This is a genomic window from Aquabacterium fontiphilum (assembly GCF_009909205.1).
Classification (GTDB): Bacteria; Pseudomonadota; Gammaproteobacteria; order Burkholderiales; family Burkholderiaceae_C; genus Aquabacterium; species Aquabacterium fontiphilum.
In genome coordinates, this window is the sequence record NZ_JAAAPN010000005.1 from 115,041 (window position 1) to 172,711 (window position 57,671).

Here is a 57,671-nt window from a genome sequence, read left to right on the forward strand (position 1 = left end):
AGTTGACAGGGATGATATAGATATCGAAACGAGTTCGCAAGACTGGGCCCACGACTGAGTGGAGCGTTCGCATCTCTACTTTCATTCCATCCGCATGGCTTCCCATGGCTGGCCGTCTAGAAGCTGAAGGTCCATCAACATGCTTTGCAGCAAGGCATCTCTTTGGCTTTCGGCCAGATCGCCCTTGATGAGGATCGTGATGCCGAAGCCGTCGTGCTCGTCAAGGCGCACTTCAATGCCGTCCACTTTGATCCTGTGGATCCCGTAGCTGTCTTCCTCTTCGGGCAACAGCTCTATGCCAGACCATGGCTGATAGAGCTTGTCCAGCAGCAATAAATCCGGCAGGAAGCCGATACGTTCGATGAGTCTGGTGCGCTGCTCATCGCGTTCCTTCTCCCAGCCGACCGACTCGTACCAAGCCAACTGACGCAGATCCCATAGGTTGTTGCGCAGCCTGTCCTCGCGAATCAGCCACCATTGGGTCCATTCAAGCTGAGTGCGACGAGACCATGTCCACGTGTTGACATCCAGAATCCACTCGTCTACGTTCAGGCGCATCGGCTTGTCATCATCTCGGCAGAACTCGCCACCCCGAACAACAATGTGCCCGGCCTCGGGGATGTACTCCGCCGTGTGCCTTGAAATCCAGCCGGGCGACTCGCCATGTGTCGGCATTGACTGCATCTCAAAGGTTGCAAGATCCAGCACCAGCACGGGCGTCACATTGGGCTGACGTGATTCCGGGTAGCTCAGATTGCCGATCAGAACGATGCGCTGATCGATCAATGTGGCCGTGTGAAAGTCCGTGGGAGGAAAAACCTCCTTTGGGTAGCCATAGATCTGGACATCACCGCTTGAATGAGTGACAACCACATCGTTGTAGATATGGAAGTCGGGATCGTAGAAGTCCTCGTGCTCCCCTGCGATGTGCACAACGCGCCCGTCCGGCAGTGCCGTATGACTGATTCCAAATCGGTTGAAGCACCACATGGCACCAGCCTCGCTTGAGGCTGGGCCATTGAGCCGCTCGTTGGCGTTGTAGGCGTCCAGCTTGGAGCGCACCAACCATTCCCACAAAGGGTTGCTCAGGTCGGTGGGGTTGCTCGTGCCCAAGCGCGGCGATCGCCATGCCAGGAAGCCGTCCTTTGACATGTCAGGTGGCGGGAGCGTGAAGTCACGCTCGTCCTTTTCTTCTTCGTCTTCCAATACGTCCATGACGTCTTCCTTCCATGATGTCTATTTCAACTTGATCATGCCGTTGAGCACCTGATCCAGTCCACCAAATACCGAGATCTTGTCGATGCGCTCGGCCACACGCTCCAGCGTTTCCAGCTCCTTCATGCGCAAGGCGACAGGGTTGCCCTCCATCACCTTGGCCGTGTTGAGCAAGGATCGCGTGGCAGCGGTTTCCTCACGACGACGGATCACGTTGGCCTGGGCCGCCTTTTCGGCTTCAACCACCTGGGCCAGGATGGTCTTCATCTCCCCGGGCAGCACGATGTCTTTCACACCGGCGGTTTCCAGCTCAATACCGTAGGCCACCAGACGCGACTTGACGTGGGCCATCACGACCTCGTCGATCACGGTCTTGTTTTCCAGCAACTCATCGAGCGTGCGCGTACCCACGGCCGAGCGCAAGCCGAACTGCAGCTCGCGGTACAGGTGTTCCGCGGGCTTTTGCAGCTGTGTGTAGGCCTTGAGCACATCCGTGAAGCGCCACGACGCCGACAGGTTCAAACGCAGACCGACCTTGTCCTTGCTGAGGATGTCCTGGCCGGACGCTTCCACCACCTGCAGACGCAAGTCCACCAGCTCGACCGAGACGTTGCGGTTGTACTTCCAGAAGCCGTAGGAACCTGGCTTCAGGAGCGAGTCCACCTTGCCGTCGACATGCAGCACGCCCACGCCGTACTCAGGCACTTGCACGGTGAGCACGCCGATCAACCCGGCCACCTGACGTTGACGCATCTGCGTCTGCGTCAAGCGCGCCACCAGTTCGGCAGGCACCTCGGCCTGACGGCTGATGTCCAGCACATCGATCTTCACCTCGTGCAAGCCCTTCCAGTACAGGCGGCGCGTGGTGGGAGCCAGCAACTCGACCAGCACGCCGTTCTCGTAGCGCAGACCTACCTCCGTTTCCTTGAGGTCGACGCGCACGAACTCGGCGTCCACCACCTCGGGCTCCTTGGCCATCAGGTAGTCGGCCAGGCCGTGCACAAAGGCGGGCTGTTCCAGCGAGAAGGTCTCGACACGCACATCGCTCAACGCCGTGGCCAACCAGTGACGGCCTGGCTGCAGCACCCGCTCGAAGTCGCCATTGCGCAGCAGCAGGCCACGCTCGTTCTTTTTGACAGTGAAACGTTTGAATCCCAACATGGGTTTCTCCTTTGTTTGTATGAGGGTGCCGTTTCAGCACCGGCTGCGGGCAGGGAAGGCCTTGGCTAAGGCATGGTGGATTTGCGACGTGCCGTCCTCCCTGATCGACATGTCGCTTGGCCACCTGCGCGAGCCACGCGTTTTCCTTGCACAAGCCGCCAGCGCTGACAGATGGCAAGCCATCTGCGTTCGGCGGTGGTCTTTCGACCGTAGAGTTGCAACCTTGGTAAGGTTGTTGGTACGGGAGTCGAACCCGTGACAGACGCATGACAAGTGCGTTGCTCTACCCGACTGAGCTAACCAATGGGTGGCTGCTTGGGAATCGAACCCATCACCGTTGCCGGTGCTGACCACAGACAGCCCAATCAACCGTTTCCAACAGACGCGGCATGCACCATGACAACAGGCTTTAACCTGGCCACAGCGCACCGGCGGGGCGGGCCTTCACCCGAACCCCTGACCTGTGAGCGCCTGCCTTTCACGGCAGACTCGTTGGCGCTTGAACCATTCAGTTCAGGCGCGATCCTTTAGGCAGGCGAGAAGCCAGCCATTCGTGTACATCGGCCCGGATGTGCCTGCCTTGCAGCAGGAAGTCTTCGAATCGACTGGGCACATAGGGCAGATACAGCAAGGGCATGCGGGCTTCCTCGGGCGTTCGGTTGGCCTTGGCAGCATTGCAGCCAGGGCAAGCCGTCACCAGATTCATCCACGACATGGCACCGCCGCGTGAAGCCGGCACGATGTGTTCACACTGCAGCACACTCTCAGAGAAGCGTTCACCACAGTAGGCACAGATGCACCGGTCACGCCGAAAGAGCTTGTGCCTGCTCAGCGATGGCGCCACATCAAACAGGTTGATGCGCGAAGCGCCGTTGAGCGCCATGATGGGGAAGATCTCTATCACGGACTGGCGACCCGTTCGGGCGTTGACGCCGCCGCGCAGACGACGCAGCGGTCCAGCACCATCGACCCATGCCACCGAGTCACTGGCCAAATGGATGGCGGCCTGTTCGACCGTGATCCAGACTTGAGGCGTGCCTTGAATGTCCAGTTGCAGGACATGCGTTGAGGTACTCGGTGACATGGGAAGCCCTCCTTTCATGGGCCCTTGCGGATGATTGGCGTCTCGTACGGGGTTCGAACCTGTGTTCCGACATTGAAAGCGTCGTGCCCTAGGCCAGCTAGACGAACGAGACAGCGTGATGACAGCGATATGTGTTCGCCAATGCGCTTGGGGGTGACCGGCGGGAGTCGAACTGGCACCATCGGAATCACAAACCAAGGCTCTGCCATTGAGCTACGGCCACACCCAAGCGCACTGGATGTTGTTATGGTCTCGGTGGACGGGATCGAACCGCCGACCTGATGCTCCCAAAGCACCCGCGCTACCAGCTGCGCTACACCGAGTTCTGGTTAACTGGCACCTCCTGCACGACTTGAACGTGCGACCTCTGGCTTCGTAGGCCAGCGCTCTGATCCACTGAGCTAAGGAGGTCTACTTCCTTGGCGCCTCGTGCGGGGATCGGTCTACCGGCTTTGCCGGTAGGACGCTGCCCGGCAGCGGGCCGTAGGCCGAAAGCGCAAGCCCGAGCAAGCCGCGGCTTCCGACTGGACAGGCCGGCACTCTGACCGCTGAGTTAACGAGGCTGAACTTCCACTTCGGCTGTGCCCTTGCGCGAGGCCGTTTGTCACATGACCACGGCTGGCGGCTCGCTGCACAAGATCCGCGTCCGGATCCTGCACATCCCTTGCCGGCGTCACCTGCGCCATGCATAGGCTCGGAGTGCGAGGGCACACCCGAAGTGGTGGTTAAGAAAAACAAAGAGGCCCGGTTCGCTTGGAAACCGGGCCTCTGTATCAGAGTGGGGAGTGTCGAGACGCATCAACGCGTATCTACAACTCCTTTACCCGGTTTGCTTCGATCCTCATGCAGGACGGCTTGTGTCTGTTCAACAGTGGTATCGATGATGGTGGCGAACAGTCGATTCGAATCACATGCACCCAATCCAGGATGCGAACCCATTTGCCCAGCCGCACGAAAGCGGCCCATACTGGGGCGGCTGTTGCGGACGATGAGAATGGTTTGCACGATGGTTCCTTGTGAGTCGAATCAGAGCGAGAGTTGATGAATGGCCAAGCAGGTCATGCCATTGCATGCTCGACAACATCAAAATCGTAAAGACTCTTTACCTTTCTGTCAACACTGTTGACGCTGATCTGAGAAAATTCCACTCAAACATGTAGTCACTCGTTCACGATCTTGAGCAACATCACCATCAACCGACGACGCAATGCGCTCACGCTGTTTCAGCTCTTTGCTGAAGAGGCGTTAGCCAAGGGCGTTCCGCCCAAAGGCCTGGAGCAGTCCTTCGCACGCCACGTCGAGATCTCACCCAGCATGTGGAGCCAGATCAAGTCATCTCGCCCTATTGGCGACAAGATGGCCAGGCAGATCGAGCAGCACTGTGGCAAGCCATCGGGATGGCTTGATGAAGAGCGAGAGGCGGCAAGCATGACGCCAGCCGAGCAGCATTTCCTGTCTCTGGCCCTTCAGGCCTGGCGCTCAACCAATACGGCGGGGCGCAAGGCGCTCAGAGAGCATCTCAAGAAGCTGCTTACTCAAAGCTGACCAACCATCCTGCTTGCCTGTCTGCCTGCTCACTTACAGTGATCTTGACTGGCAAGAAGCGACGGATCACATCCAGATTGCTCCAAGCATGCTCCGTCATCTCGCTGGCCACGTAGGCGCCCGGCTTTCCGCTGGCTTGTACGGCCAATGCCATGGGCAGCGCCAGTTGATCAGCCAGGTGAGGCCCCACCGGGGCTTTGCTCTCCATATAGGCGGACACCTCCTTGGCCAGAAGCCTGGCCACCTTTTCAGAGGTAACCTCCTTCTCGCCAAAGCTGGTGAACACCTCGGTCACGTGCTCATGCACCAGTGTGGCCATGAGCGCATTGCCGGGGCCTTCATTCTGGCGCGATGGCATGACACTCAACTGCTCCGCCGCCCAGCCCAATGTGCGGCCCAAAGCCTCCAGTTCGCGGTCCGCAATGCGACGAGACAAGCCGGGCACGAGGCATTCGCCAAAAGCCGCTTTGTGTGCGCCACGATCTAGCAGATCGAAGGGTGACAGGCCTTCGGATGTAGGCTTGATGCAAAGCTCGACCTCGCCTCCGCCTGCTGGATAGAAGCCGTGGCGCAAGAGTTTGCCCTCCAGCGTCACGCCCATGCGTGCAAGCAAAGGAGCAAAGGTACGCTCGATGAAGTGCCAGGTCGGCGCCATCGGGTTATGCGTACCGCCAGACAGTTTCAGCGTACTGGGTGCCTTGGTCTGCATCAAAGCCGGCAACACCGTTTGCACAACCAGCATGCAGCTGCCCGCCGTACCGATGGCAAAGCTGTAGTCACCCGCCTGCGTGGTGCCTGGCACAAAACGCAAGGCGGTCGAGCCCAGTTCGGCGCCGTCCACCGTGGCCCCAGAAACAGCTTGGGCAGCATGCACGCAGACGAGGTGCTGGCGCATCAAGCCAGGCTTGGGACGCTTGGCGCGAATCTGGCTGATCTGTACCGGCTTGCCCGTACACATGGACAAGGACAAGGCGGAGCGCAGGATCTGGCCGCCGCCTTCGCCTTGAGAGCCATCAATATCAATCACGTTCATTCTTCTTTTCCTCCACATGGGTCACCACGTCAAACAGAAAGACATCCAGGCCTGAGGTGTCTGGTCGTGGATCGTGTTCTACCTTGTGCGCCTGCGCCATTTGCAACTCACTTTCGATGAATGCGTGTATGGCTGGCCACCTGGTGCTCGTCGCAGCCTCTCCAGCGCGCATCTTCACTTCAAGCAAGCGATTGAGTTCGTCGAGAAGGGCATCGTCCCGCACCGTCGCCTGTGCCAGCTCTGCAAAGCGCATGGGCGGTACACCCCCGCCTTCTCGGATCCAACGTGCAGCCAACAGCGGACGCAGCACATACAGATACTTCTTGTAGCGCACAACCTCTCCCTTGAGGTGCTCCCGAAAGTTCTTCTTGGCCATCGACACGTAGTGGTGATAGCCGCGAAGCGACGAGAAGCCTGTTTCAGCCAGGCCCCGAAAACGGGTCATGACATCCACGTCCTCCATGTACACGATGGGCGAACGCAGCCATTCCAGCAAGGTTGGGTTCGATCGTTTGAGCAATTGCAGGGCTTTGCGCAGATCCCAGCCGTTGATGTCCAGGTCGCCGCTGATGGGCAACTCGATCACATCACGGTGTGGATCAACCGAGAGATACCAGGCGGGTCGGTTCACGTAGATGAAACGCACGTCGTAGTCGCTGTCTGGCGAAGCGAATCCCCAGCCTCGGCTGCCCGATTCGCAAGCGAAGAGCACCTTCACGTCGTGCTGGTGCTCCAAAGCTCGCAGGCTATCCATGATCTGTGCCCGGACGGCATCGTCCACAGGATGGGCGCTCAGCAGTTTTTCATGTTGTGTGTGGTTCATGGTTCCTCCCTGAGCAGCCCTGTTGTCAGAGCCTGTTGCAGAGAATGTCTATCCTTTGACGCACAGCACCTGCTTGAGTGTGTAAACCACCTCCACCAGGTCCTTTTGCGCTTCCATCACGGCGTCGATGTCCTTGTAGGCCATCGGAATCTCGTCGATCACGTTCTCGTCCTTGCGGCATTCCACGCCTTCGGTCGCCTTGATCTGATCGGCCACCGTGAACAGTTTCTTGGCCTTGGTGCGGCTCATCACGCGACCAGCGCCATGGCTGCAGCTCTCGAAACTCTCCGGGTTACCCAGGCCGCGCACGATGTAGCTGCGCGCGCCCATGCTTCCCGGAATGATCCCCAGCTCACCCTTCTTGGCGCTCACCGCACCCTTGCGGGTCACGAAGACGTCTTCACCGAAGTGCGTTTCCTTCTGCACGTAGTTGTGGTGACAGTTCACCGCTTCCACGTGGGCCTCAAAAGGCTTGGTGATGACCTTGCGCACGGTGGCGACCAGGTTCCTCATCATCACCTCGCGGTTGAGCCTGGCGAACTTCTGTGCCCAGCTCACGCCACGCACATAGTCACCGAAGTACTGCGCACCTTCTTCGAAGTACGCCAGATCCTTGTCCGGAAGATTCCGCTGATGTTGCTCGGCGTCCTTCTTGGCCAGTTCGATGAAGGTCGTGCCGATGGCATTACCCACACCGCGGGATCCTGAGTGCAGCATGAACCACACGGCTCCAGCTTCGTCCAGGCAGACCTCGATGAAGTGGTTACCCGTGCCGAGCGTTCCCAGGTGTTTGCGGTTGTTGGTGTTGCGCAGGCGAGGGTACTTCTCGCAGATGGCTTCGAACTCATCCACCAGCGTGGCCCAGGCCTGGTCCACCAGTTCAGGCGGGTTTTCCCAGCTCCCTTGGTCGCGTCCGCGCTGCCTGATGGGCGTCATGCCGTGGGGCACCGCTTTCTCAATGGCCGAGCGCAGAGGGCCCAGATTGTCAGGGAGGTCCTCAGCACGCAGTGAGGTCTTGCACGCCATCATCCCGCAGCCGATGTCCACCCCCACTGCGGCGGGAATGATGGCCTTGATGGTCGGGATCACCGAGCCCACCGTCGCGCCGATGCCAAGGTGCACGTCGGGCATGGCAGCGATGTGCTTGAACACGATGGGCAGACGCGCGGCATTGGCCAGTTGTTGGCGTGCGTCGTCTTCCACGGGGACGCCTTTGGTCCACATCTTGATGGGCAGCGCGCCTTCTTGCTGTTCGACGTTGTAGTTCATGGTGCTCTCACCTTCTGATCAATGTTCTTTCCTTGTGTGCCTTCTCTATCGCAATGGGTGTGCCAACTTGCTTTGGTCGGATGGGTGGCCTGTCTATCTCTTTGATTTGAAATGGATTTCTGCTATTTTGGCCTGTACATCAAAAAGCTATCGTTGGTAGATGCGCCTTGCGAATTAGAATAAAAGATAAATAAATAGCCAAAAAGATATGGCCAAGAAAACAGTCGTCATTGGGTTTCTGGGGTCGCAGCTGGATGCGGGGCAAGGTGCAGGGCGCTGGGAGAAGTGGCGGCCGACGGTCTCATTGGCACAGCATGAAGACACCTTGATCCATCGCGTGGAGTTGCTTCACTCGCCACAGCACATCCGCCTGGCTGAGCGTGTGAAGGAGGACATCACTTCGGTGTCGCCGGATACCGAGGTTCGGCTGATCGAGATGGCGCTTGCCGACCCATGGGACTTTGGTGAGGTGTACGCCGCCTTATATGACTGGGTGAAGGCTTATCCCTTCAAACCCGAGCGGGAGCAGTATTGGGCGCACATCACAACCGGCACGCACGTGGCACAGATCTGCATGTTCTTGTTGGTGGAGGCCGGGTTCATTCCTGGCGTGCTGTTGCAGACATCCCCGCCTCGAAAGCAAACCCATGGGAACCCGGGCACCTATACGCTGATCGACCTGGATCTCTCACGCTATGACATCCTGGCCCAGCGTTTCGAGCAAGAGCACCGCGATGCGCAGGCCTTTCTCAAAAGCGGCATCCCAACCCGCAACAAGCACTTCAACGCATTGATTGACGAGATCGAGCGCGTGGCCGTTCGATCCACTGCGCCCATCTTGTTCACTGGCCCGACAGGTGCCGGCAAGTCGCATTTGGCCCGGCGCATGTTCGAATTGAAGAAAGCGCGGCACCAGGTCAAGGGCCTCTTCGTGGAGGTGAACTGCGCAACCTTGCAAGGTGATGGCGCTGCCTCGACCCTTTTCGGACACAAGAAGGGCGCGTTCACCGGCGCGGTGGTCGATCGCCCGGGGTTACTGTGTACCGCCCATGAAGGCGTGCTGTTTCTGGATGAGATCGGTGAGCTGGGGCTCGATGAGCAGGCCATGCTGCTCAAAGCCGTCGAGGAAAAGCGTTTCTATCCAGTGGGCAGTGACAAGGAGGTTGCCAGCGACTTCCAATTGATCGCTGGCACCAACCGCGATCTGCGCCTGGACGTGGCGGCAGGTCGCTTTCGTGAAGACCTATATGCCCGTGTGAACATCTGGTCGTACGAGCTGCCCGGCTTGTCTCAGCGCACCGAGGACATCGAGCCCAATGTAGACCACCTGCTGGCCAGGAGCGGAGTAGAGATGGGGCGTGCCGTTCGCTTCAATGCCGAAGCGAAGTCCATGTACATGCGCTTTGCGCAATCTTCAGAGGCTGCTTGGCTGGGTAACTTCCGTGACCTGACGGCCAGCGTGACGCGCATGGCCACCTTGGCTGAGGGCGGTCGTATCACCACCGATCTGGTTGAGGCTGAACTGCAGAGGCTGCGATGGATGTGGCAGCGGGCCGATCATGACAATGATGCTGCCAGCGAGGCCGTGGATCTCAGTCAATGGATTGAGCCCAAGACGCTTGCTGACATGGACCTGTTTGATCGCTTGCAACTGCAGGCGGTGATCGGCGTGTGCTTGACGGCCAAAAGCCTGTCTGATGCTGGTCGGCGCTTGTTTGACCGATCCCGCGAGCAGCGTTCTGCTGTGAATGATGCCGACAGGTTGCGCAAGTACCTGGCGAAGTTTGGCTTGAGTTGGCAACTCTTGACGAAGAGATAGATTCGGTTCGCTGTCCGAATCGTGTCACGGACTTCCCTTAGACTGCTGAAAAAAATGAGGAGGAGCGTGCTGTCATGGCGCTGACGATGGAGGGTGTGATCGCGCTGGCGCCAGACGATGCGTCAGCCAAGGCTGCGCGTGGCTTGACGGCGCCGTCCAAATGGCCTTTGCTCGGTGCCAATGACCTGGCGGTTTGGGGGGAATGCCAAGGCAGTGGCTCTAAACCGTATCAGACACAGGTGGACTTGAGCGGCCCAGCCTTTCGGTGCAGTTGCCCGAGTCGCAAGTTTCCTTGCAAGCATGGTCTGGCGCTGCTGTTGATTCAAGTGCAAAGTCCGCAGTTGTTTCAGGGTAAGGATGTGCCGGCGTGGGTGGACGAGTGGCTGTCATCCCGCGTAGAGAAAGCGCAGAAGAAGGAAGAGCGGCAGACCCAGAAAGCTGCGGTGCCAGTCGACCCACAGGCCGCAGCCAAGCGTGAGGCGCAGCGTTGGCAGCGCATGGAAGTGGCCGCCCAGGAGTTGCAGCGCTGGTTGACTGATCAGTTGACCAGTGGACTGGGGGCGCTCGACGTTGAATCACTCAAAACCTGGCAGACCATGGCTGCGCGCATGGTCGACGCGCAGGCGCCTGGTTTGGGTATGCGTCTTCGTGATGCGGCCGCTGGGGTGAAGCAGGGAGAAGACTGGCCCGAGCAGACCCTGGCTCGCCTGGGCATGCTGCAATTGATCTGTGATGCCATGGCACGCCGAAGCAGTTTGAGCGCGCCCTTGCAGGCTGAACTGCGAACCGTTCTGGGTTGGCCCCATGACAAGGCCGACGTACTGGCTGAAGGTGAACGTGTTCATGATCGCTGGACGGTATTGGGCGTGGCGACCGATGAGCGTGACGACAAGTTGACAGAGCGCCGCGTGTGGTTGCACGGTGAGCAAACTGGCCGTCGGGCCTGGGTGCTGGATCATGCGTTTGGCGGTCGGGGGTTTGAACAAGCCTGGCTGACCGGCACCAGCGTCGAATGCACGCTGGCGTTCTTCCCCGGGGCGAGCGCCCTGCGTGCGCTGGCCGCGGAGGTGCACGGGCCCCCTCAGTGCGCTGTTTGGCCCAGCACCACATTGAACGAGGAGTGGCAGCGCGTGGCAAAACGCATGGCGGCCAGCCCCTGGGTGAACTTGCACCCGGTGGTCATCCCGGATGCTGTGCCTTGCCAGTCAGGTGAGCGCCTTGCCTTGGTTGCGGACGGGCGCTCATGGCCGTTGATCGTGAGGGACACGGACACCTGGACATTCCTGGCGTACAGCGGCGGGCACCCGGTGCAAGTCATGGGAGAGTGGAATGGTCGTGCGTTAAGGCCGCTGACAGCTTGGCATGCCACTGACGCGTCGGCCGTCTGGCAAGAGGGGGTGGCATGAGCAATGTGTGGACGCCACTGTTGCCCGTGGCCATGGTGGGCACAGCGCGCCAATCGGTGTCGGCGAGCTGGTCAGGCCAGGTCGGCGAGATGATCTCACAGACGCTCGATCGGGCCAGTGATGCGCCCACGGGTGTGTTGCGGGTGGCCGGGATCCTGTGCATCTGTGGCCTGGCGGGGGCGCAAGGATTGGTCGAGACGGCTCCCTTGCCAAAGGCGGCGCCGGATGATGTGCTGCCTGCTGTTCAGGACGGCACGCTGCTTGCGCTGATCGACTGGGCCTTTCGTGACGGGCCTGCGCGGCTGCACCACGAGGTGTGTGTGGCACTGTCTGTCGCGGGGTATCGGTTGCCCGTTCGTTTGCTGCCCTTGTCGCTCGATCTGGGGCGTCGGTCTGTGGCCTTGCGTTCGGCGTTGCTGCCGATTTTGGGCAACAGAGGTCTGTGGCTGGCGGCTCAGCGAGATGATTGGCGCTATGCCACTGGCGTGAGCACTGAAGGCACTGGCGAGGCCATCTGGACCGATGGCAACATCGAGCAGCGCAGGGCTTTTCTGGCCAGTGAGCGGGCAGAGCATCCTCAGGCTGCGCGAGAGCGCCTGATGCAGGCGCTGGCAGAGCTCTCGGCCAACGAGCGGGCGGACCTCGTCACGGTGCTGGCCCATGAGCTGACGCTGGATGATGAGCCCTTGCTTGATGCTTTGCGAGCCGATCGCAGCAAGGAGGTGAGGGTTGAGGCGCTGAACTTGCTTCTTCGTTTGCCAGGGGCGGCGCATCCGCAACGTGCCATGGCGCGCATGGCCATGCAGGTCATAAAAGAGCGTGTGCTGCTGCATCAACGCTGGGTGGTAGAGGCGCCCACGGCCATGGGGGATGACTGGAAGGTCGACAACCTCGACGCACCTCGGCCCCCACATGAGTCCCTGGGCGATCGCGCGTGGTGGTTGTATCAAATGGCCAGGCAAGTGCCGTTGCCTTGGTGGACCGAGCATACGGGCATGGAGGCCAACGAGCTGCTCAAATGGGCTCAAGGCACCGACTGGCACGAGGCTTTGGTGCGCGCCTGGCGCGATGTCTTGATGGCGACTGCCGATCCAGCCTGGTGCGAAGCTTTTTTGAGCCAATGGCCTCAGACCAAACTGCGTGATGATCCGGCCTCCGTGCTCGCGCTGTTGCCGCGCGAACGACGAGAGCAGCATTGGATGCGCCATCTTCGCGACGCATCAGAGGCCCCCTTGCAGGTGCTTGTGCCGCAAATGCTCGGTGCGTGCGCTGCTGGCGATACCCTGTCCGCCCCGTTGTCGAAAGCGCTGGCGCATGTGCTGCAGCAGCGCGCGGCAAGCCAGACGCTGAGCAATGATCAGCATCTGCGGTGGTACTTGCCAGACCTGGTTTGCGTCCTGGACCACAGCGTGCTGAGGCAGATCGATCAATGGCCTCGTCATGTCGACGAGGCTGCTTCATTCTCCACAACGATGCATGCGGTGACGCAAATCGTGGCTACTCGCCTCGCTCTTCAACAACTCACAACCTCGATGACACCATGAATGCGCCAACCCAACATGTGATGCGCCAGCATGCCGAGCAGCAGTTCGCACAAGAGCTGGATGAATTGCGCAAACAGGACCAGCGACCCAAACCAGAGAACTGGATGCTGTCACCCTGGGCCGTGGTGCAGTACCTGATGGGCGCCAAGCTAGACAACGGCTTCGAGGTCAGCGCCAAGTACATCGGCTCTGCCCGCTTGATGGAAATCGCGGTGGCCACTTTGGCCACTGATCGTGGATTGTTGTTGTACGGCGTTCCAGGCACGGCGAAATCGTGGGTCTCCGAGCATCTGGCCGCGGCCATCAGTGGTGACTCCACCTTGCTGATCCAAGGCACGGCAGGCACCAGCGAAGAGCAACTGCGCTATGGGTGGAACTATGCCCAGTTGCTGGCCAACGGTCCATCTGACAAGGCGCTGGTTCCCAGCCCGCTCATGCAGGCCATGCGCAGCGGCAAGATCGCCCGGGTGGAAGAGCTCACGCGCATCCCCGCCGATGTGCAGGACAGCCTGATCACGGTCTTGTCTGAGAAGACATTGCCTATTCCCGAGTTGGGCAGCGAAGTGCAGGCGGTGCGCGGCTTCAGCGTCATTGCCACAGCCAACAACCGCGACAAGGGTGTCAACGAACTGTCGGCCGCGTTGAAGCGCCGGTTCAACACAGTCGTTTTGCCTGTGCCTGGCAATGAAGATGATGAAGTGGCCATTGTTGTCAAGCGCGTGGCCGAGATGGGGCGGGCATTGCAGCTGCCTGCCGAGCCACCTGCACTGAAGGAAGTGCGACGCATCGTGCAGATTTTTCGCGAATTGCGCAATGGCAGAACAGAAGATGGCAAAACGCAGATCAAGTCGCCCAGTGCGACCTTGTCAACGGCCGAAGCGATCTCTGTCATTAACAGCGGTATGGCATTGGCTGGTCATTTCGGTGACGGCGTGTTGCGACCCGTGGACATGGCGTCTGGTCTGATAGGCGCGGTCGTGAAAGACCCGGTGCAAGACCAAGTGGTGTGGAACGAGTACCTCGAAACGGTGGTGAAAGAGCGCAGCGACTGGAAGGACCTCTACCGCGCCTGCCGCGATCAGAGCTGAGGTTGCGGCCGAATGAGCGAGCCTCATTTTTTTGGCATCAGGCACCATGGACCAGGCTGCGCGCGCAGCTTGGTTCGCGCGTTTGCCGTCCTCAAGCCAGACTGCGTCTTGATAGAAGGGCCGCCTGAGGGCGACGCCTTGCTGCCCTTGATCGCCAGCGAGGGCATGCGGCCCCCGGTGGCCTTGCTCACCTATTGTCCGGACGAGCCCCGGTTGGCCGTGTACCACCCCTTTGCCGTGTTTTCGCCTGAATGGCAGGCTGCGCACTGGGCTGTTGTCGCAGGTGTCCCGGTCCGATTCATTGACTTGCCGATCACGCATGGGCTGGCGCTGGACAAAGTGCAGCGTGACCTTGAGCGGGTTGCCGATCAGACGGCCGAGCCAGACGCCACCGGCCTTGATGCACATGGGGCTTCTCCAGCGTCTGTCCTGCCCGAGCCCGTGGAACGCCGCGATCCATTGAACTGGCTCGCGCATGCTGCCGGTTATGCAGACGGCGAATCCTGGTGGAATCACATGGTCGAGGAGCGAGGAGACGGCGAGCAACTCTTTGCCGCCATCTCCGAAGCCATGCTTGCGCTGCGGGCCGACTGGAAAGACAGCCCTTGTGATGAGCATGAGGCCCACCGGGAGGACTTGAGAGAGGCTCATATGCGGCAGTGCATCCGTGCTGCCCAGAAGGAAGGCTTCGAGCGTATCGCGGTCGTCTGTGGTGCCTGGCATCTGGGGGGGCTGCAAGCGAGCACCACGGCGAAGGCCGATCAGACCTTGCTCAAAGGCTTGCCCAAGGTCAAGGTGCAAACGACGTGGGTGCCGTGGACCTACCGTCATTTGACGCGTGCCAGTGGTTATGGTGCGGGCATCGCCTCGCCAGGGTGGTACGAGCACCTCTGGGCCAGCCATGACAACGCGCAGCCTCGGACCGTGACCTGGCTGGCGCGCGTGGCTCGGCTGATGCGAGAGCGGGATCTCGATTGTTCATCGGCGCACTTGATCGAGGCGGCCCGATTGGCCGATGCTCTGGCGGCCCTGCGAGATCGTCCTGCCCCCGGCCTGGAAGAGCTGCATGAGGCGAGTCGTACCGTCCTGACCATGGGCGACGAATCGGTGCTGCATTTCATTCGGGATGCCTTGGTGGTCGGCGATCGGCTGGGCCAAGTCCCGTCCGATGTGCCCACAGTGCCCTTGCAGAGGGATGTCGAGCAGGCACAGAGATCCTTGCGGCTCAAACCCGAAGCCACACAGAAGACGCTGGACCTTGATCTGCGCCATGCCAATGACCTGGCGCGCAGCCATCTGCTGCACCGCCTGCACCTGCTGGACATCCCTTGGGGCACGATGACCAAGGTGGGCCGGTCGTCCAAGGGTACCTTTCACGAGGTCTGGTCTCTCCAATGGCAGCCTGAGTTCGTGCTGCGTCTGATCGAAGCCAGCCAGTGGGGGCAAACCGTGCAGGACGCCGCCGTGGCCAAGGTGGTCGATCAGTGCTCGCGTATTGGCACCTTGTCTGAGTTGTCGGCTTTGGTCGACCGGGTCTTGCTGGCGGATCTGCACACGGCCGTGGCGGTGGCCACACGCGCACTCGAAGATCGGGCTGCGCTGACTGGTGATGCCCTGCAACTTCTGGCCGCCTTGCCCTCATTGAGCAATGTGTTTCGCTATGGCAACGTGCGACAGACCGATGCGGCTATGGTCGGGCATGTGCTGGATGGCCTCATTGTTCGGGCCGCCATCAGCCTGCCGCTGGCTTGCGCTGCATTGGACGACGCCGCTGCTGATGCGTTGCGGGACAAGCTGCTCGGCGCCCATGCGGCGGTCAAGCTGCGAGACGGTGATGAGCAGGCCGAACTCTGGCAGCAATCCTTGAACCAGATCGCCCTTCACTCTGGCGCACACGAGTTGCTGCAAGGCGTGGCGGTGCGCTTGCTGCTGGATGATGGCACCTGGACCGTGGACCGAGTCGCCAGCGCCTTGTCATTGCACCTGTCATCTGGCGCCGAGCCTGCCAAAGCGGCCGCTTGGCTGGACGGCTTCCTGAACCGCAATGCGGTGGTACTGCTGCACGACGCCCGCGTCTGGCAACTCGTCAACGATTGGCTGGTGGGTTTGAACGAAGAGCACTTCGTGCGTGTGCTGCCATTGGTGCGACGCACCTTCTCGGTTTTTGGTCCCAGCGAGCGTCGGGATCTGGGGCAGCGGGCCAGTCGCGGCGCACAGGTGCCTGCTGTGAAGATGGCACAGCCTCTCTGGGATGAAGACCGTGCCGTTCTGGCCTTGCCCGTCTTGCGGCAGATTCTGGGTGTGAACACATGAGCGCATCATCGAATGACGACGACCGCCTGCGTCGCTGGCGAATGGTGCTGGGCGGCGAAGCTGAGCAGAGCTGCGGATCATTGACCGGTGCTATGGCCGAAATGGACCAGGGCTTGGCTGCGCTTTATGAAGCGCAAGGGCCAGGTGGCTTGCAGTCCAGGGACAGGCGTGGCGGTCGGGGCGGTTCAGCCCCCAGTGTTGCGCGCTGGCTGGGTGACATCCGCAAGTACTTTCCCAGTTCTGTCGTACAGGTCATGCAGCGCGACGCATTGGAGCGGTTGAACATGCGCGACATGCTGCTGCAGCCCGAAATGCTCGAACGCGTGCAGCCTGATGTGCACCTGGTCGCCAACCTGATGGCCTTGTCCCGCGTGATCCCCGAGGGCACGAAAGAAACCGCCCGCATGGTGGTGCGTCGGGTGGTGGATGACCTGATGAAACGGCTGGAAGACCCCATGCGATCGGCTGTCAGTGGCGCATTGGACCGCAGCCAGCGCAACCGCCGGCCACGTCATGCCGAGATCGATTGGCAACGCACCATACGGGCCAATTTGAAGCACTGGCAGCCCGACTACCAAACCGTCGTGCCAGAGACCTTGATCGGCTATGGCCGCAAAGCCCGCAAGCCGCAACGCGAGGTCGTTTTGTGCATCGACCAAAGCGGCTCCATGGCCAATTCGGTGGTGTATGCCAGTATCTTCGGTGCCGTCCTGGCCTCCTTGCCTGCGGTAGCCACCAAGCTGGTCGTGTTCGATACGGCGGTGGTTGATCTCACCGAGCAGCTTCATGATCCGGTCGATGTCTTGTTTGGTGTTCAGCTGGGTGGCGGCACGGACATCAATGGTGCGGTGGGCTACTGTCAATCGCTGATACGGGAACCACGCAACACGATCTTCGTGCTGATATCGGACCTGTACGAAGGCGGCGTCGAAGCCAACCTCTTGCGTCGTGCCATCGAACTGGTCGACAGCGGCGTGCAGTTCATCACCCTGTTGGCCTTGAGCGATGAAGGCGCACCTGCCTACGACCATGCCTTGGCAGCCAAGTTGGCGGCATTGGGCGTGCCTTCATTTGCTTGCACGCCCGATGCCTTTCCGGGCTTGATGGCTGCGGCCATTCGGCGCGATGACATATCGGCGTGGGTGGCCGCTCAGGGGCTTGTGACCCGTGCAAAGGTTCGATGAGCGCGAAGTTGTTTAGGACTTTGGCGTTTAGGTAGGACCGCCTGAAGCTTCGCAAGTGCTTGGTGCACAACGCGCATCGTTCACGACTTTGTTCGGTGACAACAGAGCGGGACATGGCGCCGAGGTTTGGGATTCAAGAGCCACGGATTGCCTCAGGGAGCACGCTTTCGAGCGACTCTTGGGCGGCGCGCCGTCGTTGCTTTCGGCATGAGTCAAGCGACTGCTGTGCTGCGTGAGGGGTATGGTCGTCCAGGATCTTGAATGGATCCGGGATGGTATCTTCAAACGGGCGAGAGAATCGTTAACTCAAACGTTCGGTAAATGGAATCAGAGGCGCCGGTCATGACGCCCCCCAGCCGCCAGCGCCAGCACCTCTGCCAAGTGCATCGGCAGGCCCAGCCCGGCCTGGCTGATCTGCTCGCGGCAGCTGAAACCGTTGGCGATCACGAGGGTGTCAGCCGGCGCCGAGCGGATCGCTGGCAGCAGCACGCGCTCGGCGCAGCGCTGCGAGACCTCGTACTTGTCGCGCTCGAAGCCGAACGAGCCGGCCATGCCGCAGCAGCCGGCATCCAGCAGGTTGACGTCGAGCCCCAGGCGCTGGAGCAGCGCCTGCTCGGCATCCAGGCCCAGCACGGCACGGTGATGGCAGTGCGCATGCACCAGCGCCTGTCTGTGCAGGGGAGTCCAGCCCGTGTCGACACCGGAGTCGAGGCGCGCCGCCACGAAGTCGCCCAGCATCTGCGCCTGCTGGCGCAGCCGGCGTGCTTGCTGGTTGAAGGGCATGAGCGCGTGCAGTTCGTCCTTGAACACAGACATGCAGGCGGGCTCCAGCCCGATGACGGGCGTGCCGGCGCGGATGTCGGCGTCCAGCGCCTGAAGCACATGCTTGAGCTTGGCGCGGGCCTCGTCCAACAGGCCGAACTCGTACAGCGGCCGCCCGCAGCACAGGGGCTGCGGCGGCACGACCACGTCGCAGCCCAGTTGCGTCAACACGCGCCAGGCGGAGGTGAGCGTATCGGGGTGGAAGTGGTTGTTGAAGGTGTCCGCCCACAGGATGACCCGCTGGCCTTGACGGTGCCCGGGCAGGCGATGCGCCCGATGAGCCGTGGTGAAGGGCAGGGGGGCGAAGGTTGGCAGGCGGCGTTGCGGCGCGATGCCGACGAGCCGCTTGAGCCAGGAGGCCGTGGGTTCGTGCTGGCTGAGGTAGTTGGCCAGCCGAGGGGCGTGAGCCGCCCACCGTGACCAGCGGTCGATGTGGCCGAACGCGTGGGCTGTCAGGGGCCGCAGCCGCCCGGCATAGTGGTGCGCCATGAACTCGGCCTTGTAGGTGGCCATGTCGACGCTGACGGGGCATTCGCGCTTGCAGCCCTTGCACGACAGGCAGAGGTCGAGTGCCTGTTTGACCGATTCGTTGCGCCAACCGTCTTTCAGCACGTCGCCTTCGGCCATCTCGAACAGCAGGCGAGCGCGTCCGCGCGTGCTGTGCATCTCGTCGCCCGTGGCCATGTAGCTGGGGCACATCAGGCCTTCTTGCTTGCGGCATTCGCCCACGCCCACGCAGCGCAGCAGCGCATGTGTGAAGCTGCCCGCGTCGTCAGGGTAGCGGAAGTGGGTGTCCAGGTCGGGGGTGTCGTAACGGGTGCCCAGCCGCAGGTTCTCGTCGGGCGCATAGGCGTCCACCACCTTGCCGGGATTCATGCGGTTGTGCGGGTCCCAGATGTGCTTGAAGGCCCGGAACGCTGTCATCAGGCGGGGGCCGTACATCAGGGGCAGCAGCGCCGCCTTGGATTGGCCGTCGCCGTGTTCGCCAGAGATGGCGCCACCCATGCTGACAGCCAGCTGCGCGGCATCGTCAATGAAGCGACGAAAGCGCGCGATGCCCTGCGCGGTGACCAGATCGAAGTTGATGCGTGTGTGCACGCATCCCTGCCCGAAGTGGCCGTATAGATCGGCTTCGTAGCCGTGCTGGTCCAGCAGCGCACGAAAGCGTCGCAGGTACTCGCCGAGCCGCTCGGGCGGCACGGCGGCGTCCTCCCATCCCTCCCAGGTCAGGTGCTTGTCGGGCACGTGGGCTGTGGCGCCCAGCCCAGCCTCGCGAATGCGCCAGACCTGGTGTTGCTCGTCCGGGTCGGTGTAGAGCGCCATCGTGGGCGCGTCGGGGCTGGCTGACAGGGCCTGCATGGCAGCTTGCGCGTGCTGTGCCGCTTGTGCGGGGGTGTCGCCCCCGAACTCCACGAGCAGCCAACCTGCCCCGGAGGGCAGCAGCGCAAGCTCGTCCACCCGCAACCCGGATGCGCGCATGTCGTGGACGAGGTCGTCGTCCATGCCCTCCAGTGCGATGGGCCCGTGTTGCATCACCGTGCAGACATGGTCGCCCGCATCGTAGACGCTGGGGTAGCCCAGCACCAGCAACGCACGGTGGGCCGGGTTGTCCACCAGCCGCACGGTGGCTTCCAGCACGACGACGCAGGTGCCTTCGCTGCCCACCAGCGCCTGCGCGACGTGCATGGGCTGGCCGGGCAGCAAGGCATCGAGGTTGTAGCCAGACACGCGGCGGGGAATGTCGGGAAAGCGCGCGCGGATCTCATCACCGTACTGCGCACCCAGGGCGCGCAGCTCGGCGTGGATCTCGGCGATGCGGCCGCCCGCCAGCTGGATCGCCGCGAAGCAGGCGTCATCGACCTCACCGGCGTGCATGCGCGTGCCGTCGTACAGCAGGACGTCAAGGGCGACGATGTTTTCCTGCGTTTTGCCGCCCATCACCGAGTGGGGGCCGCATGAGTTGTTGCCGATCATGCCGCCCAGGGTGTTGTGATTGTGGGTGGACGGATCGGGCGCAAAGGTGAGGCCATGGCGCGCCGCCGCACGTCGGAGTTCGTCGAGCACCACGCCGGGCTCCACGCGGGCAACCTTGCGCGCCGGGTCGATCTCGATGATGCGGTTGAGATGCGCGGAGAAGTCGATGACGACGGCCGCGTTGCAGCATTGGCCGCACAGGCTGGTTCCGCCGCCCCGGGACAGCACGGGCAGGTCGTGCTCGCGGCAGATGGCCACCGTGGTGACCACATCATCGACCGTGCGCGGGATGACCACGCCCACGGGCACCTGGCGGTAATTGGATGCGTCGGTCGCGTAAAGCGCCCGGCTCGCCGCATCGAAGCGCACGTCCGCCTGGGTGCGTGCGCGCAGCGCGGTCTCGACGGTGCGCATCACCTTGCCTGGCACCCGCTTTGCCGGGCGTGCATCTTGGAGTGGCTGGGCCATGGTGATGCGGGTGGGGCGCGGTCAGCGTCCCTTGTCGGCCGGGAACATCGTTGCCCAAAGCTGCCGGGCCGATTGCTTGACCATCTCGAGCGCGTCCGGGTCGCGGTGCCAGAGGGCAGACAGGTAGGCCTTGGCCTGCTCCAGCTTGATGTGCGGCGGCAGGGGCGGCACATTCGGGTCGGTCACCATCTCGACGACGGTAGGCACATCGGCCGCCAAGGCGGTGTCCCAGGCAGCGGCCACCTCTTCGGGCTGGGTGACGCGGATGCCGTTGAGCCCCAGCAGGCGCGCGTACTCGGCATAGGGAAAGTCGGGAACCACTTGCGAGGCCTCGAACTTGGGATCGCCCGCCATGGCGCGCTGCTCCCACGTGACCTGGTTGAGGTCGCCATTGTTGAGAACCAGAATGGTCAGCTTGGGGCTGGCCCAACGCCGCCAGTACGTGGCGATCGAGATCAGGCCATTGAGGCCGTTCATCTGCATGGCGCCGTCACCCAGCATCGCGATGACGTGGCGCTCCGGGTGGGCGAACTTTGCCGCAATCGCATAGGGAACGGCTGGGCCCATGGTGGCCAGCCCGCCAGACAGCGATGCTTTCATGCCTCGGCGGATGCGCAGATCGCGCGCATACCAGTTGGCCGCCGAGCCTGAGTCGCACGTGAGGATGCAGTTGTCCGGCAGACGGGGCGACAACTCCCAGAAAGGGAGTTGAGGATTGATGCCGCTTGCACCCGCCATCGCCCGCGCCTCCAGCACGCGCCACCACCTTTCGACGCTTGCTTCGATGTCGTTTCGCCAGGCGCGGTCCGTCTGTTGCGACAGCAGGGGCAACAAGGCTTGCAAGGTTTCACGGCTGTCGCCGATCAGGCCCACCTCCATCGGGTAGCGCATGTTGAGCTTGCGGCCGTCGATGTCGATCTGCACGCCGCGGGCCTGGCCTTCTTCGGGCAGGAACTCGGAATAGGGAAAGCTGGAGCCCACCATGAGCAGGGTGTCGCAGCCGGACATCAGGTCCCAGCTGGGCTGGGTGCCCAGTAGGCCGATCGAGCCAGTCACAAAGGGCAGGTCATCCGGCACCGCGGCTTTGCCCAGCAGGGCCTTGGCGACGCCGGCGCCCAGCCGCTCTGCAACGGCAATGATCTCATCGGTGGCGTTCAGCGCGCCGGCCCCGACGAGGATGGCCACTTTCTTGCCCGCATTGAGCACGTCGGCGGCGCGTTGCAGTTCGGGCAGCGACGGCACGATACGCGCGCTCGGGTGGTCGATGCCGCTGAGGATGGTGCCGTGTTTGCGGGGCGGGGTCTCGACCGCATCGAGCTCTTGCAGATCGTGCGGCACGATGATGCAGGTGACGGTGCGCCGGTCGCGCGCGATGCGCACGGCGCGGTCGACGAGGTGGCGGATCTGCGCGGGCGCGGTCGCCATCTGCACGAACTCGTGGGCCACGTCCTTGAACAGCGATAGCAGGTCGACCTCTTGCTGGTAGTCGCCGCCCATGGCGGTGCGCGCCTGCTGGCCGACGATGGCCACCACGGGCTGGTGGTCGAGCTTGGCGTCATACAAGCCATTGAGCAGGTGAATGGCGCCCGGGCCGGAGGTGGCCAGGCACACGCCGACCTCGCCGGTGAACTTGGCATGGGCACAGGCCATGAAGGCGGCAAGCTCTTCGTGTCGTGTCTGAATGAAATCGATGCCAAGGTCGTGCTTGCGCGCACGGTCCAGCGCGCCCATCAGGCCGTTGATGCCATCGCCGGGGTAGCCGTAGATGCGGTGCACGCCCCAGGCGTGCAGTCGTTTGAGCATGAAGTCGCTGACGGTGTCTGTCATGTTCGGGCCTCGCAGGTGTCAAAAGGGTCGGCTCCCAGGCGGGGCAAATGGCGCGCCCAGCTGTGGCACGATGCCCCCATGGGCCACCCTCCTGACCACGCACCCGACCGCGCCCCCAATCTTGTTTCTGCCGCGGACAAGACGCTGCTGATCGTCTACCACTCGATGACCGGTGGTGCCCACCAGATGGCGCAGGCGGCCTGTGACGGCGCGCAGGGCGAGCCCGGCGTGCGTGTGCGGCTGCGCCACGCCTCAGACGTGGCGCCCGATGAGGTGCTCGCGGCCGACGGCTACATCTTTGCCACGCCCGAGAACCTCGCGGCCATCAGTGGCCAGCTCAAGGACTTCTTTGACCGTTGCTACTACCCGGTGCTGGACCGCATCAACGGGCGCCCGTATGCCAGCCTGATCTGCGCAGGCAGCGACGGCAGCAACGCGGCCCGGCAGATCGCGCGCATCGCCATGGGCTGGCGCTTGAAGCCGGTGGCCGAGCCGTTGATCGTGTGCACGCACGCGCAGACGCCCGAGGCGATTGCGGCGCCCAAGCAGATCGATGAGGAATCTTTGACCGCCTGCCGAGCCCTGGGTGAGGCGCTGGCGGCGGGCTTGGTGTTGGGCGTGTTCTGACTGCCGCAGCTGTGGCCCGCTCAGGTGTCTGAGCGCGGGTTGGCGGTATCGGGATGCGCGAGCAAGGCCTTGGCGGCCTCCACCCGCAAGGCCAGCGGCGCCCGGTCATCTTGCATCACCTGCAGCAGAAACTGCCGGGGCCCGAGCGACGCCGCGGGCGATGGCGCATGGGCCGCTGGGGTATCAAGGGCCGGCCCGGGCGGCTGGGTGTCCGATGCCGCCTGCGAGCCCGCGTGCGCTTGCGGGGCGATGGCAGCCAGGGCGGTTCGCCAGGCGGTGGCGTCGATGGGCCGGAGCGCCGTCAGCAGGTCGGCCTGGCCATCGTCTGCGGGCGGGATGTCGAGCCAGGGGGCATCGGCAAAGATGGGCGCCAGCCCCGCCGTCACAAAGGCCGACCATTGCCCCGCCTGCACCGGCGCGGGCGGCAAGGTGGGCGTGAGCAGGGTGCCTTCGGCGGGCCACTGCCGCACCGCCCGAGCGGGCAGCGCCCCCAGAAAACGCGCACGCAGCGCGTCGAGAACGGCCTGTGCGGCCTCTGGCGCCACCGGCTCGGCGAGGCTGAACCACAGCTGAAAGCCATCGCGCCCGTTGACGGCGATGGCCGGTGCTGGCCAGCCCCACTCGTCCTGAACGCCTTGCCAGACCGAAGCCAGCGCATCCCAGCCCCCCGGTCGGCCCACCTCCAGCAAGAGGGCACGGGTCAAGGTTGGATGGTCGTACAGGCGCTGTTGCTCGGCTTCACGTCGGCTCAGGGGCATGCTGTCTGTCCTCGGGACGGATCTCAGGATGGGACCACGACCCACTGGTCGGCTTGCGCACAGCGGGCTTCCAGGTGTTCAAAGAATCGCGCGACGTGCACGCCATCGACCGTGCCGTGGTGGACCTGGATGGCCACAGGCATCTGCCAGCGGCCAGCCGACTCGTTGAGCTTGCCCAGCGTGATGACCGGCACATGGGCGTACATCGGGTCATAGGGATGGGTAAAGCCGGTGAAGGCCAGCCACGGCACGCTGGAGATGAAGAACAGGTGGTGCTTGGCGCCCAACGACAGGTCGGGCGCCTGCTGAACGGCCGCCATGCGTGCGCGGGTCTCGCGGCTGTAGGCAGCAAAGTCATCAAGGTGCACACCGTCGCAAAAGCTGAACAGGTCGCCTTCGCGGGCCACCGTGTAGCCCGGGTCGGTGTGCGTGTACTCGTACAGCACACCGTCGACCACGCGATGCCGCAACGCCGCCACGGCGTTGACGGAGCAGGACACCGCATGGCTGCTGGCCACGAACAGCGAGGCGCCTGTACGCACGCAGGCCTGCTTGAGTGCCGTGATATCGACCGCACAGGTGACGCTGAACTGCGGCATCTGCCGGTCGATGAAGGCGCGCAGGATGTCGGCGCGCGGGTAGTCGGCCAGGTCGATGACCCGGCGGGAAGGTGTGCTCACGCGCGCGCCTGGGCGGCCATGGCCTGGCTCACCTCGTTGTGGCCCTGCTCGGCCCCGCTTTGCGGCACGGTGGCACCGGCCGACGCGGTGACCGCACCCAACTGTGCCACGAGCTGCTCGGGCACGTGCGACCCGACGCCCAGGTGCAGGCCGCGGGTGAGCGTGATCTGCGCGGCCTCAAAGGTGCCGGCGCCGGCGCACAGAATGGTGCGATTGGGCGCGTCGTCGTGCACCAGTGCGAGTAGCGCGGGCACGACCGCCTCGGGCTGCAGCAGCGACAGCATGGCGGGCGGCAGCAGGCCTTCGGTCATCTGCGTGGCGGCGGTGGGCGCCAGGCAGTTCACGCGGATGTCGTGCTTGGCGCCTTCAATCGACAAGGTCTGCATCAGGCCGACCAGCGCCATCTTGGCGGCGCCGTAGTTGGCCTGGCCGAAGTTGCCGAAGAGGCCAGACGACGAGGTGGTCATCACGATGCGGCCATGCTTCTGCGCGGTCATCAGCGGCCACACGGCCTTGGTGCAGTGCACGGCACCCATGACGTGCACATCCATCACGAGCCGGAAGTCGTCCAGCTCCATCTTGGCAAACGACTTGTCGCGCAGGATGCCGGCGTTGTTGACCAGGATGTCCACGCGGCCCCAGGTGTCCTGCACCCGTTGCACCATGGCCTGCACCGCCGCCATGTCGGTGACCGAGCAGGCCACGCCGAGTGCCTCGCCGCCGGCTGCCCGGATCTCATCGGCCACGCGGGCCACAGCCTCGGGTGAGAGGTCGTTGACGACCACCTTGGCGCCGCGGGCTGCGAGGGCCAGGGCATGTTGACGGCCCAGGCCGCCGCCTGCGCCAGTGACGATGGCCACGCGGCCATGGAATGCGAGTGTCATCGAGCGTGTCTCCTTCTGCGCGTCGATGGTACACGCGCCGGGCCGGGCTGCCCGTGGCGCTCAGGCGGCATCCGTGCTGATCACACAGTGCGTGTTGCGGCCGGCGGCCTTGGCCGCATACAGCGCGCGGTCGGCCGCCTCCAGCAGTGCTTGAGCGCCGTGCTGGCCCCGAGCCTGATAGGCGATACCGATGCTGGTCTGAACGGGCAGCGTGAGCCCGGCGCTGAGCTCGAAGGGGTGGTCGATCGCCGCCAAGATCTTGCGCGCGACGATGTCGGCTTCGTGGGCGTGGTTGAGCCCTTCGAGGATGATCACGAACTCGTCGCCCGCCAGGCGGGCCACGGTGTCGGTCATGCGCACGCACGAGGTCAGCCGCAGCGCAAAGGTCTGCAGGACTTCGTCGCCGATGCCATGGCCATGGGTGTCGTTGATCAGCTTGAAGCGGTCGATGTCCATAAAGGCCAGCGCAATCGGCCGGCCCGTACGCCGGTGGCGGGCCATTGCCTGGTCGAAGGCTTCTTCGAATGCGCGGCGGTTGGGCAGCCCGGTGAGTGCGTCCGTACGCGCGAGCTGAATGAGCTGGCGGTGGGCGAGGCGGGTCTCGGTGACATCGGTGGCCAACGCGTACAGGCCCTGTACCTGACCATCGGGAGCCGTGTCCGGGAAGTAGCGCAGATGCAGATGGCGCACGTCGTCCCCCTGCGGCACCTCGATGTCGGCTTCGGCCTGCTCGCCCGCCAGCGCCCGTTCGATCAGCGGCCGCCGCAGGGCGTAACCCTGCTCGCCCAATACGGCGGCCACGTGCTGCCCCACCGCTGCGGCGGGGTCCACGCCCAGCCAGGTCCGGTAGGTTGCATTGCAGAAGCCGTATCGTTGCTCACGGTCGACGTAGGCCACCAGCACGGGCAGGTTGTCGGTGATCACGCGCACGCGCCGCTCGCTGGCAAGCAGGGCGTCCTGGGCCGAACGGCGCGCAGAGATGTCGTGCAGAAAGGCAAAGAACACGGGCTTGCCACCGGTCTGCGGCAAGGTGTTGATGGTGACCTCGCAGGGCAGCGTGAGGCCGTCGCGCCGCATCGCGGGCAACTCCATGCGCTGGCCGATGACCGGGGCCTCGCCCGTGCGGGTCATGTGGGCCATGCCGGCGACGTGGGCCTCGCGCATGGTCGGCGGAATGATGAGCTGCGCGAGTGGCTGGCCGGTGGCTTCGGCTCGGCTCCAGCCGAACGTCTGTTCCGCCTGGCGGTTCCAGTGGATGACCAGACCATCGCCGTCGATGGCCACGAATGCGTCCAGTGCGTTCTCGAGGATGGCTTCCAGCTGCTCGCTGCGCACCCGCAGTTGCTCCGTGCGGTCCAGCACACGGCGCTCCAGGTCGTCGCGCAGCATGGCCAGCGCGTGTTCGGTGGCCTTGCGGCTGGAGATGTCATCGACCGTGGCCACGAACCAGGCCGGCACACCGTGCTCGCGCACGATGCCTACGGTGAGCTGACCCCAGACCACCGTGCCGTCGGGACGCAGGTAGCGCTTCTCCATGGCGTACTGGTCACGTTCGCCCTGCAGCAGGGCCTGCATCTGGGTGAGGTCGGCATTCAGGTCGTCCGGGTGTGTGACGGCCTGAAAGGTGTGACCGATCAGTGCCGCGGCAGGGCGGCCCAGGATGTCACATATGCGCTGGTTGACACGCAGCCATGAGCCATCCAATCCGACCATGGCCATGCCCACGGCCGCGTGTTCGAACAAAGTTTGCACCAGCGCGCCTCGTTGGGCGAGCAGGCGGCCATCGGCTTGTGCCAGCGTGCGGGCTTGCAGGCTGGCTTCCCGCCGCAGCAGCTCCTGGCGGGCCAGGTCGGCGAGGTCGGCCAGCGTTGCGAGCTCATCCGCCGTGAACTCGCGTGGCGACTGATCCAGTACACACAGCGTGCCCAAGGCCAGTCCCTCAACGCTGCGCAGTGGCACGCCAGCATAGGCCCGCACTGCCAATGGGCCAGTGACCAGCGGGTTGTCGCGAAAGCGTGGGTCGAGCCGGGCGTCGTGGACGACCAATGGCTCGTCCTTCAGGATGGTGTGCGCACAGAAGGCCTGACTGCGCGGCGTCTCCGCTGCGTCGAGGCCCGCGCGGGATTTGAACCATTGGCGGTTGGTGTCCAGCAAGGACACCAGCGCCGTGGGGACGCGCAAGGTGCGTGCTGCCAGCCGGGTCAGGGTGTCGAAAACGGGCTCGTTCGGACTGTCAAGCAGATCCAGCGCGTACAGCAACGCCAGGCGTTGGGGTTCGTTGTCGGGAAGGGGGGGCTGCTGCATCCGAGTGTCTCCGTGGCCGTCAGAATGCCCAAGTCCGCCACGTTGGCCCATGGCAAAACCACGCTGACGTCGTGGTTTGCGGGCAGGCCTGTGACTTGCCAATGGAGCGGCATTCCGGATACGAGGAGCATTGATGGCCCTGCCTCACGCCCATCCCATGGAAGTGATCGACCTGGCGCCGCTGGGTGCGCGCTTGGCGGACACGCCCAGCACCAGCCTGATCCGGGCCGAAGGATTGCAATTGCTGCACATCGTGCTGCGCGACGGGCAAGATCAGCCGTTGCACAGCGTGGCATGTGCCAGCGTGCTGCATTGCCTGGAGGGGCGAGTAGAGGTGTTCTGGCCCGGCGGCGTGCTTCCGCTGCAGGCCGGCCGGCTGGTGGTGTTGCCAGGTGGGCAGGTGCACGGGTTGCGCGCCCGCAGCGACGCAGCCGTGCTGGTGACCCTGCTGGCGGAGCACGCCGCCGGGGGCGATCAGCGGTAGAAGGCTTCGACCTGGCCTTTTAGCTTGATCAGCATGGGGCGACCCTTGCGGTCCAGCGTGCGACCCGCAGCGACCTTGATCCAGCCTTCGCTGACGCAGTACTCCTCGACATCGCCGCGCTCCTTGCCGTTGAAACGGATGCCGATGTCGTGCTTGAACACGTCGGCGTTGTAGTGGGGGCTGCGCGGATCGATCGACAGATGGTCGGGAAGGGCGGGGCGCTCGGTCTGGCTCATGGTTCGCAAACAGGTGGACAGGCCGCCAGTTTACGTTCACCCTGAGGGCTCAGGCCGCATCGTCGTAGCGCAGCGGATGTGTCTGGCTGCGTGTGCGGCACGCCCGGGCGAAGGCCTCCAGGCTGCGCTGGTAGAAGGGGATGCGGTCGTGCTGCCATTCCGGGTGCCACTGCACGCCGTAGGCGAAGGCCTTGGCGTCGGCCACGCGCACGCCCTCGACCAGCCCATCGGGTGCATGTGCTTCGGCCACCAGGCCGGGTGCCAGCTCACGGATGCCCTGGGCGTGGAGCGAGTTGACGCGTGCGGTGAGGCCGCCCGCCCACTGGGCGAATGCGCTGCCGGGCGTCAGCATCACATCGTGGCGCTCGGCAAACTGCGCCTCCAGGTCGTCGGTTTCCGGCTCGCGGTGGTCGAGCCGGCCGGTCTCGGTGTGCAACTGCTGGTAGAGCGAGCCGCCGAGGGCGACGTTGATCTCCTGCAACCCGCGGCAGACGCCGAGAAGCGGCGTACCGGACTCGATGGCCGCGCGTACCAGCGCCATCGTGAGCCGGTCGCGTCGCGGGTCCAGCAGATCGCTTTCAAGGGCGCTGAGACCGAAGTGGTATGGGTCCACATTCGACGGCGAGCCCGTGAGCAACACGCCATCGACCAGCGGGAGCAAGCCGGGCACATCCGCAGCACCGGCCATCGGGAACAGTACGGGCTGCATGCGCAGCTGGCATACCACGGCGGCATAGCGGTCGGCCAGCACCGTGTAGCCGCCCGGGTCGGACAGGTCCAGATGGCGGTGGCACGCCGGCAGCCAGACCAGCGGCTTGTGGGCAGGCACGCGCGGCATGGTGCGCTCCTGAGGCCTCAGTGCTGGCTGGCCCCGCGACCGAAAACCTGACCGCGCTGGCTGGCCCGGTAAAGCGCGCCCTCGCTGTGCTGCGCTGGCTCGTCGCGCTGCTGGCGATCGGCTTGTCGTGCGGCCATGCGGTCGCTGAGGCTGGGCATGAAGCGGGCTGCCGCCACATTGAGCTTGGCCATGACGCCGACGGTGATGTCTCGCCCGCCTTCGGTGGCGGCCTTCAGGATGGCCTGGGCCACTTCCCGAGGGTCGAGCTGCGGCGTGGGCAGCTGCGGTTCGACCGACAGGTAGTTGCGTGCGTTGTCGGGGAAGGGTGTGTTGACCGCTGTGGGCTGGATCAACACGATGGACACCGGGGCTTTGTCAAGCTGCTCCACCTCGACGCGCAGCGCGTCGGTGAAGCCCTTCACCGCGTGTTTCGAGGCGCTGTACATGCCCTGCAGGGGCAGCACGGTATCGGACACCTCGCTGCCCAGGTTGATCAGCGCACCGCCATGGCGCTTGAGGTGGGGCAGCGCGGCGAGCGAGCCGTAGACCACGCCCCAGAAGTTGGTGTCGAACAGCTTGCGGTTGTCGGTGTCGGAGACCTCTTCCAGCCGGCCGAAGATCGACACACCTGCGTCATTGATCCAGGTGTCGATGCAGCCAAAGTGGCTGATGGCGGTGTCCGCCACCGTTTGCATGTCGGCCTGACGACCTACATCGGCCACCACCGAGATGGCTCGGGCCCCGGCGATCTGCAGGCGCTGCACGATGGACTCGAGCGTCTCGCCACTGCGCGCGACCAACACCAGTTTGGCGCCGGCCTCCGCGGCGGCTTCTGCGGTGGCCAGGCCGATGCCGCTGGAGGCGCCGGTGATGACGATGACCTGTTCGTGAAGGGGCTTGAGGTGAACGGACATGGGGTGAGCTCCTGTGTCAAGAGGCCCCGCGTTTGCGACGGGCCGGGGTGGGTGGGTTGGCGGGATGGGCCAGGCTGCGCTTGAGCAGTTCGGTCAGATCGATCACATTGGTGGGAGCCGACGCCCCCGGCACTTGCGGCTCCAGCGGCGTGACCTGGTGGACATCGCCCGCCTCGCGCTTGCGCTCGACCAGCGCCATCACGGCCTCGCGGAAGGCGTTGTGGTGGGCTTCTGGCTGCCACGGGCGGCTCATGTCGTCGACCAGCGCGCGCGCCATGCTCAATTCGCGCTCGGTCAGCCCGGCGGCGCGCGGGCCGGCTTCGGGCAAGGGGATGTCCTCCCAGGTGCGGATCTCGCTGGGCCAGCGCAGCAGATTGAGCACCAGGGCTGGCCCGGAAGCCACCAGCGCCGCCAGGTGCTGTTGGCTGTGGATCACCACGCGGGCCAGCCCGATGCGCTCGGTGGCCAGCAGGGTCTCGCGCAGCAGCGCGTACACCTTCTCACCACGGCTCAGTGGCCCAAGGTAGTAGGGGCGCTCCAGGTGAACGAAGGGCAACTCGCGGGGGTCGATGAAGGCCTCGATCTCGATGGTCTGGGTGGTGCGCGGGTAGGCGTCGCGCAGTTCGTCATCGCCGACCACCACATACTCACCTTCGCCAGCCGCGACCCCGCGCACGATGTGCTCCTTGGCGATCTCTTTGCCCGTGCGCTTGTTGATGCGCTTGTAGCCGACCGGGTCCATGGTGCGGCGGTCGAGCCAGTCGAAGTCAATCTGGTCGTCGCGCGTGGCGGGGTACAGGGCCACGGGAATGTGGACCAGACCGAAGGAAATGGCGCCTTTCCAGATTGAGCGGAGCATGGGGCCCTCACGCATGGGTGGCCGCGGGATCACCGACGACCATTGCAGGATGGTGTGTGCAGACTTGCGCCAGATCAGCCGGCAGGTGGCGTGCCTGCGAGCGGGGTGGCACGCCCCGGGGCGCGGCAGCTGCCTGCCCATCCGCCCTGCCGACGGTTGTTGGGCGCGCGGCTTGCTCCTTGGCCGGCATGACCGACCCCCTGGCCAGCTATCGGACCAAGCGGCGCTTTGCCAGCACGCCTGAGCCCTCTGGTGACGAGTCGGGCGCTGCGACGGAGCGCAGGCGCGGCCGTGGCCGCGTGCGACAAGGCGAGCGCGCCGGCTTGGCCGAGCGGGCCTTTGTGGTGCAGCGCCACCAGGCTCGGCGCCTGCATTTCGACTTCCGGCTGGAGCTCGATGGGGTGCTCAAGAGTTGGGCCGTGCCGAAAGGGCCCAGCCTGGATCCGGCCGACCGTCGCATGGCCATCGAGGTGGAAGACCACCCGCTGGCCTATGCGCGATTCGAAGGCGTCATCCCGCCGGGGCACTACGGTGCCGGCACCGTTCAGATCTGGGACGAGGGCACATGGCATCCGCTGGGCGATGCGCAGGCGGGCTACCGCGCCGGCAAGCTGCGTTTCGCGCTACAGGGTCAGCGCTTGACAGGGGTGTGGAATCTGGTGCGGCTGCGCGGTCACGAGGGCGATCGCCAGCCGCCCTGGCTGCTCATCAAGGAACGAGATGGCAGCACCCCCGTCGCCGCGCCACGCGGTGACCCAGGCGGCTTGCCGCCTAAGCTGTCGCCCGCGCTGGCCACGCTGGTGTCAGCCCCGCCCGCCGCCGGTGAATGGCTGTACGAAATCAAGTTCGACGGCTACCGCATCCTGGCGCGCGTGGCGGATGGCGAGGTGCGTCTGTTCACCCGCCAGGGGCTGGACTGGACGCATCGGCTCCCGGCGCTGGCGCGTGATCTGGCCCAGCCCGCGCTGGCGGGTTGCTGGCTGGACGGCGAGATCGTGCTGCCTGCCGCAGACGGGACCGCGGATTTCCAGGCCTTGCAGGCCGCTTTCGAGGTAGGCCGAACCGACGAGATCGTCTACCACGTGTTCGACCTGCCCTTCGCGGCCCACGAGGATCTGCGCGCGCAGCCCTTGTATCTTCGGCGTGAAGCCTTAAGGGAACGTGTGCTGGCGCTGAGCGCGCCCCGCGTGCGGTTCAGCGAAGACTTCCCCGTGGCGCCCCAGGCGCTGTTGCACGCGGCATGTGCCTTGCGGGTCGAAGGGGTGATGGGCAAACGCCGCGAGGCCCCTTACCCGCAGGGCCGCAGCGCCGATTGGATCAAGCTCAAGTGCACGCAGCGGCAGGAGTTCGTCGTCGCGGGCTACACCGCGCCAAAAGGCGGGCGCATCGGGATTGGCGCCCTGGTGCTCGGCGTGCACGACGCGGCTGGGGGGCTGCACCATGTCGGGCAGGTGGGAACGGGCTTCACCGAGGCGGCCTTGCGTGGTCTGCACACTCAACTCACGCGGCTGCACAGCGACACCATGCCCTTCGTGGCGCTGCCCAAAGGATTGAAGGCGCGGTGGGTGAAGCCCGTGCTGGTCGCAGAAGTGTCGTTTGCCGCCTGGACGCGTGACGGCCACCTGCGACAGGCCGTCTTCCATGGCCTGCGTGATGACAAGCCGGCCCGTCAGGTCCGGCGGGACAAGCCCGTTGCCCCACCGTTGGAGGCACCCAAGCGTGGACCGATGCTGGCACGGTTTCGTGTCACGAACCCGCACCGCGTGGTGGACGCGGCTTCTGGTCTGACCAAGCAGGACCTGGTCGACTACGCCGCAGCAGCCAGCCGCCGCTGGCTGCCTCAACTCGCCGACCGCCCGGTGGCGCTGCTGCGAGCGCCCGACGGACTGGCGGGCGAGACCTTCTTTCAGAAGCATGCCGGCGGCGCGGGCCTCAAGGGGTTGACCCGCCTGCCGGCAGCGCTCGATCCGGGCCATCCGCCGCTGCTGGCCGTCCAGAATGTGCAGGCCTTGCTGGACGCCATGCAGGCCAATGTGCTGGAGCTGCACACATGGAACGGTCGGGCGCGCGATCTGGCGCACCCGGATCGCATGACTTTCGATCTGGACCCCGGCGAGGGCGTGCCCTGGGCGCGTGTGCAGGAGGCGGCGCAGCTGGTGCGCGCCCTGCTCGAAGAACTGGGGCTGCGCAGCTTCCTCAAGACCAGCGGGGGCAAGGGCTTGCATGTGGTGGTACCGATTGCGCCACGCGAGGGGTGGGACGAGGTCAAAGCCTTGTCGCATGCGGTGGTTCGCCACCTCGCCGCCACGCTGCCGGATCGCTTCGTCAGCAAGAGCGGTCCGCGCAACCGCGTGGGACGCATTTTTGTTGACTACTTGCGCAACGGCCGTGGCGCCACCACGGTGTCGGCGTGGTCGCCGCGCGCCCGGCCGGGTCTGGGGGTGTCGGTGCCGGTGGACTGGTCGGAACTGTCTGATCTGCGCGGTGGCGCCCACTGGACGGTGCGGACCGTCGGGGCTCGCCTGGTCGAGCCCGACCCCTGGGCGGGCATGGCGCGATTGCGGCAAAGCTTGCGCTCACTGCGCAGGGCGCTCGGGTGAGCAGCGCCGGCTCTGCTGTGCTGCATCCGTTTGCAACCTGACTGCGTAAGGGGTCCCAGCCCGGGTTGCATGGTGCGCTCGGCAACAGGAGGACCTACATGCAGACAATTGGAACGTGGCTGGGCCGTGGCCTGGCCGCAGCGGGCCTGATGGCCCTGGGCGCCGCCTCGGCGCAATCGGTGCCCAAGCCCGACATGGGCAAGCTGCTCGCCACCGGCGGTGTGAGCCAGGTCGAAGGCGCGGGCGGCGGCGGGCTGACACCCTGGGCGTTGATCACCGGCTATGGCACGCGAGACAGCTATGGCGCCAACGCCCATTACACGGTGGTGCGCACCGGCGAGTACGCACTGGACACCTACGGCGTGGCCGTGGGCCTGATGGATCGCGTCGAGTTGTCGTATGCCCGGCAGGCCTTTCGTGGTACCGGCCGCAACAACCCGCTCGATGACGTCACCGTGCGTCAGGACATCATGGGCCTGAAGGTCAAGGTAGCTGGCGATGCGGTCTACGATCAGGACCGCTGGCTGCCTCAGATTGCCGTGGGTGCCCAGATCAAATCGCATCAAGGCATCAGCGGCGGCATCCTCAATGGCCTGAAACCGCGCGACCTTGGCGCGCGCGACAACAGCGGTGTCGACTATTACGTCTCGGCCACCAAGATCCTGCTTGACCAGAGCCTGTTGATCAACGGCACGTTGCGCGCCACCCGTGCCAATCAGTTCGGTCTGCTTGGTTTCGGCGGTGATGTTCACAACCATTACCGCCTGGCGCCGGAGCTGTCGGTGGCGTACCTGTTCAGCCGCCATGTGGCCGCGGGCCTCGAGTACCGCGCCAAGCCGCGCAGCCTCCGCCTGGCCTCGGACGAAGATGCCTATGACGCCTTCGTTGCCTACTTCCCCACCAAGAACGTGTCCATGTCGCTGGCCTATGTGAACCTCGGTCGCATCGTGGAAGCCCTGAATCCCCAGACCCAGAAGGGGCCCTACCTGTCGGTGCAGGTGGGCTTCTGATCGAAGACGGAGCAAGATGATGCGTACACAACTGATCAAGCGCGTGCTGCTGGGCACGGTGATGGCCGGCGCGCTGCTGGCGATGCAACCCGCGCGGGCGGCCGATGATGCGGTCTTCCAGGCCTTTGGTGGCAAGGAGGGCATGGCACGCGTGGTCGACGACTTCTTGGTTGAAGTGCAGAAAGACCCGCGAATCGCGATGTTCTTTACGCCCACGTCCATTCCGCGGCTGAAGGTGCAGCTGACCGAGCAGTTCTGCCAGTTGACGGGCGGCCCTTGCGTCTACCAGGGCGCCGACATGAAGTCCTCGCACGCCAACATGGGGTTGACCCATGCGCACTTCAACGCGCTGGCCGAAGACCTGCAGATCGCCATGACGCGAGCCGGTGTTCCCAACGCGGCGCAGAACAAGCTGCTGGCCAAGCTCGCGCCCATGCAGCGCGACATCGTCACACGTTGATCGCCCGAGGCCACCAGTCGGGCAGCAGCCGCTGCACGGCGGGTCGGCCATAGCGGTCGTCCATCAGCACGACCACGCCATGGTCCTGGGGGGTGCGGATGACGCGTCCCGCAGCCTGGACGACGCGCTGAAGGCCAGGGTAGAGGTAGGCGCAGTCGTGACCGTCCCCGACGCTGCGTTCCACAAGTTGGCCCAGACGGTCGCGCATGGCTTCGAGCAACGGGCTGACCTGTGGCAGCCCCAGCGTGGCGATAAAGGCGCCTACCAGCCGTGTGCCTGGCAGGTCGATGCCCTCCGAGAATGAGCCGCCCAGCACGGCGAAGGCGATGCCTTGCCCCTCGGGCGTGAAGCGGTCGAGAAAGGCCTGCTGCTCGGCCTCGTTCATGCTGCGCTGCTGGCGCCAGACGGGCACGTCAGGGTGGGCCTGCGAGAAGGCGTCGGCCACCGATTGCAGGTAGGCGTGGCTGCTGAAAAAGGCCAGGTAGTTGCCGGGGCGCGCATGAAAGGTCTCCGCCATCAGGGCCACGATGGCCGGCAGGGACCTGGCCCGATCGGCGTAGCGCGTCGACACCTCGCGCGCCACCTGCACGCTGAGCTGCGCTGCCTGGAAGGGCGCGGGCACGCGGATGCACACTGTGTTGTCCGGCAGGCCCAGCATGGCGAGAAAGTAGGCCGGCGGTTGCAGCGTGGCTGAAAACAGCGTGACCGTGTGGGCCAGCGCCCAGCGCGGCGACAGATGCGGTGCGGGCAGCACGTTGCGGATGCCGATCACACTGTGTGGTGCGCGATGGGCATCGCCGTCGCATTGCATGTCGACCAGGGCATGCGGGCCGAGGGTCTCGGCCATGCGGTTGAAGTGCAGCGCGTTCAGGTAGAAGGCCTGCAGATCGGGCAGAACCTCGGTGGGGTGGTCGCCCAGGTACTCGCCGATGGCCGAGGTGGCGCGCTGCAGCGCGCCATGCCAGGCGGCGGGCAGATCGGGCAGCACGCTGTGGTCGGCCTGGGCCACACGGGCTTGAGCCAGCCAGGCGCGGTGGAGTTGATCGAGCGGGCGTTTGAGCGCCTTGGGCGCGCTGCGCCGGGCCAGGCGCAGCGCGTCGTGGTCCAGCTCGGCGCTGTACATCTGCCGGGCGCGGTCGACCAGGTTGTGGGCCTCGTCCAGCAGCAGACCCACTCGCCAACCCTGCGCCTGCACATGCGCGTACAGCAGCGCATAGGGGTCGAGGTAGTGGTTGTAGTCGGCGATCACGACATCGGCCCAGCGCACCATCTCCTGCCCCAGGTAGTAGGGGCAGATGCCGTGTTCAGCGGCGAGGGCGCGCAGGGCGGGGCCATCGAGCACAGGGATGCCAACCGCCGCTTGCCGGGCCGCGGGCAGTCGGTCATGAAAGCCCCGGGCCAGCGGGCAGCTCTCGCCATGGCAGGCCTTGTCGGGATGCTCACACGCGCGCTCGCGTGCCAGCAGTTCCATCGCGCGCAACGCCGGGGCTGGTGAAGCAGGCATCGACAGCTGCTTCAGTGCATGCCAGGCCTGGGTGCGTCCGGATCGCTTGGCCGTGAGGAAGCAGAGCTTGTCCAGCCCGCTGGAGGGCATGGCCTTGAGCAAGGGGAAGACCGTCCCGATGCTCTTGCCCAGACCGGTCGGTGCCTCAGCCAGCAGGCAACGCGCCTGGACGGCCGCACGGTAGACCGCCTCCGACAGCGCCCGCTGACCGGGCCGGAAATCGGCATGCGGGAAGCGCAGCGCGTGCAAGGCCGCATCGCGAGTGGCGCGGTGGGCGGCTTCCTGCTGAGCCCACTGGGCAAAGCGGGCGCACTGCGTCTGCAGGAAGGCCTCCAGCGCGTCGGCCGTGTGCTGCTCGCAGAACACGGTCTCCTGTTGGGTGCCGATGTCGAGGTAGACCAGGGCCACCTCCAGCGTCTGCAAGCCCCGCTCACGGCAGAGCAGCGCGCCATACACCTTGGCCTGGGCCCAGTGCAGCGCGCGGTGGTGCGCTGGCTGCAGCGCCAGATCGCCCTTGTGCGTCTTGATTTCTTCCAACCGCTGGCGCACGGGGTCGTAGCCATCGGCGCGGCCACGCACCGTCAGCTCGCCCACCGTGGCCGTCAAGGGTAGCTCGGCCTGGTAATGGGCACCCCGCCGGCCCTGCACCAGCAGGTGGCCCGCCATGCCCTCCTCGGCGCTGGGCGCAGGGGTGAAGCGCAGATCCAGGTCGCCCGTGCGGGCGGTGAACTCGCACAGCGCCCGCACCGCGATGGCGTAGGGCATGTCGGTGGCCGTGCGGCTTCAGCGCCCGGCGGCTTTTCGGGCTGGCGCGGTCTTCGCTGTCGCCTTCTTGGCCGCTGCCTTCTTGGTGGCCGGCTGCTTGACGGCCGCCGTCTTGGCGACGGCTTTCTTCGCAGCGGCCTTCTGCGCGGTGGCCTTCTTTGCCACGGGCTTTTGGGTCACGGCTGGCTGGGCAACGGGCGCTTGCGGCAATGCCTGCGTCAGCAACTCGGCCATCAGACCATTGAGCTTGCCCGGATGCGCGGCGGCGGCGTCACGCAGTCTCGCGGCCAACGGGGCGGGCAGCTTGCAGGTCATGGGCACCAGGCTGGGAGCCTGCTCGGCGGGCTTGTCCGACAGGGCGGGGCGCTCGGTACGCGCCACGGCGCGGGCGCCTTGGCCGAAGCGCGGGGGCACGCCCTGGCGTTTCATCTTGCCTTCGATCTTCAGGCCCATCAGGCGGGCGAGGTCGGTTTTCTTCAGAGACATGGTCGGATACTCAGATGCGCAACAGCGCCACGCGGCGGTTGCGTTCGGCTTCAATGAGATGGGCCACATGGGCTTCAGCATGGCCCAGGCCCAGCAGGACGGCGGCCGACAACTGCAGGCCGGCCTCCAGGGTTTCGGGGATCACCTGCCCGGCGCCAGCGGCCACCAGCTCCTGGGCGTGGCGCTCATCACGCGAGCGCGCCACGATGGCCAGGTGCGGGAAGGCCTGGCGCACGGCCTTGACCGTGTGCAGCGCCGAGGCGGGATTGTCCATCGTCACGATGATGAGGCGCGCCTGCTCCGCCCGCAGGCGTTGCAGCAGGTCGGTGCGGGCTGCGTTGCCGTAGTACACGGGCTGGCCCAGGTTGCGCCAGTGCGCCACGCTCTTGGCATCTTGCTCAATGGCCACGTAAGGCACGCCTTCGCGTTGCAGCACCTCGGCAGCCAGCTGGCCAACGCGGCCGAAGCCGGCGATGATGACCTGATCGCGCAGGTCGTCGGGCACCATGTCCTCAGGCGGGACGAACGCGGCCTGCCTGTCAAGGCGCTCGCGCAGCCGCGTGCCCAGTGAGGCCAGCGCTGGTGTGATGAACAGACTGAGCCCCACGACCAGCAGCATGAACTGCGCCAGATCGCGCTTCATCAGGCCGCTGGCGGTGGCCGCCCCGACGACGACGAAGGCAAACTCGCCGCCTTGACTCAACAGCAGGCCGCCTTCGATGGCGCGGCCCCACGACAACCGCCCGATGCGGAAGATCACCGTCACCACGATGGCCTTGATCAGCATCAGCCCGATGACCGACAGGGGCACCCACACCGGGTTGCGCAACACGGCCAACGGGTCGATGCTCATGCCCACCGACATGAAGAACAGGCCCATCAGCAGGCCCTTGAAGGGCTCGATCGTGACCTCCACCTCATGCCGGTATTCGGTCTCGGACAGCAGCAGGCCGGCGAGGAAGGCCCCGAGCGCCATCGACAGGCCGGCCTCGGCCGTCAGCCAGGCCATGCTCATGGTGGTCAGCAGCGTGAGCGCCATGAACACCTCGGGCTGGTGCTGGCGCGCAAACGCCTTGAACAGCGGGCGGATCATGCGCCGGCCGATGACGAAAATGAGGGTGATCGCCGCCACCGATTTCAGCACCGTCATGCCCAGGATGCGGCCCACCGATTCGTCGTTGTTCTCGGGCGAGAGCAGGCCTACGAGAATCAGGATGGGCACCACGGCCAGATCCTGCAGCATCAGCACGGAAAAGGTGGCCTGGCCCTGTGGCGAGGCCAACTCGCGCCGCTGGGTGAGCCATTGCACCACCACTGCGGTGGATGACAAGGCCAGGACCAGGCCCAGCACGAGCGCGGTTTCCCAGCGGTTGCCGAACAGGTAGGCCACCCCACCGATCAAGGCCCCGCTGATCAACACCTGTGCGCCCCCTGCCGCAAACACCCATCGCCGCAGCGCCACCAGGCGTTCGGTCGACAGCTCCAGCCCGATCATGAACATCAGGAAGAGCACCCCGAGTTCGGCCAGCGAGCCGACCTCGGCGCTCTCGCGGAAGGTGAAGGTGCCCAGCCAGGGCAGGGTGTCTGTCCAGCGTGCCAGGCCATACGGCCCGACCAGCAGGCCCACCGCCAGAAAGCCCAGGATCTGATTGATCCGCAGGCGTTGCAGCAGGGGAATCAGCACCCCGGCAAACGCCAGGAACAACAGGGCTTCTCTGAGAAAGGGCAGGCTATGGGATTCGGTCAATCGTATTCCTCTCACAGGAGGCTGGTGCCCCCTGAGCATAGCGCGGCGCAGGGTCTTTCCTCCGTCACAGGGCACGGCGTGTGCTTATGGCACGATCTGTCCAACCGGCTGCTTGGCTCATGGCGGTCCTTTTGACGAAAGGAAATCAATGGCAGGCAAATCGCGCAAATGCATCGACCTGGCGCTGCAGGGCGGCGGCGCCCACGGCGCGTTCACATGGGGGGTGCTCGACCGGCTCCTCGAAGACGAGCGGTTGGAGATCGAGGCCATCAGCGGCACCAGCGCAGGCGCGATGAACGCGGTGGTGCTGGCCCATGGCTTCGCGCAGGGCGGACGCCGACAGGCTCGCGAGGCCTTGCTGCGCTTCTGGACGCGGGTGAGCCGCGCGTCGGGGGCCTCGCAGGGCATGGCGGGCTTGTTCTGGGATTGGATGGGGCCGAGTTCGCCGTGGGGTTGGTACATGGACTGGTTCAGCCGCGTGCTGTCGCCTTACCAGCTCAACCCGCTGGATCTCAACCCGCTGCGTGACATCCTGGCCGACGAGGTCGACTTCGACTTCCTGCGCGCGCACTGTCGCCCCCGGGTGTTCGTCTCGGCCACGCACGTACAGACCGGCCGGCTGCGCGAGTTCCGACACGAAGAACTCTCGGTGGACGCCGTGATGGCATCGGCCTGCCTGCCCTTGCTGTTTCGGGCGGTGGAGATCGACGGTCAGGCCTATTGGGACGGCGGCTATGTGGCCAATCCATCGCTGCTGCCGCTGATTGCCGAGAGCCCCAGTTCGGACTTGGTGCTGGTGCAGATCAATCCGAGTTGCCGAACCTCGGTCCCGACGCGGGGGGCGGACATCCTGGATCGGCTCAACGAGATCACGTTCAACAGCAGTCTGGTCAAAGAGTTGCAGACCATCGGCTTGCTCCAGCAGTTGCTCCGCGCCGAGGGGCTGCCGGCCAGCAGCGGGCCGGCATCGCTGTTTCACAAACTCAACGATCTGCGCCTGCATCGCATCGACGCCGAAGCGGAGCTGGCGGAACTTGGTGCGTCCAGCAAGCTCAATGCGGCTTGGCCGCTGATCAGTCGGCTGCACCGTGTGGGGCGCCAGGCCGCCGATGAGTGGCTGTTGCGCAACTGCACCCATGTGGGTCGACGCTCGACCCTTGTCCTCCAGGAAGCCGTGAAAGGAATGAACGCATGTTGAGCGTAGTCGGCATTGTTCTGGCCCTTGGCGGGCTCATCGTGCTGGCCTATCGGGGGCTGTCCGTGTTGCTGCTTGCGCCCTTGGCGGCGCTGGTGGCGGTGCTGATGACGCCCGACACACCGGTGCTGGCCAGCTACACCCAGGTCTTCATGAAGGCGCTTGGCGGCTTCGTGGTGCTGTATTTCCCGCTGTTCATGCTGGGTGCCTTGTTCGGGAAGTTGATGGAGGCATCCGGCGCCGCGCGGGTGCTCGCATTGGCGATTGTCCGGCGCCTGGGGGCGGGGCAGGCCATCCTCGCCGTGACGCTGGCGTGCGCGCTGCTGACCTACGGCGGTGTGTCGCTTTTCGTGGTGGCCTTTGCGGTGTATCCGATTGCCGCCGAGCTGTTTCGCCAGGCCGATGTGCCGAAGCGACTCGTGCCAGCGACCATTGCCTTGGGTGCCTTCACGTTCACGATGACGGCGCTGCCTGGCACGCCTGCCATCCAGAATGCCATTCCCATGCCGTTCTTTGGCACCACGCCGTTCGCCGCGCCTGGCTTGGGCGTGCTCGCGGGTGCGGTGATGCTCGGCGGGGGGCTGCTGTGGCTGACATGGCGTCATCGCCAGGCCCGGCTGGGCGGCGAGGGCTACGGACAGCACGACGAACAGGGGCTCGGGACACCGACCACCTCGACAGAGCACGACCTGCCGGTGATCGCGGCCGTCACGCCCATCGTCTCTGTGGTGCTGCTCAACCTGGTGGTGGGCGAATGGTGGTTGCCGCGGCTTGATACCAGCTACCTGGCTGCGGCGCTTTATGGTGAGACCCAGTTGGGCGCGGTCCGCGGCGTATGGGCCATCATCGTGGCGCTCAGCCTGTCGATCGTGTTGCTGTTGGGTCTCGCCTGGCGTCAGCTGCCGCGGGGATGGGCCGTGTACAACGCAGGTGTGGCCGCGTCGGTGATGCCCATCTTCAACACGGCCTCGCTTGTTGGATTTGGCGCCGTTGTGGCCTCGCTGGCCGGTTTTGAGCTGATCCGGGATGCCATCCTGGGTGTCGGTGGCAGCAACCCGCTGATTTCGTTGGCCATTGTTGTCAACGTGCTGGCCGGCATCACCGGCTCGGCCTCGGGCGGCATGAGCATCGCCCTGCAGGCCATGGGCGACGATTACCTGGCCATGGGCCGGGAGCAGGGCTTTGCGCCCGATCTGCTCCACCGCGTCACGTCCATTGCCACAGGCGGGCTCGATGCCTTGCCGCACAACGGTGCGGTGATCACGCTGCTGGAGATCTGCAAGCTGACCCACCGCCAGTCTTACCTCGACATCGCCGTGGTGGCTGTGGGTGTGCCCTTGTTCGCGCTGGCCGTGGTGATCGGGCTGGGTACGGCCTTCGGTTCATTCTGACAAGGTGGGCGAGGTGCGCAACTCCGGCGTGAGCGCGCGCAGCGCTGCTTCGTCCAGCGTCTCGCGCTGCAGCAGGGCCTGGGCGCAGCGATCGAGCACGGCGCGGTGCGTGCGCAGCACAGCCGTGGTGCGCTCGAAGGCCTGGGCGACGATGGCGCGGATCGCCTCGTCGATGCTGGCCTGCGTCTGCGGGCTCACGGGCCAGCCGCCCAGCCCAAAGCCGGGCACGTCAAGGTGGGTCGGCGCGCTGTCGTAGGCCACATGGCCCAGGCCGGCGTCCATGCCGTAGCGGGTGACCATGTCGCGCGCGATGTCGGTCACCTTGGCGAGGTCGTCGGCGGCGCCGGTCGACAGGTGGCCGAACACGACCGATTCGGCTGCGCGCCCGCCCAGTAGCACCATGATCTTGTGCTCCAGTTCGTCGCGCGTCATCAAAAAGCGGTCTTCGGTGGGCCGTTGGATGGTGTAGCCCAGCGCGCCGATGCCGCGCGGGATGATGCTGACCTTGTGGATGGGGTCGGTGCCGGGCAGTGACATGGCCACCAGGGCGTGACCCATCTCGTGATAGGCCACAATCTCGCGCTCGCGCGGGTTGAGCACGCGGTTCTTCTTTTCCAGGCCGGCCACGATGCGCTCAATGGCGGTCGTGAAGTCGGCCAGTGTCACGGCCTCGCCACCGCGGCGCGTGGCGGCCAGCGCGGCCTCATTGCAGAGATTGGCCAGGTCGGCACCGGAGAAGCCGGTGGTCAGCGCGGCGACCTGGTCCAGGTCGACCTCCGGGGCCAGCCGGATGCGCCGCGTGTGCACGTGCAGGATCTGTACGCGGCCGTGCTTGTCGGGTCGGTCTACCAGCACCTGACGGTCGAAGCGGCCGGCCCGCAGCAGGGCCGGGTCGAGGATCTCGGGTCGGTTGGTGGCCGCCAGCAGCACCAGGCCGCTGGAGCTGTCGAAGCCATCGAGCTCGACGAGCAACTGGTTGAGTGTCTGCTCGCGCTCATCGTGTCCGCTCATGGGGCCGGCTGCGCCGCGGGCGCGGCCCAGCGCGTCGAGCTCGTCGATGAAGATGATGGCCGGGGCCCTGGCGCGGGCCTGCTCGAACAGGTCGCGCACGCGTGCCGCCCCCACGCCGACGAACATCTCGACGAACTCGCTGCCCGAGATGCTGAAGAAGGGCACGCCGGCTTCGCCTGCCACTGCTTTGGCCAGCAAGGTCTTGCCCGTGCCGGGCGGACCCACGAGCAGCACCCCGCGCGGCAGGCGGGCGCCCAGGCGGCTGTTGCCCCGTGGATCTTTGAGGAAGGACACGATCTCCTGCAGCTCGGCTTTGGCCTCGTCGACGCCAGCCACATCGCCAAAGTTCACGCCGGTGTCGGTCTCGACATAGACCTTGGCGTGGCTCTTGCCGATGCTCATGAAACCGCCCATGCCCTGGCGCTCGGCAAAGCGCCGCATCAGGAACAACCACAGCCCGAAAAACACCATGGATGGCACGACCCATGACAGCAGGTCGCGCACGAACGTGCTCTCGACCACGCGGGTGTAGGGCACGTCGTAACGCGACAGACGCTCGGCCAGGGCCGGCTCCACGCGGTTGGCCACGATCACGCGCTTGCCGCTGCCATCGCTGCTGCGCAGGTGGCCCGTCACCGTGGTCTCGCCGATCGTGATCGACTCGATGCGGCGTTCAGCCAGGGCCTTCTCGAACTCGCTGTAGGGCACGGCCTCGACCGTCTGTTGCGTCTGCCACCAGCTCTGCAGGGTGAGCAGGGCCATCACGGCCAGCAGCCAGTAGGCCACTTGCCAGGGTGAAGTCAGGGGGTGCTTGTTCATGTTGGGCATTGTCCAACAGCGGGGGGCGTCCGGGGCGTGTCACGCCATGATGCTGCGCAAGGCATAACATGTCGGGTGGCCGCGCAAGGTGTGCGGCGTTTTGCCATCGTGTGTCATGCGTGCCGAGCCTTCTCCTTCTCCTCGATCTGCGGACGCGCCTCCCGCGCGTGGTGGAGGCGGCCCGTCGAGGCTCTGGCGGGTCGCGGCCGCGGTGGCGGTCGTTGCAGTGGGCTGGACCGCGGGGGTGGGGGCGTGGCTGCCCGGAGTCCTGAAACCGCGGGTGGCGGAAGCAGCCGAACAGGCGCTGGGCGTGCCGGTGGCGCTCGACGAGCTGACCTTGTCGCCCTGGACCTTGACGGCCCGCCTGAGTGGGCTGAGGGTCGGTGCGCCCGATGCACCCATGTTGCGCGTGCAGGCGATCGAGGCCCAGGTGTCATTGGCGTCGCTGTGGCACCGTGCCCCTGTGTTGCGGCGCCTGCAGGTCCAGGCGCCAGCCCTCACGCTGGTGCGTGAAGCGCCTGATCGTTTGAACATCTCGCCGGTGCTCGCCCGTCTGCGTGAGCAGGGAGCGGCCGCGCCGGCCAGCGAAGGGCCGGCCCGTTTTGCTGTCTTCAACATTGCGCTGGAGCAGGGCAGTCTGCGCTATGAAGACCGGGTGCTGGGGCAGACGCATGCCGTCGACCGCATCCGCTTGGGCGTGCCCTTCGTCTCCAGCCTGCCCAGCCAGATCGATGTGGCGGTTCAACCCCTGCTGGAGGCCCGCGTCAACGGCAGCGCCTTGCGTCTGGCCGGCTCGACCTTGCCGTTCCAGGCCGGCCACCGCTCTGAACTCAAGCTGACCTGGCGCGATGTGGACCTGGCCGAGTGGGTGCCGCACGCCGGTCCATGGCTGCCGCCAGCATGGAGGGTGGAGGCACCGCGCGGGCGCTTGTCCACCGATCTGACGCTGACATTTGAGCAGCAGACAGTCGATCCAGTGCCCAGTCTGTCGGTGCGCGGCCAGGTGGTGCTCACCGACCTGGGCCTGCACCTGCCCCGCGCGCCGGGGCTGGGGCAGGTGCAACTGGGATGGCAGGCGCTCACGCTCAGCGGGCTGGACCTGCAACCGCTGACCCATCAGGCGGCGGTTGGCCGGGTGGCCGTGGAAGGGTTGTCGCTGGCGGTTCGTCCGCTGCCGAGGCCGGGGACAGTGCGCACGGCGGCGCGGTCCACTGCGACACCAGCGCCGCAGGGCGAGGCGGCAGTGCGCTGGCGCTGGTCGGTCGGCGAGGCGGTCGTGGCGGCCAGCCGGCTGGATGTGCAGACCGAGGCCACCGCCCCGTGGCCCGTGCTGCAGGATGTGAAGTGGCAGGTCCGCGATCTTCGTTCGGATGCCAAGGCCCCGCCGGCTCGCTGGCAGCTGGGGCTGAAGGATGAGGTGGGCAGCCGCCTGCAGGCTCAGGGCGAGTGGCAGCTGGCCGATGGCGCGGGCCAGGCCACCGTGACGCTTGCTGACGCCGCCATCGTGCCGTGGCTGCGGCCGCTCGCGCCGACCTGGCGCCTGCCCATGGCGCCCACCGCGGGGCGCGTGACGGCCCAGGCCTCGCTCGCCGTTCAGTACACACCGTCTTGGCAACTGCAAGTCACCAACACGCGTGTGCAACTGCAGGGCTTTGCTGCCAAGGCCTCGCAAGGCACCGATCATCTGATGTGGCAAGACGGGGTGGTTGACGGTGTGACGGCCCAATGGTCGGCGAGACAAGGCCCTGAGTCTGCGGCTTGGCAGGCTCGTATTGCGTCGGTCGATGTCAATGGCCTGGATCTGGGTTGGACCCGGATGCCAGCGGGCGCCGATGGGACGGCTGCGAGCGATGGGGCGATGTCTGCCAACCGGCCGAGCGGGCAGTGGTCCATCGGTCGTGTGTCGTGCCAAGGGTGCCAGCTCAGCGTGCGTGACGCTGCGACGGATCCTTCGGCGATTTTCCGACTGGCGCGCACCACGCTGGTTGTCCAGGGGCTCAGTCATGACGCCGTGCGCCCGATCCAGGTCGAGCTGGACACGCTGGCGCAGGGCAATGGGCGAGTGCGCTTCGAGGGCGAGGTGCGTCGTTCGCCGTTGGCCGTGCAGGCCAGGCTGGCGCTCCAGTCGCTGGATCTGCGGGTGCTGCAGCCCTACCTAGCGCCACACCTGAATGTGCAGCTGGCGTCGGCCCAGGCGCAGGCAGACGGTCGACTGAGCCTGAGTGCCGGTTCGGGTGCGGGCGCAGGGGCTGACGCGCTGACCGTCCGGTATCGTGGGCGCTTGGGGCTGGACCGGGTGCAGCTGCTGGACAAGGTCAACGAGGCCGAGTTTTTGCGTTGGCGGCGGCTGGCGCTGGATGGAACGGATCTGCATTGGCGACAAGGGCAGGTACAGGCTGATCTCGGGCGCATCGCCTTGCAGGACTTTTACGGGCGTCTGATCCTGCAGCCCGACGCCCGGCTCAATCTGGCCAGCATCGTGCGGCGTGGCGACGAGGGCGAGTCCGCGACCTCGATCACCACGCCGCAGGCGGCTGTGCCCCCGCCGGCTTCCGCGCGTGGATCAACCGAGGGTGCCCGCGCCCCCGCCGACGCGCCGCCCCCCAATCCGATGGACCTGCGCTGGCGGGGGATCCAGCTGACCAACGGCCAGGTCGACTTCACCGACACGTACATTCGGCCCAGCTACTCTGCGCGGCTCACCCGTCTGAACGGCACCATCTCCGCTGTGGCGGCCCGCCAGCCGGAGCCGGCCCAGCTGCAGTTGGATGGCGCGGTGGACGATGGCGCACCGCTGTCCATCAAGGGCACGCTGCACCCGCTGGGCCCGCGGCTGTTCACGGACATCGAAGGCGAGGCACGGGGGGTGGAACTCACTCGCATGACGCCCTATGCCGCGCGCTATGCCGGCTATGCGATCGAGCGTGGCACGCTGTCGGTCAATGTCCGCTACAAGGTGGAGGAGGGGCGACTGGCCGCCAGCAACCGGCTGTTTCTGGACCAACTCACGTTCGGCGAGCCCTCGGGCGACCCAGACGCCACTCGGTTGCCTGTTCGGCTGGCCGTTGCGCTGTTGAAGAACAGCCGGGGCGAGATCGACATCAACCTTCCCATATCGGGGTCGCTGGACGATCCGCAGTTCTCGGTCGGCGGCATCCTGTGGCGCGTGGTGGTCAACCTGGTCACCAAGGCCGTGACCGCGCCGTTCGCGCTGTTGATGGGCGGAGACAGCGACGAAGCGGGCGAAGTGCCGTTTGCCCCTGGTCAGGCCGAGCTCACAGAGGCCGCCCGGCAGCGCCTGGATGCCATGAGCGCGCGTCTGACCGACCGCCCGGCGCTCAAGCTGGATGCCATCGGCCAGGCCCACGCTGCCGTGGACGAGGAGGGCTTGCGTGAAGCCCAGGTCGCGCAGTGGATGCGCGTGGCCAAGGCGCGGGCGTTGGGCGTACCGATCGATGAGGTGGAAGTGATGCCGCAGGAGCGTGACCGTTGGTTGGCGGCAGCCTACCGCGCGGCCGACATCCGCAAGCCGCGCAATGTCGTGGGGGTGCCTAAAGCCTTGCCGCCCGCCGAGCAGATGGCCCTGCTGAAGGCCGCCGCACCGGTGGATGCCGCGGCGCTGCGTGCCTTGGCCGACCGCCGCGCAGACACCGTCAAGGCTTACCTGATCACCCGGCTGCCCGCCGATCGCGTGCGACTGGCCGCATCGGTGGTGCAGCAGGATACCCAGGCGCCTGCCGCGCCACCGCCCGGCGTGCGTTTCGTGCTGCGCTGACGAGGCAGCAGGATCAGCGCGGAGCGGGCCGCGTCACCGCATCGAGCATGTCGTGCACTGCGACGATCTGCGGCGCGTCGGCACGGGCGTAGGCTGGTGCCAATAGCAGATTGCCACCCGTGGGGGGCGGCGTGCTGGCTCCCCAGAAGTCCCAACAAGCCCCGGGATTGCGGGTCGGCTCCGCCGCTGCTCGGGGGTGAAGCACCACGATGCGCAGGCTTTCGGCCCACGCGTGCAATGACCGCAGGCCGCGGGGGTCCGGCGCCTCGAGTGCGCATCCATGGAAGTGGACATGCACGCGGCAGGCCGCGCCAGGGCGGGATGCAGGCTCGCAGGCGGCCGGCACGTAGATCAGGCCGGCGTCGGCCAACCCATGGCCATTTTCCATTGGGTGAAAAGGGCGCTGATCGAAGGCCCGTAGGCCTTCAGGGCGCGGCGCAAGGGGTTGCACGCTGACCTGTGGGCTCGCAGCCGGGTGCAGCCAGCGCAGCATGTCGCCCTGCCACCGGCTGCCGATGGCCGGGGCGCTTGTGGTGATCCGCTGGATGTGGCTTGCCGAGGTGCCCCGGCCCCGGTAAAACCGCGCCACGCTGTCGAGCCCGGCGGGTGCGAACGTGGCGTCCTCGGCGTACGAATGCAGCCACACGCGCACCTGTCGTACCGGGCGCCTGGCCTGGATATGGGGCGACAAGGCATGCAGGCTGTCCAGACTGCGTCGAGCCATGACGGCGGGTGGCATCACCATGCAGTGTGCGGGATCGATGCCTGACATCAGTCCCAGCGGTGCGAACCCGGTGTCGCCGCCAACCGGACAGGTACAGGTCAGCGCCGCACTGCGGGCGGAGCCGCCTGCGCAGTTAAAGGCGCCGCCGCCCTGCACCCCCACGCCGCGCACCTTGTCGGACAATGCGACTTGAAACTGCACGGCCATGAACCCGCCTGCGCCCGTGCCGGAGGCGGTCCAGCCAGAGGGCGAGGCGCCCAGCGCTGGCAGTGGCGCCTCGGGGGACGCGTCGGGCAGGACATTGTCGCCGGCGATGGCCGGCACGCCGAGCGCGGCGCAGCAAAGCGGCAGGAGCAGGCGACGCAAGGAGAGCATGAAGGGCGACATCGGCGAGAAGCGTGAAGCAGATGGCGCCAAATGTAAGTGAATGTGTGAGGTTTTCCCGCCACCTGCATGCGGGGTGAGCAGTGCAGCGTCAAGGGAGGCAGAAAAAAAGCGGGGCGACGCCAGTTCTGGTCGTCGCCCCGCGGGTCCGGTTGGGCCGGATGATGACAGCGTGTGTGTATGTGCTTTGTTCCTGAATCCCGGAAATCAGCTTTCTTTAGAATGGTTACATTGTGGCTTGGGCGCCCTCGGGTGTCCTGAAGCCTGCCTGAAATAGTTCTGAATCGTGCCGGCCCGTGTCGGCCTCCCGTTGGTGCAACCTTACCGTTTTGGCCCTTACGAGCTGAACCCTGCTGAGCGCATGCTGTACGCCAACGGCGAAGCCGTGGCGGTGGGTAGCCGCGCCATCGATGTCCTGGTGGCGCTGTTGCGTCGACAGGGACGCTTGGTGAGCAAGGCGGAGTTGCTGGAGGAGGCCTGGTCTGGTCTGGTGGTCGAAGAGAACAACCTGCAGGTCCAGATTTCCGCCTTGCGCAAAGTGCTCGGTGCCGACGCCATTGCCACGGTCCCCGGGCGTGGCTATCGGTTCATGGTGCCCATCGTGTCAGCCGTTGCCCCGGCCCAAGACACCCAAGCGGACCTGCGGGCCGCGGCCGGGCCGGTTCGTGCGGCGCCGGCGGTGCGTTTGCCGCTGGCTGGTGGCACGCTATGGGGGCGCGACACCGACATGATGGCCATTGAGGCCCTGCACGGCGCCTCGCTTGTCACGATCACCGGGCCGGCCGGCGTCGGCAAGACCGCCTTTGCGGTGCGTCTGGCGCGGGCGTGGTCGGCGGAATGCCGTGATGGGGCGGTCTGGGTGGACCTGGCTGCCGTGACCGAGCCTGCGGCCGTCTGCCGCGCACTCGCCCAGGCCGTCAATGTGCCGCAGGCCGATGGCGACACCACGCAGGCGCTGGTAACCGCGCTGCGCGGGCTGCAGTTGCTCGTGGTGCTGGACAACGCCGAGCATGTGGTCGAGCCGGTGGCCGAGTTGCTCACGACTCTGCTGCAGACGGCGGCTGGCCTGCGGGTTCTGACGACCAGCCAGTGTCCGCTGAGGGTTGCGGGCGAGCGGCTGTTCACGCTGGGCCCACTGTCGGTGCCCGATCCGGGGGCCTCGCTGGACGATGCCATGCGGCACGGGGCGTTTGCCTTGTTCGTCGACCAGGTCCGGGCGATGGACCGCCGCTTCCAACTGACCGACGCCCATGTGGCACTGATTGCAGACCTGTGTCGGCGACTCGATGGGCTGCCGCTGGCCATCAAGCTGGCAGCCTCGCGGGTGCCGCTGCTCGGTCTGCAGGGCGTGGCCGCGCGGCTCGATGAGCGTTTCAGGCTGCTGGCAGCGCCTGGCCACAGCGTGCCGTTGCGTCAGCAGACGCTGGCCGCAGCGCTCGACTGGAGCCATGAGCTGCTCAGCGGCGCTGAGCAGGCGGTGTTTCGGCGCCTGTCCGTCTTTGTGGGAGGTTTCTCGGTCGACATGGCACGCGCACTGGCGCGTGAGCCGGGCGACGATGCATGGGACACCATCGAACGCCTGGCCTCGTTGGTGGATCGCTCCCTGGTGGCGGTCGACGACACGGATCCGCCGCGTTATCGCTTGCTGGACACCATGCGCGCCTACGCCTGGGCCCGTCTGGAACAGGCCGGTGAGGCGGCTGCCATGCGCGCGCGACACGCTGCGCTGATGGCCGATACGCTGGATGCCGCATACCGGGCTTACTGGGAAACGCCTGATGCGGCCTGGCTGCAGCAGCATGGCGCCGACATCGACAATGTGCGCCTGGCGCTGGACTGGTGCACCCAGGTCGATCCCATGCTGGGCTTGCGGCTGCTGGGTGCGGCCAGTCCGCTGTTCATGTTGTTGGGGCTGGCGCCCGAATGCCGCTGGCGCGGCCAAATGCTGGAGCCCCATGCCGTGGCGCTGACGCCCGGTGCGGCCGTGTCGCGCTTCTGGCTGGAGCGCAGTCGCCTGCATTGGGGCGTCTCGAACCATCAGATGCACCAGTTCGCCTTGCATGCGGCGGCCTCCTACCGAGCTGCAGACGACGCCATGGGGCTGTTCCTGGCGTTGCGTTGCCTGGCAGGTTCCGGTGCCCTCAACCCGGCCCAGGCGCGCGCAGCGGTGGAGGAGATGCTGCAGCTTGAACGTCCTGACTGGCCCGCGCGCCTGCGCGCTCAGCGTCTGATGGCGCAGGTGACCGTGTATCGCGCGGACGGGCTGCTGCTGGAGGCGCGGCATGCCTGCGAAGACCTCATCATGCTGACGGGCGCGCACGGGCTGGACGGCATGCGGTCGGCTGCACGGCACGATCTGGCCTGCATCTGTCTGACCATGAACGACGAGCCAGCCGCATGGCTGGCCTGCCAGCACATCCTCGATGAAGGGCGCAGCCGGCGTGACAATTTCGTGCTGCACGCCTTGGCGCTACAGGCCGTCATCCGCCTGCGCGCGCGCGACTGGCGCGCCGCCCGCGGGCTGTTGCAGGACTTCCTCACCATGTCCAAATCCCGTGGCTGGGAATGGCTGGACCTGTACAGCGGCGTGCTGGCCTGGCTGGCGGCGGCCGAGGGGCGTGCCGAAGATGCGGCGCGCCTGCTGGGGCATGCCAAGCGCAGCCGCGGCCATCTGGGGCCGCTGGATCCATTGATCCTGCGTGTGGATCAGGTGGCCCACGATCTGGTCTATGCGGCCTTGCCTGCGCCGGTGATGAGTCGCCTGATGTCGCAGGGCGCCAGCCTCATGCCGGAGACGGTCGTGGCCTGGGCGCTGGCCGCGCCCGCGATGCAACCATGAGCGAGCCCACACCGCCCGACGCGCCCGAGCCGACGGCCCGATGGGTGACGTGGCTGGTGCATCAGGGCCTGGGGCATCTGGTGCCGCGCCTGGCGGCCGAAGGTGTGGCCGACGATGTCATTGACGCGCTCACCGAGCCCGACCTGATCGGGCTGGGGCTCAACCTGGGCGACCGCAAGCGGTTCATGCGCGCCCTGGCGGATTGGTCGCCCCCCTCAGATGACGTCCCGGCCGATGCGGGCGAGCGGCGCCAGTTGACCATCCTCTTCTGTGACCTGGTGGATTCGACAGCGTTGTGTCAGTCCATGTCACCCGAGGCCTGGCGCGACACGGTGCTGCATTACCAACGCGTGGCAGCGCAGGTGCTGGCGGCGTACGGCGGCACGGTGGCGCAGTATCTGGGTGACGGCCTGCTGGTGTACTTCGGTTTCCCGCAAGCCCACGAAGATGCCCCCGTTCGCGCCGTGCATGCAGCGCTGGACATCGTGTCTGCGCTGGCCGAGCAACCGTGTACGGTGTCGGGTCAGCCCGTGACGCTGCGCGTGCGCCTGGGGCTGGACACGGGCCTGGTTGTGGTCGGTGACATGGGCTCCGGTAACCGGCGGGAACGGCTGGCACTGGGCGATGCGCCCAATGTGGCCGCACGTTTGCAGTCGTTGGCGGCACCGGGCGAGGTGCTTGTCAGCGCCGTCACCTGGCAGCTGGTTCAGGCCCACTTTGAGGGCAGTAGCCACGGGTTGCACGCGCTCAAGGGGCGCCCTGCCCCCACGGAGGTCTGGCAGGTACATCGCAGCCGCGACCTTCAGCACCGTTATGACGCGCGCCGTCAACTGGGCTGGACGCCCATGGTCGGGCGCCAGGCCGAACTGCGCGAGTTGTGTGCGGCATGGCAGCGGGCCACGCAAGGGCGCGGCCAGGCGGTGTGGGTCGAGGCCGAGCCGGGGATGGGGAAGTCGCGGCTGGTCGAGGCCCTGCGTGAGCAGTTGGCGCTGTCAGAGGGCCAGCGCTGGGCCTGGCAGGCGTCGCCCCAGCACGTGCAGCGCGCCTTTCATCTGGCCACTGACGCGCTGACCCGTCAGGCCGCGCTCGTCCGAACACAGCCGCCGGCGGCGCAGGCCGCACGCCTGACGGCGTGGTTGCACGAGCAGGGCATTCGTGATGCGCTCGCTCCCGCACTGCTGTGCGCGATGATGGGCCTGCCCGTCCCGCCCGATGCGCCCCCGCTGCCGGCCAGCGCCGATGCGCGCTGGGCCGCGACCGGACAGGTGCTGCAGGCGCTGTTGACGGCGCAGGCGGCCAGGGTGCCCTTGCTGTGGGTCATCGAAGACCTGCACTGGGCAGACAGTCTGACGCGCGACTGGCTGCTGTCCACGCTGGCGGCCGTGCGCGACTGGCCGGTGCTCATCGTGCTGACCGCGCGGCCCGAGGTCAGCTGGCGGCCACCGATTGCCGAGCACATCCACCTGATGCAGCTGCGCGGTCTGGCGCCGGACGAGGTAGCCGGGCTGGTCGCACACGCGGCGCGCCATCACGCGCTGGATCCGGTCTGGCAGTCCGTCATTGCCGAACGCACCGACGGTGTGCCGCTGTTCGTGGAAGAGCTGGCCCGTATGCTGGCCGAGCGACCCGGTGGTGCCCCGTGTGATGCCTTGTCGGTCCCCCAGACGCTGCACGGCTTGCTGATGGCCCGCCTGGACCAGGTTCCGCGCGCACGCACGGTGGCGCAGGCGGCATCTGTCATTGGCAGGGCGTTCTCGCGCGAAGGCCTGCTGGCCATGCTGACCCAGGCTGGGCTCGGGGTGGATGTGGATGCGGCGCTGGCAGAACTGCAGGCAGCCGGCCTGATCCTTCAGGATGTCGCAGCCGGCGGTCTTTCCGGTGGGGCGGGGCGTCTGGTGTTCAAGCACGCGCTCGTGCAGGACGTGGCCTACGAGGCCATGGTGCACAGCCAGCGGGTGGCGCTGCACGCAGCCTGGCTGACCGTGCTGTCGCAAGCGGGGCAGGGCGCGACCGAGCCTGCCCTGTTGGCGAGACATGCCGACGCGGCCGGGCTGCATGAGCAGGCGGTGGCCTGGTGGCTGCGAGCCAGCGAACAAGCGCTGCAACAACTGGCCCTTGCCGACGCCGTGGCGTGTCTGCAGGGGGGGCTGCTCGCCGTCGAACAGTTGGCCCCGTCGTCTGGCCGCGATCGCCACAGTCTTCAGTTGCACGCGATGCTGGGCACGGTTCACATGCTGCAGCGGGGATGGGCAGCCCCGGAAGTCGAGCAGGCCTATGCGCGCGCGCACGCCCTGGCGCAGGCGGCCGACGGAGTCGAGGAGGCCTTGTGGCCGCTATGGGGCCTGTGTGTGTTTCGCCAGGTGCGGGGCGAGCTTGACGAGGCCGTCACGGTGGGGCGCCGCATGATGACGGTGGCGCGCCAGTCCAGCAGCCGAATGGCCTGGCTGGTCACCAACATGATGCACACACAGTTGTGCCTGTACAGCGGTCGCCCGGCAGAGGTGCCGGCGCATGTCGAGCAGGTGCTCCACCGCTACAGCGACCCGGCCGACCGCAGCCTGATGGCGCTGTACTCGACTGATCTGTTGTTGGTCGCCCAGGTTCACGGTCTGCATGCGCGATGGATACTGGGTGAGGCGGTGGCGCTTGAGCCGGCGTGCGATGCACTGGTTGCCCGGGCGCAGGCGTTGCAACATCCCTACTCGCTCGCATGGGCGCTGAGCTGGGGCGCGATGGTGTTGTTGTTCGAGGGGCGGCATGACGCATTGGCCGAGCGGGCTCGGGCCGCCCTGACCTTGGCCGAGTCGCATGGCTATGCTTACGTGCAGGCCATGGCGCGCTTCCAGCTGGGCTGGTGCGCTGTCCAGCGGGGCGAGGCAATCGATGGCCTGGCTGCAATGCGTGACGCGCTGGCTGATTTCCAGGCCACGGGGGCAGGCATCGTTGTCCCCTTTTTCCAGACGGTGCTGGCCGAGGCGCTGGGCACCCAGGGGTGGATCGCAGAAGGCCTTGCGCTGGTGGAGCAGGCCCTGGCGCGCACGGCAGCCGGTGGAGAGCGCTGGCATGAGGCGGAAGGTCACCGCGTGCTGGCCGTATTGCGTCGCCAGGCTGGCGAGCCCGACGAGTCCGTTCAGGCTGCTTTGCTGCGAGCAGCCGAGGTGGCACGGCAGCAAGGCGCGGTGCGTTGGGCACAGCGCAGTCGTCAGAACTGGACCGAATGGTTCAGTTCGCCATTGCCGCTGGCTGTGCCGCCTTGAGGATGGCTTCGACGTTGGCGGGATCGAAGAACGCCGAGGGCGTCACCGTCTGCCCGAAGAGACCGAAGTAGCGGTCGATCTGAGATTGGTTGCCAGCCAAGGCCACGAACAGTCCGATTACCTCTTCTGTTGGCGGAGACAGCTTGGCCATCTCCTGCGCGAACAGATGAAGCGGCACGGCAGTGGCGTCCCGGCGCGGGCCATAGTCGGCCAGTGCGGCGTCCAGCGGACGCTGGCCGGACAAGCCCTCGTGCACCAGTTCGGCCAGCAGGTCGGCGTCCCGCAGCGCGTTGGTGATGCCCGCAGCCGTGATCGGGTCCACCGTCACGCCGGCATCGCCCACCAGCGCCCAGCCCGGGCCCGAAGCCTGCCGGCAGCCTGTCCCCACACCGACGGTGACCCAATCCGCCTCCCGGCGCGCCGCGCGCAGCCGTTGGGCCAGATCGGGCACCATGGCCGTCATCTGGCCCATGAAGTCCTGCTCGATCTCATCACGGCCCACCCGTGGCGCGTGGCCGGGTTGAATGATGCCGATCACGGCCTGGCCGTCATGGGTTTCCCAGGCGTAGACCATGCGCTCTGGACGCGAATAGAACTCCACGCCGTCCAGCGCGATGCCGCTGAAGTAGGAGAAGGTGTTGAAGGCGCCGGCCTCTTTTGGGAAGGTGTGATACGACTCGGCTGCCACGCAGCGCGCCACGCGCGAGTGCGTGCCGTCGGCCCCTACGACGATGCGCGCGCGCGCCTCGAAGGGGCTGCCATCATCCAGGCGGCCCTGAATGCCCACAACCCGTCCGCCTTCTTGAAGCACGTCTTCCAGCATGACACCTTCGCGGAGTTCGGCGCCGGCGTCGCGCGCGGCGTCGATCAGCACCTGATCCAGCACGATGCGGCGTGGCGCCATGGCGGCACCGACCCGTGTGTCCGGTGGAGCGCCACGCAACACCAGTTCGCCCATGTCGAGCTTGAATCGGGTCAGTTCGGGACAGCCGGTCGCGCGCAGTGCGTCAAGGACGCCCCACTTGGCCAGCAAGTCCACGCCGCTGTGCCACAGCAGATGGGTGGACAGGCGCACGTCGCTGGGGAAGCGGGCGTGGTCGATCATCAGCACGCGGTGGCCCTGTCGGGCGAGGAGCATGGCGGAAGCGGCGCCCGCGCAGCGGGCACCCACGACGATCACGTCATATTCGGGCGAAGTGGACATGGATGGGTACAAAAATCCAGAAACAGCTTGGCCATTTTCGGTCAAGCTTGCGTCAGCTTGATGAGGACTCGTCCGACCTGGCGGAGGAGTCGGTGACAAAAACGGGTCACGCGCAGCAGCACACGGCGCCTGCGAGCCAGCTTAAACCGTGAAGCTTGTCACGTCTCGGCGCGTGATCGCTTGATCTGGGCTCAAGTTTCCCTGCTTTTTGGTCGATGGTCGTGCCATTGGAGGGCCCCATGAACATTGTTTCCACGACAGCACTCAGCGGCGTGCAGGCCGCTTCGTTGCGGCTGGACACGGCCGCTCACAACATTGCCAACGCGCAGACGCCGCAGTTTCAGCGGCAGGTGGTCCAGCTTGAGACCCAGGAGCAGGCCGGCGTGCTGACCACGATCGGCAAGGCCGAGGAGATTGGTGCAGCCCTTGCGGCCGACCTGGTCGAACAGATGGACGCGGCGGCCGCCTACCGGGCGAACCTGCGCAGCATTCAGACCGATCAGCAGCTCACAGGCAGCCTCCTGGACATCAAGGCCTGAGGCGCGACGACCCAACCGCGGTCACAATCGCGGGCATGCTCTGGAGTGTGCCCGCGCCGTGACGTTGCCCCGCCGTTGGATTGCTCACCTTGACATGGACGCGTTCTATGCCTCGGTCGAGTTGCTGCGATATCCTGAACTGACAGGCTTGCCAGTCGTCATCGGGGGGGGACGTCGCCATGCGCCGGACGCTGGCGGCGCAGGGCTCGCTCGCTTCGCCCGGCTGCGCGATTACGCTGGCCGCGGGGTGATCACCACCGCCACATATGCCGCGCGCGCCCTTGGCGTGCACTCGGGCATGGGCTTGATGAAAGCCGCTGCGCTGGCGCCCGATGCGATTTTGCTGCCAGTCGATTTCGACGAGTACCGCCGTCACTCCCGGGCATTCAAGGGTGCGGTGGCCACCGTGGCACCGGTGATCGAAGACCGGGGCATCGACGAGATCTACCTGGATCTCACCCATGTAGCCGGCGCTCAGCGCACTGAGCGTGATGATCCGGCAGCCGGCGTGCGTGCCCTGGCAGCGCGCATCAAGGCTGCGGTGCGCGATGCGACCGGTCTGAGCTGCTCCATTGCCGTGACGCCCAACAAGCTGCTGGCCAAAATCGGCTCAGATCTGGACAAGCCCGATGGCCTGACGGTGCTGACCCTGGACGATCTGCCCAGCCGCATCTGGCCCTTGCCGGCGGCGCGGATCAATGGCATCGGCCCCAAGGCCAGTGCCCGTTTGGCGGAGATGGGTGTGCACACCATCGGCGAGTTGGCCGCCATGCCCGTCGAGCAGCTGTGCGACACCTTCGGC

General features: G+C 65.8%; 42 protein-coding genes and 5 tRNA genes (1 of these 47 only partly in view). 19 read left to right on the plus strand and 28 right to left on the minus strand.

The features are described from left to right. Positions 1–81: 81 nt before the first annotated feature. The 9 genes from GTZ97_RS07345 to GTZ97_RS07385 all read right to left on the minus strand — a co-directional run bounded on the left by GTZ97_RS07345 (position 82) and on the right by GTZ97_RS07385 (position 4,465). Positions 82–1,215 (minus strand): hypothetical protein, encoded by a 1,134-nt coding sequence (locus GTZ97_RS07345; RefSeq protein ID WP_161649941.1) that lies wholly within the window; start codon positions 1,213–1,215, stop codon positions 82–84. 21 nt (positions 1,216–1,236) lie between these two features. Further along, complete coding sequence (locus GTZ97_RS07350; RefSeq protein WP_161649942.1) at positions 1,237–2,376, minus strand: slipin family protein; 1,140 nt, start codon at positions 2,374–2,376, stop codon at positions 1,237–1,239. 232 nt (positions 2,377–2,608) lie between these two features. After that, positions 2,609–2,682, minus strand: a tRNA-Thr gene (locus tag GTZ97_RS07355). A gap of 202 nt (positions 2,683–2,884) precedes the next feature. Next, positions 2,885–3,460, minus strand: coding sequence for an HNH endonuclease (locus GTZ97_RS07360; protein ID WP_161649943.1), 576 nt, complete (start codon positions 3,458–3,460; stop codon positions 2,885–2,887). 35 nt (positions 3,461–3,495) lie between these two features. After that, positions 3,496–3,572 (minus strand) — tRNA-Glu (locus GTZ97_RS07365). Between the two features lie 135 nt (positions 3,573–3,707). Further along, positions 3,708–3,783, minus strand: a tRNA-Pro gene (locus tag GTZ97_RS07370). A gap of 11 nt (positions 3,784–3,794) precedes the next feature. Further along, positions 3,795–3,871 (minus strand) — tRNA-Arg (locus GTZ97_RS07375). A 9-nt stretch (positions 3,872–3,880) separates the two neighbouring features. Beyond that, positions 3,881–4,023: transfer RNA gene (locus tag GTZ97_RS07380), tRNA-Asp, on the minus strand. Between the two features lie 235 nt (positions 4,024–4,258). Next, positions 4,259–4,465, minus strand: a complete 207-nt coding sequence (locus GTZ97_RS07385) for a hypothetical protein (protein ID WP_161649944.1) — start codon at positions 4,463–4,465, stop codon at positions 4,259–4,261. Positions 4,466–4,636: 171 nt separating this feature from the next. Here GTZ97_RS07385 and GTZ97_RS07390 point away from each other — a divergent pair, with 171 nt between their 5' ends. Beyond that, positions 4,637–5,005: a hypothetical protein gene (locus tag GTZ97_RS07390; RefSeq protein WP_161649945.1), complete on the plus strand. Its 369-nt coding sequence runs from the start codon at positions 4,637–4,639 to the stop codon at positions 5,003–5,005. On the opposite strand, the gene rtcA is transcribed toward GTZ97_RS07390, so the two are convergent. The 3 genes from rtcA to GTZ97_RS07405 are packed head-to-tail and all read right to left on the minus strand — an operon-like array spanning position 4,992 to position 8,130. Then, positions 4,992–6,038: an RNA 3'-terminal phosphate cyclase gene (gene rtcA / locus GTZ97_RS07395; protein ID WP_161649946.1), complete on the minus strand. Its 1,047-nt coding sequence runs from the start codon at positions 6,036–6,038 to the stop codon at positions 4,992–4,994. The two genes, GTZ97_RS07390 and rtcA, sit on opposite strands and share 14 nt — an antisense overlap. After that, positions 6,025–6,861 carry a nucleotidyltransferase domain-containing protein gene (locus tag GTZ97_RS07400; RefSeq protein WP_161649947.1) on the minus strand — a complete coding sequence of 279 codons (837 nt, stop codon included), beginning with the start codon at positions 6,859–6,861 and terminating at the stop codon, positions 6,025–6,027. Before GTZ97_RS07400 ends, rtcA begins: the two co-directional genes overlap by 14 nt. A 48-nt stretch (positions 6,862–6,909) precedes the next feature. After that, positions 6,910–8,130 (minus strand): RtcB family protein, encoded by a 1,221-nt coding sequence (locus tag GTZ97_RS07405; protein WP_161649948.1) that lies wholly within the window; start codon positions 8,128–8,130, stop codon positions 6,910–6,912. A 208-nt stretch (positions 8,131–8,338) separates the two neighbouring features. Between GTZ97_RS07405 and rtcR the strand changes: the two genes are divergently transcribed. The 6 genes from rtcR to GTZ97_RS07435 all read left to right on the plus strand — a co-directional run bounded on the left by rtcR (position 8,339) and on the right by GTZ97_RS07435 (position 17,484). Next, positions 8,339–9,949 carry an RNA repair transcriptional activator RtcR gene (rtcR, locus tag GTZ97_RS07410; protein ID WP_161649949.1) on the plus strand — a complete coding sequence of 537 codons (1,611 nt, stop codon included), beginning with the start codon at positions 8,339–8,341 and terminating at the stop codon, positions 9,947–9,949. A 74-nt stretch (positions 9,950–10,023) separates the two neighbouring features. Beyond that, positions 10,024–11,355 carry an SWIM zinc finger family protein gene (locus GTZ97_RS07415; protein WP_161649950.1) on the plus strand — a complete coding sequence of 444 codons (1,332 nt, stop codon included), beginning with the start codon at positions 10,024–10,026 and terminating at the stop codon, positions 11,353–11,355. Continuing rightward, on the plus strand, positions 11,352–12,899 hold the full coding sequence (locus GTZ97_RS07420; RefSeq protein WP_161649951.1) for a DUF5691 domain-containing protein: 1,548 nt from the start codon (positions 11,352–11,354) through the stop codon (positions 12,897–12,899). The genes GTZ97_RS07415 and GTZ97_RS07420 overlap by 4 nt, the downstream gene beginning before the upstream one ends. After that, a complete protein-coding gene (locus GTZ97_RS07425) occupies positions 12,896–13,987 on the plus strand; it encodes an ATP-binding protein (RefSeq protein ID WP_161649952.1) in 1,092 nt (363 codons plus the stop codon). Before GTZ97_RS07420 ends, GTZ97_RS07425 begins: the two co-directional genes overlap by 4 nt. A 12-nt stretch (positions 13,988–13,999) precedes the next feature. Further along, positions 14,000–16,300 (plus strand): DUF5682 family protein, encoded by a 2,301-nt coding sequence (locus GTZ97_RS07430; RefSeq protein ID WP_161649953.1) that lies wholly within the window; start codon positions 14,000–14,002, stop codon positions 16,298–16,300. After that, positions 16,297–17,484: a vWA domain-containing protein gene (locus GTZ97_RS07435; RefSeq protein WP_161649954.1), complete on the plus strand. Its 1,188-nt coding sequence runs from the start codon at positions 16,297–16,299 to the stop codon at positions 17,482–17,484. The genes GTZ97_RS07430 and GTZ97_RS07435 overlap by 4 nt, the downstream gene beginning before the upstream one ends. A 327-nt stretch (positions 17,485–17,811) precedes the next feature. On the opposite strand, the gene GTZ97_RS07440 is transcribed toward GTZ97_RS07435, so the two are convergent. Beyond that, positions 17,812–20,748: an FAD-binding and (Fe-S)-binding domain-containing protein gene (locus GTZ97_RS07440; RefSeq protein ID WP_236651073.1), complete on the minus strand. Its 2,937-nt coding sequence runs from the start codon at positions 20,746–20,748 to the stop codon at positions 17,812–17,814. 21 nt (positions 20,749–20,769) lie between these two features. After that, entirely contained in the window at positions 20,770–22,575 is a 1,806-nt protein-coding gene (locus GTZ97_RS07445; protein ID WP_161649955.1) for a thiamine pyrophosphate-requiring protein, read from the minus strand. Positions 22,576–22,653: 78 nt separating this feature from the next. On the opposite strand from GTZ97_RS07445, the gene GTZ97_RS07450 reads away from it, so the two are divergent. Then, positions 22,654–23,202 (plus strand): flavodoxin family protein, encoded by a 549-nt coding sequence (locus tag GTZ97_RS07450; RefSeq protein ID WP_161649956.1) that lies wholly within the window; start codon positions 22,654–22,656, stop codon positions 23,200–23,202. A gap of 20 nt (positions 23,203–23,222) precedes the next feature. On the opposite strand, the gene GTZ97_RS07455 is transcribed toward GTZ97_RS07450, so the two are convergent. The 4 genes from GTZ97_RS07455 to GTZ97_RS07470 are packed head-to-tail and all read right to left on the minus strand — an operon-like array spanning position 23,223 to position 27,828. Next, positions 23,223–23,960, minus strand: coding sequence for a serine/threonine-protein kinase (locus tag GTZ97_RS07455; protein ID WP_161649957.1), 738 nt, complete (start codon positions 23,958–23,960; stop codon positions 23,223–23,225). 23 nt (positions 23,961–23,983) lie between these two features. Beyond that, positions 23,984–24,640 (minus strand): CatA-like O-acetyltransferase, encoded by a 657-nt coding sequence (locus tag GTZ97_RS07460; RefSeq protein WP_161649958.1) that lies wholly within the window; start codon positions 24,638–24,640, stop codon positions 23,984–23,986. Then, the gene (locus GTZ97_RS07465) at positions 24,637–25,524 is read right to left on the minus strand and encodes an SDR family NAD(P)-dependent oxidoreductase (RefSeq protein ID WP_161649959.1); all 888 of its coding nucleotides are present in this window, start codon (positions 25,522–25,524) and stop codon (positions 24,637–24,639) included. The genes GTZ97_RS07460 and GTZ97_RS07465 overlap by 4 nt, the downstream gene beginning before the upstream one ends. 60 nt (positions 25,525–25,584) lie before the next feature. Then, the gene (locus GTZ97_RS07470; RefSeq protein WP_161649960.1) at positions 25,585–27,828 is read right to left on the minus strand and encodes a PAS domain S-box protein; all 2,244 of its coding nucleotides are present in this window, start codon (positions 27,826–27,828) and stop codon (positions 25,585–25,587) included. A 133-nt stretch (positions 27,829–27,961) separates the two neighbouring features. Here GTZ97_RS07470 and GTZ97_RS07475 point away from each other — a divergent pair, with 133 nt between their 5' ends. Then, a complete protein-coding gene (locus GTZ97_RS07475; protein ID WP_161649961.1) occupies positions 27,962–28,312 on the plus strand; it encodes a cupin domain-containing protein in 351 nt (116 codons plus the stop codon). On the opposite strand, the gene GTZ97_RS07480 is transcribed toward GTZ97_RS07475, so the two are convergent. Genes GTZ97_RS07480 through ku form a run of 4 tightly spaced genes read right to left on the minus strand, consistent with a single transcriptional unit; the run spans position 28,303 to position 31,159 of the window. Continuing rightward, complete coding sequence (locus GTZ97_RS07480) at positions 28,303–28,548, minus strand: DUF3297 family protein (protein ID WP_161649962.1); 246 nt, start codon at positions 28,546–28,548, stop codon at positions 28,303–28,305. The two genes, GTZ97_RS07475 and GTZ97_RS07480, sit on opposite strands and share 10 nt — an antisense overlap. Before the next feature lie 49 nt (positions 28,549–28,597). Beyond that, complete coding sequence (locus GTZ97_RS07485) at positions 28,598–29,386, minus strand: gamma-glutamyl-gamma-aminobutyrate hydrolase family protein (RefSeq protein WP_161649963.1); 789 nt, start codon at positions 29,384–29,386, stop codon at positions 28,598–28,600. Between the two features lie 17 nt (positions 29,387–29,403). Beyond that, positions 29,404–30,300 carry an SDR family oxidoreductase gene (locus tag GTZ97_RS07490; protein WP_161649964.1) on the minus strand — a complete coding sequence of 299 codons (897 nt, stop codon included), beginning with the start codon at positions 30,298–30,300 and terminating at the stop codon, positions 29,404–29,406. Positions 30,301–30,316: 16 nt separating this feature from the next. Next, positions 30,317–31,159, minus strand: coding sequence for a non-homologous end joining protein Ku (gene ku / locus GTZ97_RS07495; protein WP_330863573.1), 843 nt, complete (start codon positions 31,157–31,159; stop codon positions 30,317–30,319). A 188-nt stretch (positions 31,160–31,347) separates the two neighbouring features. Here ku and ligD point away from each other — a divergent pair, with 188 nt between their 5' ends. The 3 genes from ligD to GTZ97_RS07510 all read left to right on the plus strand — a co-directional run bounded on the left by ligD (position 31,348) and on the right by GTZ97_RS07510 (position 35,229). Continuing rightward, positions 31,348–33,759 (plus strand): DNA ligase D, encoded by a 2,412-nt coding sequence (gene ligD, locus GTZ97_RS07500; RefSeq protein WP_161649966.1) that lies wholly within the window; start codon positions 31,348–31,350, stop codon positions 33,757–33,759. A 98-nt stretch (positions 33,760–33,857) separates the two neighbouring features. Then, positions 33,858–34,769 carry a DUF3034 family protein gene (locus GTZ97_RS07505; protein ID WP_161649967.1) on the plus strand — a complete coding sequence of 304 codons (912 nt, stop codon included), beginning with the start codon at positions 33,858–33,860 and terminating at the stop codon, positions 34,767–34,769. Positions 34,770–34,785: 16 nt separating this feature from the next. Beyond that, entirely contained in the window at positions 34,786–35,229 is a 444-nt protein-coding gene (locus tag GTZ97_RS07510) for a group I truncated hemoglobin (protein ID WP_236651074.1), read from the plus strand. Here the strand turns inward: GTZ97_RS07510 and GTZ97_RS07515 are convergent. From GTZ97_RS07515 to GTZ97_RS07525, 3 genes are read right to left on the minus strand one after another with little or no spacing between them, the layout of a single operon-like run. Then, the gene (locus GTZ97_RS07515) at positions 35,219–37,498 is read right to left on the minus strand and encodes an ATP-dependent DNA helicase (RefSeq protein ID WP_161649968.1); all 2,280 of its coding nucleotides are present in this window, start codon (positions 37,496–37,498) and stop codon (positions 35,219–35,221) included. The two genes, GTZ97_RS07510 and GTZ97_RS07515, sit on opposite strands and share 11 nt — an antisense overlap. A gap of 18 nt (positions 37,499–37,516) precedes the next feature. Beyond that, positions 37,517–37,984: a hypothetical protein gene (locus tag GTZ97_RS16685; RefSeq protein ID WP_236651075.1), complete on the minus strand. Its 468-nt coding sequence runs from the start codon at positions 37,982–37,984 to the stop codon at positions 37,517–37,519. A gap of 10 nt (positions 37,985–37,994) precedes the next feature. Next, a complete protein-coding gene (locus GTZ97_RS07525; protein ID WP_201748199.1) occupies positions 37,995–39,731 on the minus strand; it encodes a cation:proton antiporter domain-containing protein in 1,737 nt (578 codons plus the stop codon). A 148-nt stretch (positions 39,732–39,879) separates the two neighbouring features. Here GTZ97_RS07525 and GTZ97_RS07530 point away from each other — a divergent pair, with 148 nt between their 5' ends. Further along, positions 39,880–40,929 (plus strand): patatin-like phospholipase family protein, encoded by a 1,050-nt coding sequence (locus GTZ97_RS07530; RefSeq protein WP_161649970.1) that lies wholly within the window; start codon positions 39,880–39,882, stop codon positions 40,927–40,929. Continuing rightward, positions 40,923–42,317, plus strand: a complete 1,395-nt coding sequence (locus GTZ97_RS07535) for a GntP family permease (protein ID WP_161649971.1) — start codon at positions 40,923–40,925, stop codon at positions 42,315–42,317. The genes GTZ97_RS07530 and GTZ97_RS07535 overlap by 7 nt, the downstream gene beginning before the upstream one ends. Here the strand turns inward: GTZ97_RS07535 and ftsH are convergent. Beyond that, positions 42,309–44,147 carry an ATP-dependent zinc metalloprotease FtsH gene (gene ftsH, locus GTZ97_RS07540; protein WP_161649972.1) on the minus strand — a complete coding sequence of 613 codons (1,839 nt, stop codon included), beginning with the start codon at positions 44,145–44,147 and terminating at the stop codon, positions 42,309–42,311. The two genes, GTZ97_RS07535 and ftsH, sit on opposite strands and share 9 nt — an antisense overlap. A gap of 115 nt (positions 44,148–44,262) precedes the next feature. On the opposite strand from ftsH, the gene GTZ97_RS07545 reads away from it, so the two are divergent. Then, on the plus strand, positions 44,263–47,922 hold the full coding sequence (locus GTZ97_RS07545; protein ID WP_456236807.1) for a DUF748 domain-containing protein: 3,660 nt from the start codon (positions 44,263–44,265) through the stop codon (positions 47,920–47,922). Between the two features lie 13 nt (positions 47,923–47,935). Here GTZ97_RS07545 and GTZ97_RS07550 read toward each other — a convergent pair whose 3' ends face one another. Further along, positions 47,936–49,033, minus strand: a complete 1,098-nt coding sequence (locus GTZ97_RS07550; protein ID WP_161649974.1) for a hypothetical protein — start codon at positions 49,031–49,033, stop codon at positions 47,936–47,938. A 358-nt stretch (positions 49,034–49,391) separates the two neighbouring features. Between GTZ97_RS07550 and GTZ97_RS07555 the strand changes: the two genes are divergently transcribed. Both GTZ97_RS07555 and GTZ97_RS07560 read left to right on the plus strand, forming a co-directional pair. Continuing rightward, on the plus strand, positions 49,392–51,869 hold the full coding sequence (locus tag GTZ97_RS07555; protein ID WP_161649975.1) for an ATP-binding protein: 2,478 nt from the start codon (positions 49,392–49,394) through the stop codon (positions 51,867–51,869). After that, positions 51,866–55,126, plus strand: a complete 3,261-nt coding sequence (locus tag GTZ97_RS07560; protein ID WP_161649976.1) for an adenylate/guanylate cyclase domain-containing protein — start codon at positions 51,866–51,868, stop codon at positions 55,124–55,126. Before GTZ97_RS07555 ends, GTZ97_RS07560 begins: the two co-directional genes overlap by 4 nt. Here the strand turns inward: GTZ97_RS07560 and GTZ97_RS07565 are convergent. Next, the gene (locus GTZ97_RS07565; protein WP_161649977.1) at positions 55,092–56,330 is read right to left on the minus strand and encodes an NAD(P)/FAD-dependent oxidoreductase; all 1,239 of its coding nucleotides are present in this window, start codon (positions 56,328–56,330) and stop codon (positions 55,092–55,094) included. The two genes, GTZ97_RS07560 and GTZ97_RS07565, sit on opposite strands and share 35 nt — an antisense overlap. A gap of 239 nt (positions 56,331–56,569) precedes the next feature. Between GTZ97_RS07565 and GTZ97_RS07570 the strand changes: the two genes are divergently transcribed. Both GTZ97_RS07570 and GTZ97_RS07575 read left to right on the plus strand, forming a co-directional pair. Then, complete coding sequence (locus GTZ97_RS07570; protein ID WP_161649978.1) at positions 56,570–56,869, plus strand: flagellar basal body protein; 300 nt, start codon at positions 56,570–56,572, stop codon at positions 56,867–56,869. A gap of 94 nt (positions 56,870–56,963) precedes the next feature. Continuing rightward, positions 56,964–57,671, plus strand: the 5' portion of a protein-coding gene (locus GTZ97_RS07575) for a DNA polymerase Y family protein (protein WP_236651076.1). 444 nt of this gene lie beyond the right edge of the window; 708 of the gene's 1,152 nt are visible here — the first part of the coding sequence; it begins with the start codon at positions 56,964–56,966; its stop codon lies beyond the right edge, outside the window.

What these genes read in the sequence shown, in the direction of transcription:
- GTZ97_RS07430 (WP_161649953.1), top strand. Translation starts at nt 14,000, where the DNA reads ATGAGCGAGCCTCATTTTTTTGGCATCAGGCACCATGGACCAGGCTGC.
- GTZ97_RS07360 (WP_161649943.1), bottom strand. Translation starts at nt 3,460, where the DNA reads ATGTCACCGAGTACCTCAACGCATGTCCTGCAACTGGACATTCAAGGC.
- GTZ97_RS07415 (WP_161649950.1), top strand. Translation starts at nt 10,024, where the DNA reads ATGGCGCTGACGATGGAGGGTGTGATCGCGCTGGCGCCAGACGATGCG.
- GTZ97_RS07485 (WP_161649963.1), bottom strand. Translation starts at nt 29,386, where the DNA reads ATGCCGCGCGTGCCTGCCCACAAGCCGCTGGTCTGGCTGCCGGCGTGC.
- GTZ97_RS07570 (WP_161649978.1), top strand. Translation starts at nt 56,570, where the DNA reads ATGAACATTGTTTCCACGACAGCACTCAGCGGCGTGCAGGCCGCTTCG.
- GTZ97_RS07405 (WP_161649948.1), bottom strand. Translation starts at nt 8,130, where the DNA reads ATGAACTACAACGTCGAACAGCAAGAAGGCGCGCTGCCCATCAAGATG.
- GTZ97_RS07425 (WP_161649952.1), top strand. Translation starts at nt 12,896, where the DNA reads ATGAATGCGCCAACCCAACATGTGATGCGCCAGCATGCCGAGCAGCAG.
- GTZ97_RS07475 (WP_161649961.1), top strand. Translation starts at nt 27,962, where the DNA reads ATGGCCCTGCCTCACGCCCATCCCATGGAAGTGATCGACCTGGCGCCG.
- GTZ97_RS07550 (WP_161649974.1), bottom strand. Translation starts at nt 49,033, where the DNA reads ATGTCGCCCTTCATGCTCTCCTTGCGTCGCCTGCTCCTGCCGCTTTGC.
- GTZ97_RS07565 (WP_161649977.1), bottom strand. Translation starts at nt 56,330, where the DNA reads ATGTCCACTTCGCCCGAATATGACGTGATCGTCGTGGGTGCCCGCTGC.
- GTZ97_RS07455 (WP_161649957.1), bottom strand. Translation starts at nt 23,960, where the DNA reads ATGCCCCTGAGCCGACGTGAAGCCGAGCAACAGCGCCTGTACGACCAT.
- GTZ97_RS07480 (WP_161649962.1), bottom strand. Translation starts at nt 28,548, where the DNA reads ATGAGCCAGACCGAGCGCCCCGCCCTTCCCGACCATCTGTCGATCGAT.
- GTZ97_RS07350 (WP_161649942.1), bottom strand. Translation starts at nt 2,376, where the DNA reads ATGTTGGGATTCAAACGTTTCACTGTCAAAAAGAACGAGCGTGGCCTG.
- GTZ97_RS07420 (WP_161649951.1), top strand. Translation starts at nt 11,352, where the DNA reads ATGAGCAATGTGTGGACGCCACTGTTGCCCGTGGCCATGGTGGGCACA.
- GTZ97_RS07440 (WP_236651073.1), bottom strand. Translation starts at nt 20,748, where the DNA reads ATGGCCCAGCCACTCCAAGATGCACGCCCGGCAAAGCGGGTGCCAGGC.
- GTZ97_RS07545 (WP_456236807.1), top strand. Translation starts at nt 44,263, where the DNA reads ATGCGTGCCGAGCCTTCTCCTTCTCCTCGATCTGCGGACGCGCCTCCC.
- ligD (WP_161649966.1), top strand. Translation starts at nt 31,348, where the DNA reads ATGACCGACCCCCTGGCCAGCTATCGGACCAAGCGGCGCTTTGCCAGC.
- GTZ97_RS07400 (WP_161649947.1), bottom strand. Translation starts at nt 6,861, where the DNA reads ATGAACCACACACAACATGAAAAACTGCTGAGCGCCCATCCTGTGGAC.
- GTZ97_RS07465 (WP_161649959.1), bottom strand. Translation starts at nt 25,524, where the DNA reads ATGACACTCGCATTCCATGGCCGCGTGGCCATCGTCACTGGCGCAGGC.
- GTZ97_RS07560 (WP_161649976.1), top strand. Translation starts at nt 51,866, where the DNA reads ATGAGCGAGCCCACACCGCCCGACGCGCCCGAGCCGACGGCCCGATGG.
- GTZ97_RS07345 (WP_161649941.1), bottom strand. Translation starts at nt 1,215, where the DNA reads ATGGACGTATTGGAAGACGAAGAAGAAAAGGACGAGCGTGACTTCACG.
- GTZ97_RS07490 (WP_161649964.1), bottom strand. Translation starts at nt 30,300, where the DNA reads ATGTCCGTTCACCTCAAGCCCCTTCACGAACAGGTCATCGTCATCACC.
- GTZ97_RS07530 (WP_161649970.1), top strand. Translation starts at nt 39,880, where the DNA reads ATGGCAGGCAAATCGCGCAAATGCATCGACCTGGCGCTGCAGGGCGGC.
- GTZ97_RS07470 (WP_161649960.1), bottom strand. Translation starts at nt 27,828, where the DNA reads ATGCAGCAGCCCCCCCTTCCCGACAACGAACCCCAACGCCTGGCGTTG.
- ku (WP_330863573.1), bottom strand. Translation starts at nt 31,159, where the DNA reads ATGCTCCGCTCAATCTGGAAAGGCGCCATTTCCTTCGGTCTGGTCCAC.
- rtcR (WP_161649949.1), top strand. Translation starts at nt 8,339, where the DNA reads ATGGCCAAGAAAACAGTCGTCATTGGGTTTCTGGGGTCGCAGCTGGAT.
- GTZ97_RS07450 (WP_161649956.1), top strand. Translation starts at nt 22,654, where the DNA reads ATGGGCCACCCTCCTGACCACGCACCCGACCGCGCCCCCAATCTTGTT.
- GTZ97_RS07510 (WP_236651074.1), top strand. Translation starts at nt 34,786, where the DNA reads ATGATGCGTACACAACTGATCAAGCGCGTGCTGCTGGGCACGGTGATG.
- GTZ97_RS07555 (WP_161649975.1), top strand. Translation starts at nt 49,392, where the DNA reads ATGCTGTACGCCAACGGCGAAGCCGTGGCGGTGGGTAGCCGCGCCATC.
- GTZ97_RS07445 (WP_161649955.1), bottom strand. Translation starts at nt 22,575, where the DNA reads ATGACAGACACCGTCAGCGACTTCATGCTCAAACGACTGCACGCCTGG.
- GTZ97_RS07515 (WP_161649968.1), bottom strand. Translation starts at nt 37,498, where the DNA reads ATGCCCTACGCCATCGCGGTGCGGGCGCTGTGCGAGTTCACCGCCCGC.
- GTZ97_RS07535 (WP_161649971.1), top strand. Translation starts at nt 40,923, where the DNA reads ATGTTGAGCGTAGTCGGCATTGTTCTGGCCCTTGGCGGGCTCATCGTG.
- GTZ97_RS16685 (WP_236651075.1), bottom strand. Translation starts at nt 37,984, where the DNA reads ATGTCTCTGAAGAAAACCGACCTCGCCCGCCTGATGGGCCTGAAGATC.
- GTZ97_RS07505 (WP_161649967.1), top strand. Translation starts at nt 33,858, where the DNA reads ATGCAGACAATTGGAACGTGGCTGGGCCGTGGCCTGGCCGCAGCGGGC.
- GTZ97_RS07435 (WP_161649954.1), top strand. Translation starts at nt 16,297, where the DNA reads ATGAGCGCATCATCGAATGACGACGACCGCCTGCGTCGCTGGCGAATG.
- rtcA (WP_161649946.1), bottom strand. Translation starts at nt 6,038, where the DNA reads ATGAACGTGATTGATATTGATGGCTCTCAAGGCGAAGGCGGCGGCCAG.
- ftsH (WP_161649972.1), bottom strand. Translation starts at nt 44,147, where the DNA reads ATGAACAAGCACCCCCTGACTTCACCCTGGCAAGTGGCCTACTGGCTG.